This window comes from Actinomadura chibensis NBRC 106107 (assembly GCF_001552135.1).
Classification (GTDB): domain Bacteria; phylum Actinomycetota; class Actinomycetes; order Streptosporangiales; family Streptosporangiaceae; genus Spirillospora; species Spirillospora chibensis.
Window position 1 is genome coordinate 1 of the sequence record NZ_BCQP01000010.1, and the last position, 56,609, is coordinate 56,609.

General features: G+C 74.8%; 48 protein-coding genes and 1 tRNA gene (1 of these 49 running past the window's edge). 26 read left to right on the plus strand and 23 right to left on the minus strand.

What is annotated here, in order from left to right; translation table 11 throughout:
• Window positions 1-15 precede the first annotated feature (15 nt).
• From ACH01S_RS04700 to ACH01S_RS04715, 4 genes are all read left to right on the plus strand, one after another.
• Complete coding sequence (locus ACH01S_RS04700) at window positions 16-6,357, plus strand: non-ribosomal peptide synthetase (protein ID WP_218010140.1); 6,342 nt, start codon at window positions 16-18, stop codon at window positions 6,355-6,357.
• 134 nt (window positions 6,358-6,491) lie between these two features.
• Window positions 6,492-7,502 (plus strand): iron-siderophore ABC transporter substrate-binding protein, encoded by a 1,011-nt coding sequence (locus ACH01S_RS04705; protein WP_067885737.1) that lies wholly within the window; start codon window positions 6,492-6,494, stop codon window positions 7,500-7,502.
• Between the two features lie 14 nt (window positions 7,503-7,516).
• Entirely contained in the window at window positions 7,517-8,800 is a 1,284-nt protein-coding gene (locus ACH01S_RS04710) for a lysine N(6)-hydroxylase/L-ornithine N(5)-oxygenase family protein (RefSeq protein ID WP_246237110.1), read from the plus strand.
• The gene (locus ACH01S_RS04715; protein ID WP_067885741.1) at window positions 8,800-8,997 is read left to right on the plus strand and encodes an MbtH family protein; all 198 of its coding nucleotides are present in this window, start codon (window positions 8,800-8,802) and stop codon (window positions 8,995-8,997) included. The genes ACH01S_RS04710 and ACH01S_RS04715 overlap by 1 nt, the downstream gene beginning before the upstream one ends.
• A 258-nt stretch (window positions 8,998-9,255) precedes the next feature.
• Here ACH01S_RS04715 and ACH01S_RS04720 read toward each other — a convergent pair whose 3' ends face one another.
• Window positions 9,256-9,876: a TetR/AcrR family transcriptional regulator gene (locus tag ACH01S_RS04720; protein WP_067885743.1), complete on the minus strand. Its 621-nt coding sequence runs from the start codon at window positions 9,874-9,876 to the stop codon at window positions 9,256-9,258.
• A gap of 234 nt (window positions 9,877-10,110) precedes the next feature.
• Here ACH01S_RS04720 and ACH01S_RS04725 point away from each other — a divergent pair, with 234 nt between their 5' ends.
• From ACH01S_RS04725 to ACH01S_RS04735, 3 genes are read left to right on the plus strand one after another with little or no spacing between them, the layout of a single operon-like run.
• Window positions 10,111-12,183, plus strand: coding sequence for a bifunctional phosphatase PAP2/O-acyltransferase family protein (locus ACH01S_RS04725; RefSeq protein WP_067885745.1), 2,073 nt, complete (start codon window positions 10,111-10,113; stop codon window positions 12,181-12,183).
• On the plus strand, window positions 12,183-13,055 hold the full coding sequence (locus ACH01S_RS04730; RefSeq protein ID WP_067885750.1) for a DMT family transporter: 873 nt from the start codon (window positions 12,183-12,185) through the stop codon (window positions 13,053-13,055). Before ACH01S_RS04725 ends, ACH01S_RS04730 begins: the two co-directional genes overlap by 1 nt.
• Window positions 13,056-13,078: 23 nt before the next feature.
• Window positions 13,079-13,975: an alpha/beta hydrolase gene (locus ACH01S_RS04735; protein WP_067885752.1), complete on the plus strand. Its 897-nt coding sequence runs from the start codon at window positions 13,079-13,081 to the stop codon at window positions 13,973-13,975.
• A gap of 28 nt (window positions 13,976-14,003) precedes the next feature.
• Here ACH01S_RS04735 and ACH01S_RS04740 read toward each other — a convergent pair whose 3' ends face one another.
• The 4 genes from ACH01S_RS04740 to ACH01S_RS04755 form a co-directional block, all read right to left on the minus strand.
• Entirely contained in the window at window positions 14,004-15,293 is a 1,290-nt protein-coding gene (locus ACH01S_RS04740) for an acyltransferase family protein (protein ID WP_169809206.1), read from the minus strand.
• Window positions 15,294-15,492: 199 nt separating this feature from the next.
• Window positions 15,493-16,302 (minus strand): SAM-dependent methyltransferase, encoded by an 810-nt coding sequence (locus tag ACH01S_RS04745; protein ID WP_067885753.1) that lies wholly within the window; start codon window positions 16,300-16,302, stop codon window positions 15,493-15,495.
• 312 nt (window positions 16,303-16,614) lie between these two features.
• Window positions 16,615-17,250 (minus strand): GNAT family N-acetyltransferase, encoded by a 636-nt coding sequence (locus ACH01S_RS04750; protein ID WP_067885754.1) that lies wholly within the window; start codon window positions 17,248-17,250, stop codon window positions 16,615-16,617.
• A 167-nt stretch (window positions 17,251-17,417) separates the two neighbouring features.
• Window positions 17,418-17,852, minus strand: a complete 435-nt coding sequence (locus ACH01S_RS04755; protein ID WP_067885758.1) for a MauE/DoxX family redox-associated membrane protein — start codon at window positions 17,850-17,852, stop codon at window positions 17,418-17,420.
• A 121-nt stretch (window positions 17,853-17,973) separates the two neighbouring features.
• Here ACH01S_RS04755 and ACH01S_RS04760 point away from each other — a divergent pair, with 121 nt between their 5' ends.
• A complete protein-coding gene (locus ACH01S_RS04760; RefSeq protein ID WP_067885760.1) occupies window positions 17,974-18,918 on the plus strand; it encodes a phosphotransferase in 945 nt (314 codons plus the stop codon).
• Here ACH01S_RS04760 and ACH01S_RS04765 read toward each other — a convergent pair.
• The 4 genes from ACH01S_RS04765 to ACH01S_RS04780 all read right to left on the minus strand — a co-directional run bounded on the left by ACH01S_RS04765 (window position 18,915) and on the right by ACH01S_RS04780 (window position 21,751).
• On the minus strand, window positions 18,915-19,916 hold the full coding sequence (locus tag ACH01S_RS04765) for an anti-sigma factor RsbA family regulatory protein (RefSeq protein WP_083980328.1): 1,002 nt from the start codon (window positions 19,914-19,916) through the stop codon (window positions 18,915-18,917). The genes ACH01S_RS04760 and ACH01S_RS04765 overlap by 4 nt on opposite strands.
• Before the next feature lie 159 nt (window positions 19,917-20,075).
• Window positions 20,076-21,164: a carboxylate-amine ligase gene (locus ACH01S_RS04770; protein WP_067885762.1), complete on the minus strand. Its 1,089-nt coding sequence runs from the start codon at window positions 21,162-21,164 to the stop codon at window positions 20,076-20,078.
• A 180-nt stretch (window positions 21,165-21,344) separates the two neighbouring features.
• Window positions 21,345-21,527, minus strand: coding sequence for a hypothetical protein (locus ACH01S_RS04775; protein WP_067885764.1), 183 nt, complete (start codon window positions 21,525-21,527; stop codon window positions 21,345-21,347).
• 14 nt (window positions 21,528-21,541) lie between these two features.
• On the minus strand, window positions 21,542-21,751 hold the full coding sequence (locus ACH01S_RS04780; RefSeq protein WP_067885766.1) for an HGxxPAAW family protein: 210 nt from the start codon (window positions 21,749-21,751) through the stop codon (window positions 21,542-21,544).
• A gap of 221 nt (window positions 21,752-21,972) precedes the next feature.
• Here ACH01S_RS04780 and ACH01S_RS04785 point away from each other — a divergent pair, with 221 nt between their 5' ends.
• The 7 genes from ACH01S_RS04785 (at window position 21,973) to ACH01S_RS04815 (ending at window position 29,955) form a co-directional block, all read left to right on the plus strand.
• Window positions 21,973-23,796 (plus strand): methylmalonyl-CoA mutase family protein, encoded by a 1,824-nt coding sequence (locus ACH01S_RS04785; RefSeq protein ID WP_067885768.1) that lies wholly within the window; start codon window positions 21,973-21,975, stop codon window positions 23,794-23,796.
• Window positions 23,793-26,006, plus strand: a complete 2,214-nt coding sequence (scpA, locus tag ACH01S_RS04790) for a methylmalonyl-CoA mutase (RefSeq protein WP_067885770.1) — start codon at window positions 23,793-23,795, stop codon at window positions 26,004-26,006. Before ACH01S_RS04785 ends, scpA begins: the two co-directional genes overlap by 4 nt.
• Entirely contained in the window at window positions 26,003-26,986 is a 984-nt protein-coding gene (gene meaB / locus ACH01S_RS04795) for a methylmalonyl Co-A mutase-associated GTPase MeaB (protein WP_067885772.1), read from the plus strand. Before scpA ends, meaB begins: the two co-directional genes overlap by 4 nt.
• 123 nt (window positions 26,987-27,109) lie before the next feature.
• A complete protein-coding gene (locus ACH01S_RS04800) occupies window positions 27,110-28,093 on the plus strand; it encodes a GNAT family N-acetyltransferase (RefSeq protein WP_067885774.1) in 984 nt (327 codons plus the stop codon).
• A 134-nt stretch (window positions 28,094-28,227) separates the two neighbouring features.
• Window positions 28,228-28,298: transfer RNA gene (locus tag ACH01S_RS04805), tRNA-Asn, on the plus strand.
• A gap of 21 nt (window positions 28,299-28,319) precedes the next feature.
• Window positions 28,320-28,757, plus strand: a complete 438-nt coding sequence (locus tag ACH01S_RS04810) for an HNH endonuclease (RefSeq protein ID WP_067885776.1) — start codon at window positions 28,320-28,322, stop codon at window positions 28,755-28,757.
• Window positions 28,758-28,941: 184 nt separating this feature from the next.
• A complete protein-coding gene (locus ACH01S_RS04815; RefSeq protein ID WP_067885778.1) occupies window positions 28,942-29,955 on the plus strand; it encodes a coiled-coil domain-containing protein in 1,014 nt (337 codons plus the stop codon).
• A gap of 33 nt (window positions 29,956-29,988) precedes the next feature.
• Here the strand turns inward: ACH01S_RS04815 and ACH01S_RS04820 are convergent, their stop codons facing one another.
• Entirely contained in the window at window positions 29,989-31,044 is a 1,056-nt protein-coding gene (locus ACH01S_RS04820; protein WP_067885780.1) for a Gfo/Idh/MocA family oxidoreductase, read from the minus strand.
• A 130-nt stretch (window positions 31,045-31,174) separates the two neighbouring features.
• On the opposite strand from ACH01S_RS04820, the gene ACH01S_RS04825 reads away from it, so the two are divergent.
• Both ACH01S_RS04825 and ACH01S_RS04830 read left to right on the plus strand, forming a co-directional pair.
• Window positions 31,175-32,824 carry an FAD-dependent oxidoreductase gene (locus tag ACH01S_RS04825; protein ID WP_067885782.1) on the plus strand — a complete coding sequence of 550 codons (1,650 nt, stop codon included), beginning with the start codon at window positions 31,175-31,177 and terminating at the stop codon, window positions 32,822-32,824.
• Between the two features lie 10 nt (window positions 32,825-32,834).
• Window positions 32,835-34,271: an ATP-binding protein gene (locus ACH01S_RS04830; RefSeq protein ID WP_067885783.1), complete on the plus strand. Its 1,437-nt coding sequence runs from the start codon at window positions 32,835-32,837 to the stop codon at window positions 34,269-34,271.
• Here the strand turns inward: ACH01S_RS04830 and ACH01S_RS04835 are convergent.
• The gene (locus ACH01S_RS04835; protein WP_067885785.1) at window positions 34,265-34,672 is read right to left on the minus strand and encodes a VOC family protein; all 408 of its coding nucleotides are present in this window, start codon (window positions 34,670-34,672) and stop codon (window positions 34,265-34,267) included. The two genes, ACH01S_RS04830 and ACH01S_RS04835, sit on opposite strands and share 7 nt — an antisense overlap.
• A gap of 56 nt (window positions 34,673-34,728) precedes the next feature.
• Here ACH01S_RS04835 and ACH01S_RS04840 point away from each other — a divergent pair, with 56 nt between their 5' ends.
• Window positions 34,729-35,196, plus strand: a complete 468-nt coding sequence (locus ACH01S_RS04840; RefSeq protein ID WP_067885787.1) for a MarR family winged helix-turn-helix transcriptional regulator — start codon at window positions 34,729-34,731, stop codon at window positions 35,194-35,196.
• A gap of 12 nt (window positions 35,197-35,208) precedes the next feature.
• Here the strand turns inward: ACH01S_RS04840 and ACH01S_RS04845 are convergent, their stop codons facing one another.
• Window positions 35,209-36,003, minus strand: coding sequence for a class II aldolase/adducin family protein (locus tag ACH01S_RS04845; protein WP_067885789.1), 795 nt, complete (start codon window positions 36,001-36,003; stop codon window positions 35,209-35,211).
• A 126-nt stretch (window positions 36,004-36,129) separates the two neighbouring features.
• Here ACH01S_RS04845 and ACH01S_RS04850 point away from each other — a divergent pair, with 126 nt between their 5' ends.
• Genes ACH01S_RS04850 through ACH01S_RS04860 form a run of 3 tightly spaced genes read left to right on the plus strand, consistent with a single transcriptional unit; the run spans window position 36,130 to window position 38,565 of the window.
• The gene (locus tag ACH01S_RS04850) at window positions 36,130-37,281 is read left to right on the plus strand and encodes a helix-turn-helix domain-containing protein (protein WP_067885791.1); all 1,152 of its coding nucleotides are present in this window, start codon (window positions 36,130-36,132) and stop codon (window positions 37,279-37,281) included.
• 58 nt (window positions 37,282-37,339) lie between these two features.
• Complete coding sequence (locus ACH01S_RS04855; protein ID WP_218010141.1) at window positions 37,340-38,236, plus strand: LLM class flavin-dependent oxidoreductase; 897 nt, start codon at window positions 37,340-37,342, stop codon at window positions 38,234-38,236.
• Window positions 38,236-38,565: a DMT family transporter gene (locus ACH01S_RS04860; protein WP_067885796.1), complete on the plus strand. Its 330-nt coding sequence runs from the start codon at window positions 38,236-38,238 to the stop codon at window positions 38,563-38,565. The genes ACH01S_RS04855 and ACH01S_RS04860 overlap by 1 nt, the downstream gene beginning before the upstream one ends.
• A gap of 12 nt (window positions 38,566-38,577) precedes the next feature.
• On the opposite strand, the gene ACH01S_RS04865 is transcribed toward ACH01S_RS04860, so the two are convergent.
• Window positions 38,578-39,432 (minus strand): helix-turn-helix domain-containing protein, encoded by an 855-nt coding sequence (locus ACH01S_RS04865; protein WP_083980330.1) that lies wholly within the window; start codon window positions 39,430-39,432, stop codon window positions 38,578-38,580.
• A 48-nt stretch (window positions 39,433-39,480) separates the two neighbouring features.
• On the minus strand, window positions 39,481-40,230 hold the full coding sequence (locus ACH01S_RS04870; RefSeq protein WP_067885808.1) for a hypothetical protein: 750 nt from the start codon (window positions 40,228-40,230) through the stop codon (window positions 39,481-39,483).
• Between the two features lie 189 nt (window positions 40,231-40,419).
• Here ACH01S_RS04870 and ACH01S_RS04875 point away from each other — a divergent pair, with 189 nt between their 5' ends.
• A complete protein-coding gene (locus ACH01S_RS04875; protein ID WP_067885814.1) occupies window positions 40,420-41,853 on the plus strand; it encodes an alpha/beta fold hydrolase in 1,434 nt (477 codons plus the stop codon).
• 12 nt (window positions 41,854-41,865) lie between these two features.
• Here ACH01S_RS04875 and ACH01S_RS04880 read toward each other — a convergent pair whose 3' ends face one another.
• The gene (locus ACH01S_RS04880; protein ID WP_148344681.1) at window positions 41,866-43,947 is read right to left on the minus strand and encodes a DUF6077 domain-containing protein; all 2,082 of its coding nucleotides are present in this window, start codon (window positions 43,945-43,947) and stop codon (window positions 41,866-41,868) included.
• A gap of 340 nt (window positions 43,948-44,287) precedes the next feature.
• Here ACH01S_RS04880 and ACH01S_RS04885 point away from each other — a divergent pair, with 340 nt between their 5' ends.
• Window positions 44,288-44,758 (plus strand): hypothetical protein, encoded by a 471-nt coding sequence (locus ACH01S_RS04885; protein ID WP_067885816.1) that lies wholly within the window; start codon window positions 44,288-44,290, stop codon window positions 44,756-44,758.
• 22 nt (window positions 44,759-44,780) lie between these two features.
• On the opposite strand, the gene ACH01S_RS04890 is transcribed toward ACH01S_RS04885, so the two are convergent.
• The 3 genes from ACH01S_RS04890 to ACH01S_RS04900 are packed head-to-tail and all read right to left on the minus strand — an operon-like array spanning window position 44,781 to window position 47,516.
• Window positions 44,781-45,845, minus strand: coding sequence for an ABC transporter substrate-binding protein (locus ACH01S_RS04890; RefSeq protein ID WP_067885817.1), 1,065 nt, complete (start codon window positions 45,843-45,845; stop codon window positions 44,781-44,783).
• Window positions 45,846-45,871: 26 nt separating this feature from the next.
• A complete protein-coding gene (locus ACH01S_RS04895; RefSeq protein ID WP_083980331.1) occupies window positions 45,872-46,681 on the minus strand; it encodes an ABC transporter permease in 810 nt (269 codons plus the stop codon).
• The gene (locus ACH01S_RS04900) at window positions 46,671-47,516 is read right to left on the minus strand and encodes an ABC transporter ATP-binding protein (protein WP_067885819.1); all 846 of its coding nucleotides are present in this window, start codon (window positions 47,514-47,516) and stop codon (window positions 46,671-46,673) included. The genes ACH01S_RS04895 and ACH01S_RS04900 overlap by 11 nt, the downstream gene beginning before the upstream one ends.
• A 158-nt stretch (window positions 47,517-47,674) precedes the next feature.
• Between ACH01S_RS04900 and ACH01S_RS04905 the strand changes: the two genes are divergently transcribed.
• Both ACH01S_RS04905 and ACH01S_RS04910 read left to right on the plus strand, forming a co-directional pair.
• Window positions 47,675-49,297: a sensor histidine kinase gene (locus tag ACH01S_RS04905; protein ID WP_218010142.1), complete on the plus strand. Its 1,623-nt coding sequence runs from the start codon at window positions 47,675-47,677 to the stop codon at window positions 49,295-49,297.
• Complete coding sequence (locus tag ACH01S_RS04910; RefSeq protein ID WP_067885823.1) at window positions 49,294-49,959, plus strand: response regulator; 666 nt, start codon at window positions 49,294-49,296, stop codon at window positions 49,957-49,959. The genes ACH01S_RS04905 and ACH01S_RS04910 overlap by 4 nt, the downstream gene beginning before the upstream one ends.
• Here ACH01S_RS04910 and ACH01S_RS04915 read toward each other — a convergent pair.
• From ACH01S_RS04915 to aceA, 5 genes are all read right to left on the minus strand, one after another.
• Entirely contained in the window at window positions 49,908-50,900 is a 993-nt protein-coding gene (locus ACH01S_RS04915) for an ABC transporter ATP-binding protein (RefSeq protein ID WP_067885825.1), read from the minus strand. The genes ACH01S_RS04910 and ACH01S_RS04915 overlap by 52 nt on opposite strands.
• Window positions 50,900-51,685, minus strand: a complete 786-nt coding sequence (locus tag ACH01S_RS04920) for an ABC transporter permease (RefSeq protein WP_083980395.1) — start codon at window positions 51,683-51,685, stop codon at window positions 50,900-50,902. Before ACH01S_RS04920 ends, ACH01S_RS04915 begins: the two co-directional genes overlap by 1 nt.
• Window positions 51,686-51,743: 58 nt before the next feature.
• Window positions 51,744-52,499, minus strand: coding sequence for an ABC transporter permease (locus ACH01S_RS04925; RefSeq protein ID WP_306303231.1), 756 nt, complete (start codon window positions 52,497-52,499; stop codon window positions 51,744-51,746).
• A gap of 172 nt (window positions 52,500-52,671) precedes the next feature.
• Window positions 52,672-54,135: a M1 family metallopeptidase gene (locus tag ACH01S_RS04930; RefSeq protein WP_218010143.1), complete on the minus strand. Its 1,464-nt coding sequence runs from the start codon at window positions 54,133-54,135 to the stop codon at window positions 52,672-52,674.
• Window positions 54,136-54,442: 307 nt separating this feature from the next.
• A complete protein-coding gene (gene aceA / locus ACH01S_RS04935) occupies window positions 54,443-55,726 on the minus strand; it encodes an isocitrate lyase (RefSeq protein WP_067885833.1) in 1,284 nt (427 codons plus the stop codon).
• A gap of 150 nt (window positions 55,727-55,876) precedes the next feature.
• Between aceA and ACH01S_RS04940 the strand changes: the two genes are divergently transcribed.
• Window positions 55,877-56,609 carry the 5' portion of an XRE family transcriptional regulator gene (locus ACH01S_RS04940; RefSeq protein ID WP_067885835.1) on the plus strand. It continues 704 nt past the right edge of the window, so only the first 733 of its 1,437 coding nucleotides appear in the window; it begins with the start codon at window positions 55,877-55,879; the stop codon falls past the right edge of the window.

A 56,609-nucleotide genomic window follows, 5' to 3' on the forward strand; every position in this document is an offset into this window, starting at 1 on the left:
GTGCGGCGGGCCGCCGTGACCGCGCACGGGTCCCGGCTCGTCGGCTACGTCGTCGGTGACGCCGACACCGACGAGCTGCGCGAACGGCTCACCGCGCTGCTGCCCGGCTACCTCGTCCCGGACGACCTCGTCGTGCTGGACGAGCTGCCCCTCACCCCCAACGGCAAGGTCGACCGGCGCGCCCTGCCCGAGCCGGGGCGCCCCGCCGCCGGGCGCGCGCCCGCGACGGAGACCGAGCGGGTCCTCGTCCGGCTCGCCGCGGCGGTCATCGGCCGCGCGGACGTCGGCGCCGACGACGACTTCTTCCGCAGCGGCGGCGACAGCGTCAGCGCGGCGCTGCTGGTCGCCCGGGCGCGCCGCGCCGGGCTGGCGTTCACCGTCCGCGACGTCTTCCGGCTGCGGACGGCCGAGGCCCTCGCCGCGGCGGCCGAACCGGCTCCCTCTCCCGCCGCCCGGACCCCCTCCGCCCCGGCCGGGCCCGACTGGTCCGCGGACGAGTTGCCGCTCTCGCCGCTCCAGGAGGGTCTGCTGTTCCTCCTGATGCTCGCCGGCCAGGGCCGTGACATCTACGTGCAGCAGGCCGTGGTGACGTTGTCCGGGCCGGTCGACCCGGCGCGGATGGCGGCCGCGGTGCGGGCCGTCCTGGAGAAGTTCCCCAATCTGCGGGCCGGTTTCCGGACGGACGGTGACAGCGCCGTCCAGTTCGTCCCCGAGGAGTTCGAGACTCCCTGGACGCACGCCGAGATCGCCCCGGAGGACCTCGACGCGTTCGTCGACGCCCAGCGCGCGACCCCGTTCGACCCGGCGGAGCCGCCGCTGATCCGGTTCGCTCTGGCGAGCCTGGCCGCGGACGACCACCGCCTCGTCGTGACGTCCGAGCTGATCCTGCTCGACGGCTGGTCGGGCGGCCTGCTCGTCACCTCGCTGCTCGACTTCTACACCGACGCCGAGGCGGAGGCGGCGCGTCCCGTGGCGCCGTTCCGCGCGTTCCTGGAGTGGGTGAACGCCCGCGACCGGGACGCCGCCGTCGACGCCTGGCGGCGTGCGCTCGCCGGGTTCGACGAGCCCGCGCTCGTCCGTCCGGGCCTGCTGGACCGGCCCGCGGACCTCGCGACGGCCGCGGAGGTGCACCGCCCGCTCCCGCCCGGCCTCGCCGCCCGGCTCGACGCGGCCGCCCACGACCACCGCGTCACCCCGGGCACGGTGTTCGAGGCGGCGTGGGGCCTGGTCCTGATGGGCCTGACCGGGCGCGACGACGTCGTGTTCGGCGCGTCGGTCTCCGGACGCCACCCGGACGTGGACGGCGTCGAGACCATGGTCGGTCTCCTGTCCAGCACCATCCCCGTGCGGGTGCAGGCCGGACCCGCCGACCCGCTGGCCGCCGTGCTGGAGCGCGTCCAGGCCGCGCGGTCGGAGATGTTCGACCACGCGCACGTCGCGCTCGCCGACGTGCAGCGCGCCGCCGGGCTCGGCACGCTCTTCGACACGCTGTTCGTGTTCCAGAACATCCCCGGCATGCCGACCGGACGCGGCTTCGGCCCGGACGGTGCGCTGCGCGTCCTCGGCCGGGAGATCCGCGACGCCGCCCACTACCCGGTCACCATGGTCGTCGAGCCCGGCGCCGGGCTGCGCGTCATGTACCGGGGCGACGCGTTCACCCGGGACGAGGTCGAGCGGATCACCGACCGGTACGTGCGCGTCCTCGAACAGATCGCCGACGCGCCGGGGACGCCCTGCCACCGGCTCGACCTGCTCCTTCCGGAGGAGCACGACCGGCTGCGCCGCGACCGGGAGGAGGCGCGGCGGGACGTCCCCGAGCTGACCGTCGCCGAGCTGCTGGCCGAGCGCGCGGCGGAACAGCCGCACCTGCCGGCGCTCGTGTCGCTGCCCGACACCCGGCTCACCTACGGCGAGCTGGACGCCGAGGTGAACCGGCTCGCGCGGCTGCTGATCGCGCACGGGGCCGGGCCCGAGCGCGTCGTCGCGCTCGCCCTGCCGCGCTCCGCCCAGATGGTGGTCGCGCTGTTCGCCGTGCTCCGCACGGGCGCGGCCTACCTGCCGCTGGAGCTGGACTACCCGGCCGACCGGCTCGACTACATGCTCGCCGACGCCGCCCCGGTCTGCCTCGTCTCCCACCGCGGCATCGCGGCCGGGCTCGGCCACGCCGGCCCGACGCTCGCCCTGGACGACCCCGCCACGGCGCGCGCACTCGCGGACCTGCCCGGAACCGCGATCACCCCCGGGGAGCTGCCCGGCTTCGCCCCCGGCACCCCGGGGCGGCTGGATCACCCTGCCTACGTCATCTACACCTCGGGCTCCACCGGGCGCCCCAAGGGGGTGGTGACGCCCTACCGCGGGCTCACCAACATGCAGTTCAACCACCGCGCCAACATCTTCGACCCGGTCGTCAGGGCGGCCGGGCGCCGGCTGCGCATCGCGCACACCGTCTCCTTCTCCTTCGACATGTCGTGGGAGGAGTTGCTCTGGCTCGTCGAAGGCCACGAAGTGCACGTCTGCGACGAGGAACTGCGCCGTGACGCCGAGGCCCTGACCGCCTACCTGCGCGAGCACCGCGTCGACGTCATCAACGTGACGCCGACCTACGCGCAGCAGCTCCTGGACGAGGGCCTCCTCGACGGGGAGCACCGGCCGTCGCTCGTCCTGCTCGGCGGGGAGGCCGTCCCGACCTCGGTGTGGGACCGGCTCGCGCGGGCCGACGGCGTCCTCGGCTACAACCTGTACGGGCCGACCGAGTACACGATCAACACCCTCGGCGGCGGCACCGCCGACAGCGCCACCCCGACCGTCGGAAAGCCCATCTGGAACACCTGCGGCCACGTCCTGGACGGCTGGCTGCGGCCGGTCCCGCCCGGCGCGCCCGGGGAGCTGTACATCACCGGCGCCGGCCTGGCCCGCGGCTACCTCGGCCGCGCCGACCTGACCGCGGAGCGGTTCGTCGCGGACCCGTTCTCCGCCGACCCCGCCGGAGGCCGCATGTACCGCACCGGCGACCTCGTGCGGGTCCGCGACGACGGCAACATCGACTTCCTCGGCCGCACCGACGACCAGGTCAAGATCCGCGGCTACCGGGTCGAGCCGGCGGAGATCGAGGCCGCGCTCGCCGCCGAGCCCGGCGTCGGGCAGGCCGCGGTCGTCGCCGCCGACACCGCGGTCGCGGGCGTCAAGCGGCTCATCGGATACGTCGTCCCCGACGGGACGCGCGAGGGCGCCGCCGACGAGCAGATCGCCGAGTGGAAGGAGATCTACGACGCCGAGTACACCGAGATCGACACGGTCGTCCACGCCGAGGAGTTCGCGGGCTGGAACAGCAGCTACGACGGCGCGCCCATCCCGCTGGAACACATGCGCGAGTGGCGGGAGAGCACCGTCGAGCGCATCCGCGGCCTGCATCAGGAGCGCGGCCCGCTGCGCATCCTGGAGATCGGCGTCGGCGCCGGGCTGCTGCTGACCCGCCTGGCCCCGGACGCCGCCGAGTACTGGGGCACCGACTTCTCCGTGCCCGTCATCGAGAAGCTGCGGCGCGACCTCGGCCCGGACTCGCCCGTGCGGCTGAGCGCCTGTCCCGCGCACGACACCGCCGGGCTGCCGCGCGGGCACTTCGACACCGTCGTCATCAACTCGGTGACGCAGCACTTCCCGAGCCCCGCCTACCTCCAGGACGTCGTCGCCAAGGCGATGGAGCTGCTCGCGCCCGGCGGCGCGCTGTTCATCGGCGACGTCCGCGACCTGCGCACCGTTCGCTGCTTCTACACCGCGATCCAGCTCGGGCGCGGCGGCGACCTCGGCGCCGTCGAGCGGTCCATCCGGATGGAGAAGGAGCTCCTGCTCGACCCGGCGTTCTTCGCCGCGCTGGAAGGGCCCGCGCGGGTGGACGTCCTCACCAAGCGCGGCGTGCACCACAACGAGCTGACCCGGCACCGCTACGACGTCGTCCTGTGGAAGTCGGTGCCGCCCGCGCCCGAGACCGAGACCGTGGACTGGACGGGCCTGGACGACCTGCGGCACCGCCCTCCCGGCCCGCTGCGGGTGCGCGGCGTCCCCGACCCCCGGCTGTCCGGCGAGATCGCGGCGCTGCGGGCCGTGCGGGACGGCGCGTCGCCCGCCGCGGCCCGCGCGGCGCTGTCGGCCCCGCCCGCCGGGGTCGAGCCCGAGGCCCTCCGCGCGCTCGAACCCGGCGCGGTGCTCACCCCGTCCGCCGAGATCGGCCACTACGACGTGGTGTTCGGCGGCGGCGCCGCCTGCCTTCCCGCCGAGCCGGGGCGGCCGCCCGCGTCCTACGCCAGCAACCCCGTCGCGGCGCGCGACCACGGGGTGCTCGGAGCGCGGGTCCGGGACGGCCTCAAGGCGAAGCTGCCCGGCTACATGGTGCCGAGCGTGATCATGACGCTGGACGCGCTCCCGCTCACCGTCAACGGCAAGCTCGACCGGCGCGCCCTCCCCGTCCCCGGCGAGGACGGTCCGCGCCGTGCCGGCCGACCGCCGCGCACCCCCGTCGAACGGGTCCTGTGCGCACTGTTCGCCGAGGTGCTGGACGCTCCGGGCGCGGGGATCGACGACGACTTCTTCGACCTCGGCGGCCACTCGCTGCTGGCCACCCGGCTCGTCGGGCGGGCGAGGTCGGCCCTCGGCACCGAACTCGCCATGCGCGACCTGTTCGAGGCGCCGACCGTCGCCCAGTTGGCGGAGCGGGTGCACGACCGCGCCGCGGACGGCGCGCCGCCGAGGCCGGTCCTGGCCGCGCGGGAGCGCCCCGAGCGCGTCCCGCCGTCGTTCGCCCAGCGCCGCCTCTGGCTGCTCGACCAGCTCCTGCGCGAGGACGACGGGCCGCGCGACGCCTACCACCTCCCGCTCGCGGTGCGGCAGCGCGGCGACCTCGACATCGCCGCGCTCGGCGCCGCGCTCGGCGACGTCACCGACCGGCACGAGAGCCTGCGGACGGTCTTCGCCGAGCATGACGGCGAGCCGTACCAGCGGATCCTGCCGCCGGGGGAGGCGCGTCCGGTGCCGGAGGTCGCCGCGGGGACGGTCGAGGAGTTCATCGGGCGGCCGTTCGACCTGGCCAGGGACATCCCGCTGCGCGTCGCGGTGTTCCCGGAGGGCGAGCGCGAGCACCTGCTCCTCGCCGTCTTCCACCACATCGCCTTCGACGAGGCGTCGTTCGGCCCCTTCGTCCGGGACGTCGCCACCGCCTACGCCGCGCGGCTGGAGGGCCGCCCGCCGGGCTGGGAGCCGCTGCCCGTCCAGTACGCCGACCACACCCTGTGGCAGCGCGAGCTGCTCGGCGACCCCCGCGACCCCGGCAGCGTCCACGGCCGCCAACTCGGCTACTGGGCGCTGGCCCTCGCCGGGATCCCGGACGAGATCCCGCTGCCGACCGACCGGGCCCGTCCCGGCACCGTCGGCCAGCGCGGCGCGACGCTGGCCGTGGACCTGCCGCCCGGGCTCACCGGGCGGCTGCGGAGCGTCGCCCGCGACTCGGGCGCCACCCTGTTCATGGTCTGCCAGGCCGCGGTCGCCGCGCTGCTGCACCGCACCGGGGCGGGCGAGGACATCCCGATCGGCAGTCCCGTCGCCGGGCGGACCGAGGAGGCCGCGGCCGGGCTCGTCGGGTTCTTCGTCAACACCCTCGTCATGCGCGCCGACGTGTCCGGGGCGCCCACGTTCGCCGAGCTGCTGGGCCGGGTGCGGGACACCGTCCTCGCCGGCCTCGCGAACCAGGACCTGCCGTTCGAGGCCGTGGTCGAGGCGCTGCGCCCGCGCCGCGTGCCCGGCCGCAACCCGCTGTTCCAGGTGATGGTGGGCTACGAGAACCAGGGCATGGGCGACGCCCACCTCCCCGGGCTCGAGCAAAGCGAGGTGCAGCTCGGGCCGGGCGCCGCGAAGTTCGACCTCGACTTCATCTTCCGCGAGAACCCGGGCTCGGGGGAGCTGAGCGTCATCGTCGACTACTCGTGCGACCTCTTCGACCGGAGCACGGTCGAGGCGCTGACCGGCGGGCTCGTCACCGTGCTGGAGACCGTCGCCGCCGACCCCGGCGTGGCGGTGGGCGCGCTGCCGTCGGCCGGCGTCGCGCGCGCCGTGACGGCCGCCCGCCCGCCCGCCGCCGCCCGCCGCGGCGGCGACCGCGAGGCGGCGCTGTGCCGGATCTTCGCGGAGGAGCTCGGCGTCCCCGACGTCGGTCCGGACGACGACTTCTTCGATCTCGGCGGGCACTCGCTGCTCGCCATGCGGCTCGTCCGGCGGATCAGGAGGGAGCCGGGATGCGCGGGCCTGCGGATCGCGACGCTGCTGACCGCCCCGACCGTGGCCGGTGTCCTGGCCTGCCTGGAGGAATGAGAGTTCGCCCGCCCCCACCCGACCCCGCCTTGCGAGGCAAGGCGGCCGACCCGATGTCCCTGTAGCCGATGTCCCTGTACGCGATGTCCCTGTACGTGAGCACCCGCACAAACCTGGAAAGGCACTAGCCCGCTATGAGCACACTGATGAGGAGCCTGGCCGTCGCCGGCGCGCTCGTCCTGAGCCTCGGCGTCACCGCCTGCGGCGGCGACGAACCCGCGTCCGGCGCGGCCGGCGGCGCTGACGGGGCCTTCCCGGTCACGGTCACGCACAAGCTCGGCTCGGCCACGATCAAGGCGCCGGCGAAGCGGATCGTCGCGCTCGGCGAGATCGACCAGGACGCACTGCTGGCGCTCGGCGTGCGGCCCGTCGGGATGAGCGAGATGACCGGCGTGCAGCCGGACGGCCTGGCCCCGTGGACCGCCCCCAAGATCACCGGCCCCAAGCCCACGCTGCTCAGGGCCGGCGAGGCCGGGTTCAGCCTGGAGAAGATCGCCGCCCTGCGGCCCGACCTCATCCTCGCCGCCGGCGACTTCACCATCGACAAGACCTACGGCAAGCTCTCCAAGCTCGCCCCCACCGTCGCCTACCAGGCCGGCCCCGCGCAGGACACCTGGCAGCAGATCACCCGGCAGGTCGCGAAGGCGATCGGCCGCACGGGCGACGGGGAGCGGCTGGTGAGCTCGGTCGAGCAGAAGATCGCCTCAGTGCGGGAGACCAACCCGCAGCTGAAGGGCAAGACGTTCGCGCTCACCAGCGTCTTCCCGAACGGCAACATCGGCGTGATGAAGTCCGACGGGGACACGAGCGTCAAGCTGCTGGAGCAGTTCGGCATGACGCTGCCCGAGTCGCTGAGGAAGCTGCCCGGCGACGGGTTCGCGGCCGAGCTGAGCATGGAGAAGGTGTCCGTCCTGGACGAGGACGTCCTGCTCAGCCACTACAACGACGACCCCGCCACGCAGAGGAAGATCGAGGGGAACAAGCTTTTCGCCGACCTCGGCGCCGTGAAGCGCGGCTCCTACGTGGCGCTCGACCTGAAGTCGTTCTGGCCGCTGCGCACCCCGACGCCGCTCGCGGTGCCCTACGTGATCGACCAGGTCGTCCCGAAGATCGCCAAGGCCGCGGACGCGGCCAAGCCCGCCTGATGCCGGAGGAGCGCATGCAGACCCCCGTCCACGACGTGGTCGGCATCGGGTTCGGCCCGTCCAACCTGGCCCTCGCCGTCGCGCTCGACGAGACGCGCGGCGGCGACGGCGAAGGCGGCGGCACGGACGCGGTGTTCTTCGAGAAGCAGCCCGCGTTCGGCTGGCACCGGGGCATGCTCATCGACGGCGCCACCATGCAGGTCCACTTCCTCAAGGACCTGGTGACGCTGCGGAACCCCGCCAGCCCGTACTCGTTCCTCGCCTACCTGCACGCCCGCGGACGCCTCGTCGACTTCGTCAACCACAAGACGATGTTCCCGACCCGGCTGGAGTTCCACGACTACCTCGAATGGACGGCCGCCGCGTTCGAGGACAGGGTCCGCTACCGCTCCGAGGTGGTGGCGCTGCGCCCGCACGACGACGACCTCCTCGAAGTCGTCGTCCGGTGCGACGACGAGCTGGAGACGCACCTGACCCGCAACGCCGTCATCGGCGCGGGCCTGGAGCCCGTCCTGCCGGAGGGGATCCGGCCGGGCGAGCGGATCTGGCACACCGAGGACCTGCTCACCCGGCTCGGCGAGCGGCCGGGCCGGCGCCACCGCCGGTTCGTCGTGGTCGGCGCGGGGCAGAGCGCCGCCGAGGCCGTCGAGTACCTGCACCGGACGTTCCCCGACGCCGAGGTGTGCGCCGTGTTCGCCCGCTACGGCTACTCGCCCGCCGACGACAGCCCGTTCGCCAACCGCGTCTTCGACCCGGACGCCGTGGACCACTACTACGACGCCCCCGGCGACGTGAAGCGGATGCTGTTCGACTACTCGCGCAACACCAACTACTCGGTGGTCGACCTCGACCTCATCGACGAGCTGTACCGGCGCTCCTACGCCGAGAAGGTCGCGGGCGCCGAGCGGCTCCGCATCCTCAACGCCTCGCGCGTGACGGACGTCGTGGAGCGGCCGGACGGCGTCCGCGCGCGGGTCGTGTTCCTGCCGACCGGCGAGGCCACCGAGCTGGACGCCGACGTCCTCGTGTACGCCACCGGCTACCGCGAGCGCGACCCGTTCGCCCTGCTCGGCGAGGCGGGCGCGCACTGCCGCGCGGGCGAGGACGGCCGCCCCGTCGTCGAGCGCGACTACCGCATCGCGACCGAGCCCGGCCCGCGCTGGGGCGTCTACCTGCAGGGCGCCACCGAGCACAGCCACGGCATCGCGTCGTCGCTGCTGTCCATGACCGCCGTGCGCACGGGCGAGATCGTCCGCTCGATCGTCCACCGCGCGGCCCGCGTAGCCCAGGAGGCGTGATGGCCAATCCGTTCGACGACCCGGACGGGACGTTCCTCGTCCTCGTCAACGACGAGGGGCAGCACTCGCTGTGGCCGTCGTTCGCGGACGTCCCCGCCGGGTGGACGGCCGCGTTCGGCCCCGCGGCGCGGTCCGAGTGCCTCGACCACGTCAACGCGAACTGGACCGACCTCCGTCCCCGGAGCCTGACCGACTGAGAGGGGCGCGGGCGGGCGGCGGGCACTGGTCCGGTGGAACCTGCCCCGGCGCGTCTGCGCAGGTGGACCACGTGGTCGCGCCGAAGTGTGACATGTCACGGCGCGGCGGCGCTGTCAGGGTGAGAGCCGGATCGGGGCGGCGGCGCACCGGTGGGAGGGGAACCCGCGCCGCTCGCGACCGCTCCGGCCCCCGCCGGAGGGCGGGACGGACACGCAGGGCGCCGGGGCGGACGCCGCGGATCCGTCCCGCTCCCCGGCTCAGTTCTCCAGGCCGCGGGGGCTGCGCAGGCCGTTGAGGAACAGGTCGACGTAGTGCTCGCTGATCGCGGCCGCCTTCAGGCCGCCGCCCGGCCGGTACCAGACGCCGATCTGGTGGACGGTCCCGAAGAAGAAGTGGACGGCGATGTCGGCGGGCGTCGCGGTGCGGAACGTCCCCTCGCGCTGCCCCTCCTCGACCAGGGCGCGGAACCGCTCGTGGTAGCGGCGCCGCTCGGCCCGCACGGCGGCGCGGCGGTCGCGGGCGAGCAGGTGCGTCGAGCGGAAGAAGACCGTGAAGTCGTCCAGGTAGAGGAACGAGGTGTTGAGGACGTCGACGGCGGCGGCGCGCAGCCGCTCCTCGGCGGTGCCCGCGCCGTCGGCGATCTGCTCCAGGCGGGCCATCTGCAGGGCGAGGAGGCGGTGGTAGATCTCGTAGAGGAGGTCGTCCTTCGAGCCGAAGTAGTGGTACATCGCGCCCTTGGTGACGCCCGCCGCGTCGACGATCTCCTGGACCGAGGTGTTCTCGAAGCCCTTCTCGGCGAACATGCGGGTGGCGACGGCCAGCAGCCGGTCGGGGAGGGGCAGGTTGTCGGGGAGCCGGCTCACGGGCGCCTGCGTCATCGTTCCCACCTCCGTCCGGGGAGCCCGGGGCGTCGCACCGTCCCGGCGCGGCCGCCCGCGGAACGCGGAACAGCCTACCGGGCCGGGGCTGCGGGCATCCGCGCCTCGACCGGAGCCGGGCCGGGCGCCGTGGGGGACGGCGTGACGGCAACGCAATAAACCGGGTGGTGGTCTTGCTATGGATCACGGGGAGGATGATCCGTGGGCGGCGTGTGAGGGACGAGGCGGGAGGGCGTGTTGATCCGTTCCGAAGCTGTCGCGTCCGGCGCCGAGGACGCCGGCGGGGGACGAGCCGCGGCGGCGGCGAGGGAGGTCGCCGCCGCGCTGGCCGTCCTCGCCGTGTACCTGGCCTTCACCCACGCCTTCACCGGGCCGCGCGAGGTCAGCGACGCGCACGGGCGGGCGCTGCTCGATGTCGAGCGGTGGCTCGGGATCGACGTCGAGCGGCCGCTCAACGACGTGCTCGTCCGGCACGGGTGGCTGGGCGCCGTCGCCGCCTGGGAGTACGCGACGACCTACGTGATCGGCACGTTCGGGTTCCTCGGCTACCTGTGGTGGCGGCGGAGCCCGGCGTACCCGTGGGCGCGGAACACCCTGATCTGGCTGACCCTGATCGCGATCGTCTGCTTCGCGCTGTGGCCCGCGACCCCGCCCCGGCTGCTCCCCGGCGAGGGGTACACCGACGTCATCGCCCTCCATCACCCGCCCGCCACCTGGGGGACGGGCGTGGTGTCGGCGGGCGCGAACCCGTACGCGGCGATCCCGAGCCTGCACATCGGCTGGGTCGCGTGGATCGGGGTCGCCGCCGTCCGCGCCAGGGCCGGGGCGTTCTTCACGTGGCTGTGCGCCCTTCACCTGGTCGCGACGGGGCTGGTCATCGTGTCCACGGCCGCCCACTACGTGGTGGACATCCCCGCCGGGCTCCTGCTCGTCCCCGCCGCCGCGGGCGCCGAGCGGCTCCGCGCGGGCCTCGTCCGCGACCGCCGCCCGGCCGGGCCCGCGCGGCGGCGGGAGCAGCGGGTGGCGGCGGCCGACGCGTTCTTCCTGCACGTCGAGAGCGCGAACGTCCCGCAGGTCGTCGGCGGGGTCGCCGAGTTCGCGGGGCCCGCCCCGTCGCCCGAGCGGCTGCGCGGCGTGCTGGCCGAGCGCCTGCCGCACCTGCCGCGCCTCACCCAGCGGATCGCGCCCGGCGGGCGGTTCCGCCGCCCCCGCTGGGTGGAGGCGGAGAGCGTCGACCTGGGCTGGCACGTCCAGCGGGTCGACCTCCCGGCTCCCGGCGGGCGCCGGGAACTCGACGGCCTCGTCGCGCGCCTCGCCGCCGAGCGGCTCGACCCCGGCCGGCCGCTGTGGCGGTTCTGGCTCGTCCGCGGCGGGCCGCACGGCCGGGACGCCGTCGTCATCCTCCTCCACCACGCCATCGCCGACGGCATCGGCGTCGTCGACATCCTGCGCGGCCTCCTCGAACCCCGGCTCCCGGAGGAACCGGCGCCGCGCGGGCCCGGCGGGCTGGCGCGTGCGGCGGCCGTCCTGCCGGGGCTCGTCCTGCTCGGCCTCGACGGCACCGCGCCCACGGTGGCGGTCACCGGCGACCTCGGCCCGGAACGCTCCTACGGGACGGTCACGCTCCCGCTCGACCGGGTCCGCGACACCGCCCGCGCCGCCGGGGCCCGGGTCAGCGACGTGCTGCTCGCCCTGGTCGGCGAGGTCGTCGCCGACGTCCTCGCGCGGCGCGGCGAGCGGGCGGACGGCCGGTCGCTGCGCGCCGCCGTGCCGATGACGCTGCGCGCGCCCGCGCCGCCGGGCCGGGGCCGCACCGCCGTGCCCGGCAACCTGACGGCGGCGCTGCGGCTGGACGTCCCGGCCGACCCGATGCCCGTGCGGGAGCGGCTCGCCGCCGTGCACGCGTCGGCCGAGCGGCGGCGCGGGTCGGGCCGGGCGGTGGCGAGCACGGCCGTGCTCCGGCTGCTCGGGGCGCTGCCGCCGCCGCTGCACGCCCGCGCGGCCCGCGCCACCTACCGGGACCGGTTCTTCGGTGGGATCGTGTCCAACATGCCGGGTCCGGCCGTGCCGATGTCGCTGGCGGGGGCGCCGCTCGGGGACGTGCACCCGATCCTGCCGCTCGCGGCCGGCGTCCCGTTCGCCGTCGGCGCGCTGAGCTGGGACGGCGCCCTGCACGTCGCGGTCACCGCCGAGCCGGGCGTGCTGCCCGAGGCGGCCGGGTTCACGACCGGGATGGTCCGGGCCTTCGAGGAGCTCGCCGCCGCCGTGCTCGGCGCGGACGGCGGCGCGCGGGCCGGAACGACCTGATGGCCCTGTCGGCCGGGTTCAGCCTGCTCGCCGCGTTCCTGTTCGCGGGGGCCGCCGCGCTGCAGTACCGCGCGGCGCGGCGCGCGGTGCGCGGCGGGTCGGACGCCACGGCTGCCCACGGGCTGATCCGGCGGCTGGTCCGCGACCCGGTGTGGCTGACGGGCTGGGGCGTGAACCTCGCCGGGTTCTGCGCGCAGGCCGTCGCGCTGCACTTCGGCTCGACGGCGATCGTCCAGCCGCTGCTGGTCACCCAGCTCGTCTTCACGATCGTGCTCGGGACGGTCGGCACCGGCCGCCGTCCCGCGCGGATGGACCTGCTCGGCGGCGTCGCCGTGTCGGCGGGGCTCGCCGTCCTGTTCACGGTGCCGGGGGCGATCCCGCCGGAGGGCGAGCCGTCCCGGCCCCGGCTGTTCCTCGCCGGGCTGATCGCCGCGCCGGTGATCATCGTGCTGTCCCGGGCGGCGTGGCTGCGCCGGGGGCCGGTGCGGGCCGCGCTGCTCGGTGTCTGCGCGGGCCTGTTCTTCGCCGCGACCGCCGTGCTGATCAAGCTGACCACCGCCGACCTCGTCGAGCGGGGCGTCGCCGCGACCGCCGCCGACTGGCCCGGCTACGCCCTCGCGGGCAGTACGCTGCTCGGGCTGATCCTGGAGCAGCGGGCGTTCGCCGCCGGTTCGCTGCCCGCCGCGATGACCGCGATGACGATGACGAACCCGATCGCGTCCTACCTGGTGGCGGCGCTCGCCTTCCGGACGCTGCCGCCCCGGACGGCGTCCGCGTTCGTCGCCGTGTCGGTCAGCGCGGCGCTCCTCACCGCCGGGGTGGCGCTGCTGTCCAGGTCCGCGGCCGTCGAGCGCGGGGAGGCGGCGGCCTGACCCCCCAGGAGAAGGGACCCGCGATGATCACGAGACGCGCGCTCCTGCTCGGCGGCCTCGGCGCCGCGGGCGCGGCCGTCGCGACCGGCGGCACCGCGTACGCGCTGGTCGAGAACGAGGTGCTGCCGGGGAAGGTCCCGCTCGACCGCGCGCTCGGCCGGTGCGGGCGCGTGCCCGCGCCGCCCGCCGCGTCCGCCGCGGTCGAGCGGATGACGTGGCGGTCCGCGCGTCGCCGCGCCGACGTCACCGCGACCGTCGTGCCGCCCCGCGGCCGCTCCCTGCGCGGCCTGCCGGTCGTGGTGGCGCTGCACGGCAGCGGCGGCAGCGGGGCGTCCGCCGTCCGGGGCCTGGCGCTCGACCGGTACCTGCCGGACGCGGTCGCGCGCGGCGGCGTCCCGCCGTTCGCGCTCGTCGCCGTCGACGGCGGGCCCGACTCCTACTGGCATCCGCGCGCGAACGGCGACGACCCCCTCGGGATGATCATCGACGAGCTGCTGCCGCGGCTGCGCGAGCGCGGCGCCCAGACCGACCGGATCGGTGCCATCGGCTGGTCGATGGGCGGGTTCGGCGCGCTCGTCCTGACCCGGCGGCTCGGCGCGGCGCGGATGGCCGCCGTCGTCGCGTCGTCCCCGGCCCTGTTCGCGTCCTACGGCGACGCGCGCGCCGCCAACGCGCGGGCGTTCGACGGCGCCGCCGACTTCCGCCGCCACGACGTGTTCGCCGCGCTGGACGCGCTCCGGGGCGTCCCGCTCCGCGTCGACTGCGGGACGAGCGACCCCTTCGCCGCGATGGCCCGCCGGTTCCGCGACCGGGTCCGCCCGGAGGGCGCGATGGCGGGCGGCTGCCACGACGACGCGTTCTGGCGGCGCCGCCTGCCCGCGCAGCTCGCCTTCCTCGGCCACCACCTGGACGCCCGGTGACGCGCGGCGAGAGCCGGTACGCCTCCGTCTAGGCGGGGACGCGCACGCCGTCGTCGGCCGTGCGGCGCCGCGCGGTCAGGCGCCGTCCGAACCGCTGCGCCGGACGCTCGACGTACCGGTGCGCCAGCGCCGCCGACGCGAGCACGGTCGTCCACAGCACCACGCCCCACAGCAGCCGGACGGACCCCGGGAGGTTCCCCGGGTCGCGCCCCGCGACGGCCCAGATCGCCTGGATGACCAGCGGGTGCAGCAGGTACACCGAGTAGCTGACGAGCCCCGACCACACGAGGACGCGCGGCATCGGCCGGTGCCGCAGCGCGAGCCCGGCGAGGAACGTCAGCCAGGCCGCGGCGACGGCGGCGGACCAGTCCAGCCCGAGCGGGTTCGGGTTGGCGTTGAGGGCCCACGCGGTCGGTGTGCGCAGGCCCGCGACCAGCGAGAACGCGGGGACGACCGCGACCATCGCGGCGGCGGGCCAGGGGCGCAGGCGGCCGTCCTGGATGCCGCGGACGGCCGTCCCGGCGAACATCGTGGCGATGATGCAGAGGCTCTCGATGGCGCCGATGCGGCTGTCCAGGACGAGCAGCCCCAGCGCCAGCGCCACGACGGCCGCGACCCCGGCGCGGCGGACCCGGCGCCGCCCGCTGACCATGGCGGCGAGCCCCACCGCGAGGAGCGCGACGGCGGCGAGGATCGTCCCGCCCGGCCACCGGGACGCGAGCAGCACCGACGGCAGCGCCACCCCGAGGATCGCCGCGCCCACCCCGAAGCCGAGCGCCACCCGCGCGCTGGAGCGGTGGACCCCGGCGACGAACATCGCCGTCACCAGCAGGTAGAAGACCATCTCGTAGGAGAGCGTCCAGAACACGTTGACGGCGTTCGGCACGCCGAGCAGGTCCTGGAGCATGGTCGCGTGGGCCAGCGCGGACGCCCAGGGGCGGTCGCCGAGCGCGGCGGGCAGCCCGTACGACAGCCCGGCCGAGCCGAGTACGAGCGCGAGCGCCACCGACACGAACCAGGCGGGGTAGAGGCGGAAGAACCGCCCCACCCAGAAGTCCCGGACGCTCCCGCGCCGCTCCAGCGAGAACGGCACGACGTACCCGCTGACGAGGAAGAACACGAACACCCCGTACCGGCCGAAGTCGAACCACGGGCTGGCGACCGCGCGCACCTCGGGGAGCAGGACGTCGAGGGAATGCTCGAACACCACCACCAGCGCCGCCAGGCCGCGCAGCGCGTCCAGCCAGCCCATCCGGGCGGCCGCCGCCGGACGGGAGCCGATCTGCGTTTCACGTGGGGTCAGGGTGTTCGTCGGCATTCGGGCCACCATAGGGGCCGTGTCTGGGCGTTCTCCACCCGTTCGGTGAGAATTGCCTTAACGGAACGCTCCGGTGGCTGACGCAGGGTGATCGCCCCGGGTGCGCCAGGACCGGCGGGAACGGCGCTCCGGCGGCCCCGCGCGCGGCGCGCGGCGCGGCCCGCGACTGTGATCAACACCACAGCGCGCAGGGCGCCGGTCAGCGCACCCCGACCGCCCCGTACATGATCGGCTCGCGGCCCGGCCGGGACGTCCCGCCGAACGGCGCGCCGCCGAGCGGGACGAGCCCCGGCGACACCGCCCGGAACGGTCCGAGGATCTCCGCCACCCCGGCGGCGTCGCGCGGCACCAGCGGGACGCCGCTCGCCTCCTCGTACCGCCAGGCGGCCTCGGCGAACGCGCCGGGCGCGAAGTCGGCGGTGGCGTGCGAGACGACCAGCCCGCTGCCGGGCGCGGCGGACGCGGCGAGCGCGGCGACGACCTCCGCAGCGTCCGGCAGGAAGTGCAGGACGGACGAGAACACCAGCGCCACCGGCTCCGCCGGGTCGATGACGCGGCGCACCTCCGGGCTGCCGAGGATCGCGCCGGGGTCGCGGACGTCGGCCCGCAGCGCCGCGATGTTGCCGCCGTCGATCAGCAGGGCGCGGGCGTGGGCGATGACGAGCGGGTCCTCGTCCACGTAGACGACGCGGGTGCCGGCGGCGTGCCGCGCGGCGATCCGGTGCAGGGCCTCCGCCGTGGGCAGCCCGCAGCCGAGGTCGAGGTACTGCCGGACGCCGCGCCCGGCGAGCACCCGGACGGCGCGGGCGAGGAACGCGCGGGCGGCCCGGACCGCGTCCCCCGCCTGCGGCAGGACGGCGAGGACCTCGTGCGCGAGGTCGCGGTCGGCGGCGTAGTTGTCCTTGCCGCCGAGGAGGTAGTCGTGGACGCGGGCCGTCCCCGGCCTGTCCAGGGCGAGCCGCGTCCCCGGCGCCCGTGTCGCGGGCGCCCGCGCGCCGGCCGTCGTCATTGCGTCACCTGTCGCCTTCGCCAAGAGGGAGCGGTGCTCGGCTCACCCTCGACGGTAGGCCGCCGAGCCGGACGCGCGGGCGGCGCGACCGGCGGACGGCCGGGAAGCCGCGCCTCCGGTGGCCGCATGGGGCCAGGCGCGTTTGGCGGCCTCCGCCGCCCTCCGGAGGGGGAGGGGGACGGGCAACAGGAACGGGGCGCGCGGGCACGGCGGCGGCAGACCGCCGGCCCGCCCACCGGCACTATTGGACAAATGGCCATTTGTGGTCATGACTCCGGCTTAACCGCCGGACCGGTACCCCTGTCGGAACGCTCAGGAGCCGCCTCCGGGGTCGCGCCACATCAGCCAGACCGACGGCGCGCCGCGTCCCGGCAGCGGCAGCTCGCGCGTCACGCGGAACCCGAACCGCTCGTAGTAGGCGATGTTGCGCTCCTTGGAGCTCTCCAGGTAGGCGGGGACGCCCTCGGCGTCGCACCGGTCCAGCCGCGACCGCAGCAGCGCGCTGCCGAGCCCGTTGCCCTGCGCCGGGGGATCGGTGCCGAGCATCGCCAGGTACCAGTGCGGCTCGCGCGGATGGTGGCGCTCGATCTCGCTCAGCGTCCGCAGCGTGACCGGAACGCGCGAGCCGAAAGCCCGCAGCAGCGGCAGGGTCTGCGTCACCTGCACGCGCAGCGGGACGCGCCAGTGCCCGGGCGGGTCCCACAGCGCCGCCGCCTCCGGCCGCGCGCCCCGCCCGGTGGACTCGCTGCCGCCGTGCGGGAGGTGCACCCGGCGCAGCGTGAGGGCGTAGAGGCCGGTCAGGCGGCGGATCCGGGTCGCCTCGTCCGGCACCAGCCAGCTCCAGACCGGGTCGTCGTCGAAGGCGCGGGCGAGGAGGGCGGCGAGCTCGGCGACGTCCGGGGCCGTGGCCGCGCGGACGACCGGGGACGGAAGGGGGTTGGACGTCATGGCGCGGCCTCCTCGGGGGACGCGCCGATCGTCACCGCCGCCCCGGCCGCGCGTCAAGGAGCGCGGGCGCGGTCGGCGCGGGCGGGATCACGTGCGAGAGCGCGTCGCGGACGGGAGCCTGTCAGACGGGAGTGTGCCACAGACGGGCCCCGTGCGCGCGGAGGGCGTTAGCAGCAGTCCTTCTCGTCCCGGAGGAGCTCCTCGATGACGAGGGCGGAGCCGATCCCGACGAGCCAGCTGTCCTTGGCGAGCGGGATGCCCTCCGGGGTGGGACGCACCCCGCCGGGCTCCCGCATGCCGGGCAGCCGCCAGTACAGGCCGGTCAGCCCGCCCGCGAACGCGGTGAGGGCGGCGCCCGCGACGAGCGAGGGCACCAGCGGGACGATCAGCGCGGTGCCGAGCGCGACCTCGGCGGCGCCGAGCCTGCGGGTGAAGGTCCGCGCGTCCTGCGACTCGAGGAACGGGTAGGCGGTCTTCGCCATGCCGTGGTACTGGTCGGCCGTCTCGTCCGTGTGCTTCAGCTTCGAGATGCCCGAGTTCAGGACGAACGCCCCCACGATCAGCCGGACGGGCATCTGGTGAGCGCGAGCGAGGAGCCGCATCGTTTCCCTTACCGTCGGTGGGACAGGGCGCTCGGTTTCATTCCCGCCGCCCGGCCGTTACACCTGGCCGGAGGGTCAAGACTCGGCATCCGGCCCGTCCGGCGGGGTAGCGTTCCCCCTCGTGACGACGCCACCGGGCGGCCCGCCGCCCCCCGAGTGGGCGCCGGAACGCGAGGTCACCGCCGAGCAGGCGGCCGCGCTGATCGGGGACCGGTTCCCCGAGCTGCGCGGCGCGGCGGTGGAGCCGCTCGCGACCGGCTGGGACAACACGGTCCTCCGGGTCGGCGGCGAGTGGGCGTTCCGGTTCCCGCGCCGCCGGATCGCGGTGCCGGGCGTGGAGCGCGAGATCGCGGTGCTGCCCGTCCTCGCGCCGCGGCTGCCGCTGCCGGTGCCCGTGCCGCGCTTCGCCGCCGGGCCGTCCGCCGGGTTCCCGTGGCCGTTCTGGGGCGGCCGGCTGATCGAGGGCCGGGAGTTCGCGGACGTCCGCCCGCCGGACGGCGAGCGCGCCGCGCTCGCCGCCGAGATCGGGGACTTCCTGCGGGCGCTGCACGATCCGGCGCTCGCCCGCGGCGCGGGGGAGGGGCTGCCGCTCGACCCGATGCGGCGGGCCGACCCGGCGCTGCGCGCGGAGCGGACGCTCCCGCGCCTCGCGGCCCTCGCCGCCCTCGGCGTGTGGGACCGCGACCCGGCCGTGGAGGCGTTCCTCGCCGACGCCCGCGACCGTCGCCCGCCGGAGGGGGAGCCGGTGGTCGTCCACGGCGACCTGCACGTCCGCCACCTGCTCCTTCGACCGGACGGACGGGCCGCCGGGATCATCGACTGGGGCGACGTGTGCCTCGCCGACCCGGCCGTCGACCTGTCCCTCGCCTACGCGGCGTTCGGCGGCGACGCGCGGGCGGCGTTCCGCGCCGCGTACGGGCCGGTGCCGCCGGACCGCGAGGCCGCCGCGCGGGCGCTGGCGCTCAACCTCGGCGCGACGCTCGCCGAGTACGCCGCGTCCACCGGCCGGGACGCGCTGCTCGCCGAGTCGCTCGCCGGGATCGCCCGCGCCGTCGCCCGCCCCTAGCGGTCGGCGGCCAGGTAGACGCGGACGGCGGTGCCGTCCGGCCCGGTGTGCATCCGGACGAGGTCGGCGAGGTGGTTGACCATCAGGACGCCCCGGCCGCCGTTCGGGCTCATGTCCGCCGGGCGCCGCCCGACCAGCGGGTCGGTGATCGTCCCGGCGTCCCGGACCTCGCAGACGACCTGGCCGTCCTCCGCCCACAGCCGCGCGGTGCCCCCGCCGCCGCCGTGCAGGCACGAGTTCGCGGCCAGCTCGTTCACCGCCAGCTCCAGGTCGCCCGTCGCCGCCGGGCCGAGGCCGAGCCGCGGCCCCCACCGGGTGACGAACTCGCGGACGGCCGGCAGCGCGTCGAGGTCGAAGCCCATCGCGACCACGCCCGCCGGCGGCTCCGGCAGCGGCAGGTTGTAGTCGCTGATCACGCGGTGCGGCGCGTAGTCGCCGCTCTCCCGCTCGCCGTGCCGGTCGATCACGACCGGGTGGGTGGCGCGGGCGTCGTCGATCACGGCGGGGTCGAGGCCGGTCGTGTCGTAGGGGCACAGGATCGACACGCCGCGGCCCGCGAAGGCCAGGTTGATCAGCGCCTCGTGCTGCGCGCAGGCCGGGTACTCGGTGGCGGTGCGGCCGGGCCAGATCGGCTCGCCGATGATCCGCACCCGGCCCGCCGGGTGCCGGTCGGCGAAGTCGCGCAGGACGCCGGGGATGATGCGTCCCGGGTTGCGCCCCGCCTGGGTCATGTCCAGCCAGGTCACCTCGTCGGCGACGGCGCCGAGCGCGTCCCGCAGCACGCCGAGCCGGGGGCCCGGGACCGCGACCGCGACGGGCTCGCCCGCGCACCGTCCCGCGCGGACGAACGGGACCGTCCCCGCGAGGTACTCCGCCTCGTCGCGGTAGAAGAGCGCCGGATGGACGAACGGATCGCGCGGCGGCACGCCCGGCCCCGGGGACCGCGGGCTGGCCGCGCGGTCTCCCTCGTTCGGATATGGCGTCACGTGCACGTGCATCGTCTATGGAGGGTATGCGGGGGACGGCGCGCCCGCGAACCGGCCGCGCACCCCGTCCCCCGAGGTCGGAGAGGGCGTCCTCGGATGATTGCCGGAGTTACCGATACCCCGAGCGGAGCCCAAAAAAACAGATGAAGTCGGTAAAAATCCCGCTGGAGGTCACCGGTCGGGCAGGAGGAGGGCGTCCACCACGTCGGTCAGCCGGCCGCGCCGCCGGTACGCGGCGCGCTGCCGCTCGGCGCCCGTCCCGCCCGCGAGCAGCCGCCGGACGCCATCCTCGACCGCGCGGAGGTCGCCGCTCGCGCGCAGCGCGGGCCGCACGTGGGCCATCAGGTCGCCGGCCTGCGCGCGGAACCCGGCGGGGCGGCCGGTCCGCACGTCGACGCCCGTCCCGCCGAGCCCGTCGCGCGCGGCGAGCCAGTACGCGGCGCGCAGCAGCTCGGGGGACGGGTCGGGCGGCGGGTCGCCCGCGTCCACCGCCGCCGACGACACCTCCACCAGCGCGCGGATCAGCGCGGCGAGCACCACGGCGTCCGCGGCGCCGGGGGAGACGTCGGCGAGCCTGACCTCCACGGTCGGCAGCCGGGCGGACGGCCGCACGTCCCAGAAGATCGTGCCGGTGTCCATCAGCGCGCCGCAGCCGAGCAGCGTGCCGACGAGCTCCTCGTAGTGGGCGGACGACTCGAAGAACGGCGGCGGCCCGGCCACCGGCCAGCGCGCCCACGTCATCACCCGCCAGCAGGCGTGCCCGGTGTCGCGCCCCGCCCAGTACGGCGAGTTCGCCGCGAGGGCCAGCAGCGTCGGCAGCCACGGCCGCAGGTGGTTGCTGACCTGGACGGCGCGCTCCCGGTCCGGCATCTCGACGTGGACGTGGCACGAGCAGATGCTCTGCTCGTCGTCCAGCGCCCGGTACACGGCGCGGCTCTCGGCGTAGCGGGCGCCCGCGCCGATCGGGGCGGGGAACAGGTCGCCGAGGATCGGGGTCCCGGACGCGGCGAGCCGGACGCCCTCGGCCGCCGCCGCGGCCGCCATCGCCGCCCGCATCGACCGGACCTGCTCGCCGAGCTTGTCGAGGTCGTCGCACGGCGCCGTCTTGGCCTCGGCCAGGAACGCGACGAGCTCGGTGGACACCCGCTCGCCGAGCGCCGCCGACGCCCGCCGCACCACGGCGGGAGCGCGCGGGACGACCTCCCGGGTGACGGGATCGACGACGAAGTACTCTTCCTCGATTCCGAAACGCGGGGCCATCCCACCACCTCGGGGCCGGGAGCGACGGAGGGGGCGACTCCCCTCGACCGTACGTGGCCGCCGCCGCCTTCGCACCTGCCGGACGGCCCGAAACGGTCACCGGGGAGCGCCTTGATCCATCCTTCCCGCGCCGCCCGGTTCGTACCCGGCCGTCCGGTTCGAGGTTTGATCAGGTCCGGGTCAGGGTCCCGGGTCGAAGAAGTACATCGACAGCGCGATCAGGTGGGTGACCACGATCACGCCGATGCCGAAGAAGAACAGCATCTTGGCGGGGGCGTGCGGGAACACCTTCCCCGGCTTGAGGGGACCGCGCTCGCGCTGGCGCGCGGCGATCCGCTCCTCGATCGGGGGCCGCCCGAACATGCCGCCGCCCGCCGTCAGTGCCGGGGCTCGTCGACGACGACGTCCGTCATGATGTCGACGGCCAGGGCGATGATCGCGCCGAGCGCGGCGATCCCCGCGCCCACCCCGAACACGACCCAGTCGGGGCCGAGGGTGATGCCGAAGCCGCCGACGACGAAACCGACGAAGATGATGGCCACGGCTACCCAGGACTTCGGGCGCCCGGCGTGGCTGCCAGTCGACATGCGTGCGTGTTCCCTTTGCGAGGATCGGGTGGAGGGGACGGCCCGCCCAGGTGCTGGGGGGCTACGCGCCGAACTCTAGCAACGCCCCACGCCACCGGGCCTTCCGGGGTACCGTGAGCGGCGCCCCGGGCGCGCCCGCGCGCCCAGCCGGACCGAAACCCGTTCGGTTCGGCGCACCCCGGCTTCAGGCCGGTTTCAGCCGGTTGCCTACGATCCAGAGCATGACGGTGCCGCCTGAGGAACTCGAACTGGCCGCCGCCTTCCCCCCGGCCGAGCGCGACCGGTGGCGGGAGATGGTGAAGGGGGTGCTGCGCAAGTCGGGCGCGGCGACGGAGGACACCCCGCTCGACGCGGTCGAGGGCCTGCTGACCCGCGAGTCCTACGACGGGGTGCCGATCGCCCCGCTCTACGCGCGCGAGGACGCGCCGCCGGGACGCCCCGGGCTCGCCCCCTACGTCCGCGCGGTGCGGCCGGACGGCGAGGGCCTCGCGGGCTGGGACGTCCGGCAGCGCCACGCGCACCCCGACCCGGCCGTGACCCGCGAGGCGATCCTGGGCGACCTGGAGAACGGCGCCACGTCCGTCTGGCTGCGGCTCGGCGCGGGCGGGATGCCGGTGGCCGCGCTGCCCGAGGCGCTGCGCGGCGTCCTGCTCGACCTCGCGCCCGTCGCGCTGGACGCGGGAGCCGAGGCGGGAGCGGCGGCGGAGGCCTTCCTCGCCCTGGTCGCCGAGCGCGGGAACGCGGCGGAGGCGTCCGGCACGCTCGGCGCCGACCCGCTCGGCCTGGCCGCCCGCACCGGGACCCCCGGCTCGCTGGACGAGGCGGCGGCGCTGGGCGTCCGCTGCGCCCGCGAGTTCCCGCGGCTGCGGGCGATCGTCGCCGACGGCACCCCGTACCACGACGCGGGCGGCGCCGACGCCGAAGAACTGGGCGCGGTCGTCGCCGCCGGGGTCGCCTACCTGCGCGCGCTCACCGGCGCGGGCCTGACCGTGGACGAGGCGTTCGGCCAGATCGAGTTCCGCGTCGCCGTGAACGCCGACCAGTTCGCCTCGATCGCCAAGCTCCGCGCCCTGCGCCGGCTGTGGGCGCGGGTCGCCGAGGTCAGCGGCGCCGCCGAGGGGACGTCCGCGCGGATCCACGCGGTCACGTCGGCGGCGATGATGACGCGCCGCGACCCGTGGGTGAACATGCTCCGCACCACCGTCGCCGCGTTCGCGGCCGGGGTCGGCGGCGCGGACGCGGTGACCGTCCTGCCGTTCGACGCCCGCCTCGGCCTCCCGGACGGCTTCGCCCGCCGCATCGCCCGCAACACCCAGACCCTCCTGCTGGAGGAGTCGAGCCTCGCCCGCGTCGTCGACCCGGCGGGCGGCTCCTGGTACGCCGAGAGCCTCACCGAGGGCGTCGCGCGGGCCGCCTGGACGTGGTTCACCGAGATCGAGAAGGCCGGCGGGCTCGCCGCCGCGCTCGACTCGGGCCTCGTCGCGGACCGGGTCGCCGCGACCTGGGCGCGCCGCCGCGAGGACATCGCCCGGCGCAAGGCCCCGCTGACCGGCGTCAGCGAGTTCCCGAACCTGGCCGAGACCCTGCCCGACCGCGAACCGGCCCCGGCCGAGCCCGGCGGCGGGCTGCCCGTCGTCTCCTACGCGCAGGACTTCGAGGCCCTGCGCGACCGATCCGACGCCCACGCCGCCGCGACCGGCGCGCGCCCGCGGGTGTTCCTCGCGACCCTCGGGCCGGTCGCCGTCCACACGGCGCGGGCGTCGTTCGCCGCCAACCTGTTCCAGGCGGGCGGGATCGAGACCGTCGCCGGGGCGCCGGAGGAGTTCGCCGCGTCCGGGGCGTCCGTCGCCTGCCTCTGCTCCAGCGACGACGTGTACGCCGAGCGGGCCGCCGAGGCGGCCCGGATCCTGCGCGCCGCGGGCGCCGTGAAGATCTGGCTCGCGGGTAAGGGAACCTATGAGGGGGTCGACGGGCGCGTCCACGCCGGCTGCGACGCGGTCGAGGCGCTGGCGGCCACCCTCCGTGATCTGGGAGTGAGCGAATGATCCCCGACTTCAGCGAGATCGACCTCGGGACGGCGCCCCCCGCCGACGAGGCCGCCAAGCGCTGGCGCGCCGCCGTCGCCGACACCACCGGGGCCGACCCCGAGGCCCAGGTGTGGGACACCCCGGAGGGCATCGGCGTCAAGCCCCTCTACACCGGCGACGACCTGGCCGGGCTCGACTTCCTCGGCACCTACCCGGGCATCGCGCCGTTCCTGCGCGGCCCCTACCCGGCGATGTACGCGACCCAGCCGTGGACGATCCGCCAGTACGCCGGATTCTCCACCGCCGAGGAGTCCAACGCGTTCTACCGGCGCAACCTCGCGGCCGGGCAGAAGGGCCTGTCCGTCGCGTTCGACCTCGCGACCCACCGCGGCTACGACTCCGACCACCCGCGCGTGTCCGGGGACGTCGGCATGGCGGGCGTCGCGATCGACTCCATCTACGACATGCGGCAGCTCTTCGACGGCATCCCGCTGGACCGGATGAGCGTGTCGATGACCATGAACGGCGCGGTGCTGCCCGTCCTCGCGCTCTACATCGCGGCGGCCGAGGAGCAGGGGGTGAAGCCGGAGGCCCTCGCCGGGACCATCCAAAACGACATCCTCAAGGAGTTCATGGTCCGCAACACCTACATCTACCCGCCGCAGCCGTCCATGCGGATCATCTCCGACATCTTCGCGTTCACCTCGCGGCGGATGCCGAAGTACAACTCCATCTCGATCTCCGGCTACCACATCCAGGAGGCGGGCGCGACCGCCGACCTGGAGCTGGCCTACACCCTCGCCGACGGCGTCGAGTACATCCGCGCCGGGCGCGACGCGGGCCTGGACGTCGACGCGTTCGCCCCCCGCCTGTCGTTCTTCTGGGCCATCGGCATGAACTTCTTCATGGAGGTCGCGAAGCTCCGCGCGGCCCGCCTGCTCTGGGCGAAGCTCGTGAAGGCGTTCGACCCGCAGAACCCGAAGTCGCTGTCGCTGCGGACGCACTCGCAGACGTCCGGCTGGTCCCTCACCGCGCAGGACGTCTACAACAACGTCGCCCGCACCTGCGTCGAGGCCATGGCCGCCACGCAGGGGCACACCCAGTCGCTGCACACCAACGCGCTGGACGAGGCCCTCGCCCTCCCGACCGACTTCTCCGCCCGCATCGCCCGCAACACCCAGCTTCTCCTCCAGCAGGAGTCCGGGACGACCCGCACCATCGACCCGTGGGGCGGCAGCGCCTACGTCGAGCGGCTCACCTACGACCTCGCCCGCCGCGCCTGGGGCCACATCACCGAGGTCGAGCGCGCGGGCGGGATGGCGAAGGCGATCGACGAGGGGCTGCCGAAGCTGCGCATCGAGGAGGCGGCGGCCCGCACCCAGGCCCGCATCGACTCCGGACGGCAGCCGGTCATCGGCGTCAACAAGTACCGCCCGGACGCCGAGCAGGAGATCGACGTCCTCAAGGTGGACAACGCGTCCGTCCGCGCGCAGCAGATCGACAAGCTGCGCCGCCTGCGGGAGGAGCGCGACGAGACCGCGACGCAGGCCGCGCTGGACGCCCTCACCCGCGCCGCCGAGGCCGCCGAGAACGGCGACCGGGCCCCCGGCCTGGAGCAGAACCTCCTCGCCCTCGCCATCGACGCCGCCCGCGCCATGGCCACCGTCGGGGAGATCTCCGGCGCGCTGGAGAAGGCGTACGGGCGGCACGCCGCGCAGATCCGTACGATCTCCGGTGTGTACCGGGAGGAAGCCGGCCAGGTGAGCGCCATCGAGAAGGCCCGCGCCGCGACCGCCGCGTTCGCGGAGGCGGAGGGGCGCCGCCCGCGCATCCTCGTCGCGAAGATGGGCCAGGACGGCCACGACCGGGGCCAGAAGGTGATCGCGACCGGGTTCGCCGACCTCGGCTTCGACGTCGACGTGGGCCCGCTGTTCCAGACCCCCGCCGAGGTCGCCCGCCAGGCCGTCGAGGCCGACGTCCACGTCGTCGGCGTCAACTCGCTCGCCGCCGGGCACCTCACGCTGGTGCCCGCGCTGCGCGAGGAGCTGGCCGCGCTGGGCCGGTCGGACATCATGATCGTCGTCGGCGGGGTCATCCCGCCCGGGGACTTCGCCGAGCTGCGCGCCGCCGGCGCCGCCGCGATCTTCGGGCCCGGCACCGTCCTCGCGGACGCGGCGCTCGGCCTGCTGGCCGAGCTGGCCGCGCGGCTGGGGCACGCGGAGCGGTGAGCCCCGGCCTGGACGAGTACGCGGCCGGGGTGCTGGAGGGGTCCCGGGCCTGGATCGCGCGCGCGATCACGCTCGTCGAGTCGACCCGCCCCGACCACCGGGAGCTGGCGCAGAAGCTGCTCGTCGAGCTGACCCCGCACGCCGGGGACGCGCGCCGCGTCGGCGTCACCGGCGTCCCGGGCGTCGGCAAGTCGACGTTCATCGACGCGCTCGGCACCCGCCTCACCGGGAACGGGCACCGGGTCGCGGTGCTCGCCGTCGACCCGTCCTCGACCCGGACGGGCGGCAGCATCCTCGGCGACAAGACCCGCATGCAGCGGCTCGCCGCCGACCCGGACGCGTTCATCCGCCCCTCGCCCACGGCCGGGACGCTCGGCGGCGTCGCCAAGGCCACCCGCGAGGCGATGGTCGTGATGGAGGCGGCCGGGTACGACGTCGTCCTCGTCGAGACGGTCGGCGTCGGCCAGTCCGAGACGGCGGTCGCCGAGATGGTCGACACGTTCCTGTTCCTCACCCTCGCCCGCACCGGCGACCAGCTCCAGGGCATCAAGAAGGGCGTCCTGGAGTTGGCCGACGTCATCGCCGTGAACAAGGCGGACGGCGAGCACAAGCTGGAGGCCAAGCGGGCGGCGCGGGAGCTGTCCGGGGCGCTGCGGCTGCTGCGCGGCGACGCGCGCGGCCGGGAGGTGCCCGTCCTCACGTGCAGCGCCCTGGAGGGCACCGGGCTGGACGAGGTGTGGCGCCGGATCGCCGCGCACCACGACCGGCTCCGCGACTCGGGCGAGCTGGACGCCCGGCGCCGCCGCCAGCAGGTCGGCTGGACGTGGGCGATGGTCCGCGAGCGGCTCCTCGCCGACCTGCGCGCCGACCCCGGCGTCCGGGAGCTCGCCCCCGGGCTGGAGTCGGCGGTCGCGGACGGGACGCTCACCCCGGCGCTCGCCGCCGAGCGCATCCTGGCGGCGTTCGCGCGGGGCCGCTGAGCCGCTTCCGGCGACGTCCCGGGCGGTCGAAACGGCGACCGAAACCGGACCCGGGGCCGGGCCGCTACGGGGGGTTGTCCGGGGTCCCGGCGGCGCCGCGCCGGGATCAGGTACAACAGTCGGATGGACGTCATCGCGCTCGATGATCCAACGGACGCGCAGATCCGGGAGTGGCACGGCGTGCTCGCGGCCGTCCACGCCGCCGACCCGGGCGCGCAGCCCGCGCCCGACCCAGACCTCACGGCCCGGCTGCTGCTCGGCGCCGAGCCCGGGTCGCGGCAGCGGCTGTGGGCGGTGGCCGACGGGACCGCGCTGGCCGGGGTGGCCCTGCTGCGGCTGCCCGGGGAGCCCGGCGCGGACCGGCCCGGCGAGATCGACGTCCAGGTCCGGCCCGAGCTCCGCCGCCGGGGGCTCGGCGGGCGGCTGCTCGCCGCCGCCGCCGAGGGGCTGCGCGCCGACGGCCGCACCAGCGTGATCACGCAGGTGCTCGCGGGCACCCCGGCCGTCCCGTTCCTGGAGTCGCACGGCTTCGAGTGCGTCCTCACGCTGCGCGGCATGCTGCTGCGGCTGGACGAGATGCCCCCCGGGCGCGTCGCGCGGCTCCTCGCCGCCGGGCCCGCCGGGTACCGGCTCGTCCGCTGGCAGGGCGTCGTCCCGGACGAGCACGCCGCCGCCCTCGCCCGCGCCAAGCACGCCATGGCCGACTTCGCCGACTACGAGGGCACGGTGTGGGACGCGCACCGCGTCCGCGAGACGGCGGAGATCGTCGCCAAGCGCGGCGACGACCTGTACACGGTCGCGGCGCTCGACGGCCCGGTGATCGCCGGGTTCACCGAGGTCGTCGTCCCGCACGACGCGACGGGACGGGCCGCGCAGTACGACACCGCCGTCGTCCCCGAGCACCGGGGCCGCCGCATCGGCATCTGGGTGAAGGCCGCGATGCTGAGCTGGCTGGCCGAGGCGCGCCCCGAGGTCCGCGAGATCGAGACCGACAACGTCGGCGACAACACCCACATGCTCGCCGTCAACGCCGAACTCGGCTTCCGGGTGGAGCGCGAGTCCGTCGAATACCAGGCGGCCGTCACCGACCTGCTCGCCCTCCGCTGACCCACCGCCGACCCTGCGCGGCCGCCCCGCCGATTAGGTCCGCGCGAAAATGCGGTTGCCCGCCGTACCACCGCGTCGGCACTCTTATGGAGGCTTCCGGGAAATGCCCGGAAGCCGGATAATTGCCGAAGCATTTCCCCGTAGTTCAACGGTTGAGCGCCGCGTCGTTAATGCGGATATCCAGGTTCGAATCCTGGCGGGGGAGCCGCGGGACGGAGGTGAAGCGGTGAACGTGCTCGTCCTGAACGCGTCGTACGAGCCCCTGCAGCGGGTCGACCTGCGGCACGCCATCCGCATGCTGGTCCGCGAGGTCGCGGTCGTGGAGGAGGCGGAGGAGGGCCGCACCTTCGGCCGTTTCCCGGTGCCGCGGGTCCTGCGGCTCGTCCGGTACGTCGCGATGCGCTGGCGGCACGGGCGCCGCCCGCCCTGGAGCAAGCGCGGCGTGTACCTGCGCGACCGGGGCCTGTGCCGCTACTGCGGACGGCGCGGCAACACGATCGACCACGTCCACCCGCAGTCCCGCGGCGGCCTCGACACCTGGGAGAACACCGTCCTGGCGTGCGGGAAGTGCAACAACCGCAAGGGTGACCGGACGATCGCCGAGGCCGGTCTGAGGCTGCTGTCGGAGCCGCGCGTCCCGCGCTGGGAGGAGCTCGTCGGCTGATCGGGGGGCGCCGGGGCGCCGGCGCGCAAGGGGGCCCGGGGGCCGTGCCGCGTCACGCGGCGCGGCCTCCTCGGCGTCCGGTGACCTTGCGGTGACTCTATGTGTTTTTGGAAGCATCTGAGGTGAAATGGGCGATTGTGGTAGCGTGCCGCCAATCTTGAGCTTTGTTATCTAGGAGAGATCTGTGGCGGCGCTCGATCCCCTCGGCAGGCCGGACCGCCCCGGCGGGCGCAGGACGGCGCGGCGGCTCGCGGCGCTCGTCCTCGTGGCGGGCTGCTCGGCGGCCCTGCCGCCCGCGGCCGGCAGCGCCGCGAGCCTCCCGGAGAAGCCGAAGGACCTCAAGAAGGAGTACGCCGAACTCCAGAAGCGCGCCGACAAGCTCTCCAAGGAATACCGGGGCGAGCTCATCTCACTGGACGAGGCGAAGAAGGCGGCCGAGCGCGCGGGCCTCGACGCCGCCCGCGCCGGGCGCGACTACGACGCCGCCCGCGCCGACGTGGCCCGGCTCGCGGCCGGCACGTACATGAACGGGCGGCTGGACGTCGTCCCGATGATCTCCGCCGCCCAGCCGGGCGCGGCCGTCCACGACGCCGCCGTCATCGAGCACATCAGCCTCAACAACGGGCGCCGCGTGCAGAACCTGCGGGCCATGCAGACGAAGGCGTCCCAGTCCCAGGAGACGGCCCGCAAGAAGATCGACGCGGTGAAGAAGGAGATCGACGACCTGGAGGGGCAGCGCGCCCGGGTCAAGAAGCTCCTCGCCAAGTACAAGCCCGAGGCGACACAGGGCCCCGCCGGAGGCGGACGCCCGGACGGCGTCAGCGGCACGAAGTCCCCCATCGTCGGGAACTCGATGACCGCGCGGATGCGGACCGTCCTGCTGGAGATCGACGGAAAGTTCGGGCCGTTCCCGACCATCGGGTGCTCGCGTCCCGGCGACCCGCAGGACCACGGCTCCGGCACCGCCTGCGACTTCATGGAGAGCACCGGCGGCAAGATGCCGAGCGCCTCCGCCCAGGCCCACGGCGACCGCGTCGCCCAGTTCGTGATCGACAACGCGTCCCGGCTCGGCATCAAGTACGTCATCTGGAAGCAGCGCATCTACGACATGCGCGGCAGCGGCGGCTGGCGCGCCATGGAGGACCGGGGCAGCATCACCCAGAACCACTTCGACCACGTCCACGTCTCCGTCCTCTGAGACGTCTCCGATCTCCGAGACCCGGCCGGGGCGTCACGGCCCGTCCAGGGCGACGACGGCGCGGGCCTCGGCGGAGCGGGTCGCGGCCTCGACGACCTCCAGGCCGGTGATCGCGTCGGCGAGCGTCACCGGCGGGGGCGCGGCCTCGGTGAGGGTGCGGGCCACGGCCGCGTAGAACTCCTGGTAGGCGCCCGCGACGGTGGGTTCCGGGCGCTCGTCGCCGGGCGTCCCGACGACGCCGGACGCGTCCGGCGGCGCGATCCCGTAGCCGGGTTCACGCGGGGTGAGGCCCGCGCGGAGCTGCTCCTCCTGCACGTCCATGCCGGACACCGTGTACGCCGCCCGGCTCCCGAGCACCCGGAACCTCGGGCCCAGTTGCGGGGCGGTCGAACTCATCCAGAGGTGCGAGCGGACGCCGCCCGGATGCGCGAGCGCGACGAACACGTCGTCCGGGGTCGCCGCGCCCGCGCGCCGCGCGTCGATCTCCGCGTAGACCTCCGCCGGGCGCCCGAACAGCGCGACCGCCTGGTCGATCAGGTGGGAGCCGAGGTCGAACAGGACGCCGCCCGCCTCGCGCGGGTCGGTGCTCTCCTTCCAGCCCGGCCGCACGTCCGGCCGCCACCGCTCGAACCGCGACTCGAACCGCCGCACGTCCCCGAGCGCGCCCGCCTCGATCAGCCGCCGCGCCGTCTGGAAGTCGCCGTCGTAGCGCCGGTTGTGGAACGGGAACACCGGCAGCCCCCGGACTGCGCTCAGCGCGGCGAGCGACCGGGCGTCGGTGACCGAGGCCGCGACCGGCTTGTCCACGACGACCGGGACGCCGGACGTCAGCGCCGCCCGCGCCAGCGGCACGTGCTGCCGGTTCGGCGTGCTGACGACCACCAGGTCGTAGCCCCCCGGCGCGCTCCACAGCCGGTCCGGGCTCTCCACGACCTCCGCGTCCGGGTACCGCTCCCGCACCGCCCGCTGCCGCTCCGGCGCGCCGGTGACGACCGCCGCGAGCCGCATCCCGGCGACGGACGAGATCAGCGGCGCGTGGAACACCGAGCCGCCGGTGCCGTAGCCGATCAGCGCAACACGCAGGTCCATGATCCGATCATGTCCGATGGCGGGACGGCGGCCGGGCGGCGGGGTCCCGTCCGCGGCCGGACGGGCCGGAGGGACCGCCGCCGGGGCCGCATATTCTTCGAAGAGAAGATCGCGGAACGAGGGGGAGCCGGTGCCGAAGCCAGTGCTGCTGACCGTCGACGACGACCCGGGCGTGTCCCGGGCCGTGGCGCGGGACCTGCGCCGCCGGTACGCCGAGTCGTACCGCGTGGTGCGCGCCGAGTCCGGCCCCCAGGCCCTGGACGCGCTGCGCGAGCTGCGGCTGCGCGGCGAGGACACCGCCGTCATGGTCGCCGACCACCGGATGCCCGAGATGACCGGCGTGGAGTTCCTCGAACGGGCGATGGACCTGTTCCCGTACGCGCGGCGCGTCCTGCTCACCGCCTACGCCGACACCGACGCCGCGATCCGCGCGATCAACGACGTCGACCTCGACCACTACCTGCTGAAGCCGTGGGACCCGCCGGAGGAGAAGTTCTACCCGGTGATCGACGAGCAGCTCGACGCGTGGGCGCGCACCGACCGGCACCGGCAGGGGGAGGCGCTGCGGGTCGTCGGGCACCGCTGGTCGGCGCGCTGCTACGAGGTCCGCGACTTCCTCGCCCGCCACCAGGTCCCCTACACCTGGCTGATGGACGACGACCCCGAGGGCGCCGAGCTGATCGAGGCGGCCGGGCGGCCTGAGCTGCCGCTGATCGTCCGGTCCGACGGGACGGCGCTGTCCGCGCCGTCCGACGCGGCGCTGGCGTCCGCGATCGGGCTGCCGAGCACGCCGTCCACCGGGTTCTACGACCTGATCGTCGTGGGCGGCGGGCCGTCCGGGCTGGGCGCGGCCGTGTACGGGGCGTCCGAGGGGCTGCGGACGGTCGTCGTGGAGCGCCGCGCCCTCGGCGGCCAGGCGGGGCAGAGCTCCCGCATCGAGAACTACCTCGGCTTCCCGGACGGCGTGTCCGGCGCGCAGCTCGCCGACCGGGCCCGCCGCCAGGCCGACCGGTTCGGCGCCGAGCTGCTCCAGGCCGGGGAGGTCACGGCGCTGGAGGCGCGCGGCACCGCCCGCGTCGCCCGGCTGTCGGACGGCACGGAGATCGCCGCGCACGCCGTCATCCTCGCCACCGGCGTGTCCTACCGGCGCCTCAACGCCGAGGGCGTGGACGACTTCGTCGGCCGCGGCGTCTTCTACGGCGCGGCGCTGACCGAGGCCCCGTCCTGCGCGGACGAGGAGGTCGCGGTCGTCGGCGGCGCGAACTCGGCGGGGCAGGCGGCCGTCCACCTCGCCAGGTACGCGAAGACGGTGCACCTGATCGTCCGGGCGGACGGCCTGGAGCGGTCGATGTCGCACTACCTGATCGAGCAGATCGCCGCGACGCCCAACATCGAGGTCCACACCGGCAAGACCGTGTGCGCGGCCGAGGGCGCCGACCGGCTGGAGCGGCTCACGTTCGCGTGGGCGGGCGGCAAGAAGACGATCGACGCGCACTGGCTGTTCGTGTTCATCGGCGCGGAGCCCGGCACCGGCTGGCTGGACGGCCTCGTCGAGCGGGACGCGCTCGGCTACGTGGTGACGGGCCCGGACCTCGTCGCCGGGGGCCGCCGCCCGGCGGGCTGGCCGCTCGCCCGCCAGCCGTACCACCTGGAGACGAGCGTCCCCGGCGTGTTCGCGGCGGGCGACGTCCGGTCGCAGTCGATGAAGCGCGTCGCGTCCGCCGTGGGCGACGGCGCGATGGCGGTGGCCCTGGTGCACCGCTATCTGGAGCAGGCATGAGGGGGCGGGTATGAGCACGGCGACACCCGAGGAGCTGCGCGGGCTCTTCCTGTTCGAGGATCTCGACGACGAGAAGCTCGGCTGGCTGTCGGCCTGCGGGACGGTCGAGACCGTCCCGGCGGACGGCGTGATCTGCGAGCAGGCCGAACCGGCCGAGTTCCTGTACGTGCTGCTGGACGGCGAGATGGCGATGTCGCAGAACGTCCGGGGCCACATCGTGGAGGTGACGCGGACGGCGCGTCCCGGCACCTACGGCGGGGCCGTCCAGGCCTACCTCGGCGACCAGATCGAGCAGCGGTACCAGCACACGCTGCGCGCGGTGCGCGACTGCCGGATGTTCGTGCTGCCCGCCCGCAAGTTCGGCAAGGCCGTCCGCAAGTGGTTCCCGATGGCGACGCACCTGCTCGCCGGGATCTTCTTCGGCATGACGAACCTGCGCCGCGCCGTCGACCAGCGGGAGCGGCTGACCGCGCTCGGCACGATCACCGCCGGGCTGACGCACGAGCTGAACAACCCGGCGGCGGCCGCGGCGCGGGCGAGCGCCGAGCTGGGGGAGCGCCTGGAGGGCGCGCAGCGCAGCCTCGCCGACCTCGCCGCGCGGGGCGTCGACTGCACGGGGCTGAGCGCGCTCGTCTCGATGCGCCCGCGGCCCGCCCCGCCGGGGGCGCGGCGGAGCCCGCTGGAGGTCAGCGACGCCGAGGACGAGCTGGGCGACTGGCTGGAGGAGCACGGCGTCCCGGACGCCTGGGACCTCGCCCCCGGCCTGGTCGCGGCGGGCATCGGCCCCGGGGAGGCGGCGGAGGTCGCCCGGATCGCCGACGGCCACCTGCCCGCGGCGATCCGCTGGCTGGCGGAGGTCATGGAGGTCGCCCAGCTCCAGGCGGAGATCTCCGAGGCGACGGGCCGCATCACCGCCCTGCTCGACTCGGCCCGCCAGTACTCCCAGCTCGACCGGGCCCCGTACGTGCGCGCCGACCTGCGCGAGCTGCTCGACAGCACGCTCACCATGCTGAAGCGCAAGATCGGCCCGGACGTGACGGTGAAGACCGACTACGACCCGGCGCTGCCGGAGGTCCCGGTCTACGCGGCCGAGCTGAACCAGGTCTGGACGAACCTGATCGTCAACGCCCTGTACGCGATGCAGGGCTCCGGCACGCTCACGATCCGCACCGGCCGCGAGAACGACCACGCGCTCGTGGAGATCGGCGACACCGGCGTGGGCATCCCCGAGGACGACCTCGACCGGATCTTCACGCCGTTCTTCACCACGAAGCCGGTCGGGCAGGGGACGGGCCTCGGCCTCGACATCTCCTGGCGCATCGTCGCCGACCGGCACGGCGGCGACATCCGCGTCGAGTCGCTGCCGGGCGACACCCGCTTCACGGTCCTGCTGCCGCTCACCGAGTCCGCCGCCCCCGAACGGGCGGACTCGGCGGACGGTCAGTAGGACTGGAGCTCCAGCAGGTTCCCGGCCGGGTCGCGCAGGTGCGCGGTGCGCAGCCCCGGCCCCCACTCGGGCCGGTCCCGCGCGCCGGCGACCGGTGTGGCGCCGAGCCCGGCGAGGGTCTTCGCGGCGGCGCCGACGTCGTCCACGCGGAACACGAGCATGGCCGCGTCCCGTCCCGCTGAGTCTCGCTGCGCCGGGTCCGCCGAGCCCACCGCCTCCGCGATCCGCGCGCGGCCCATCACGACGAGGGCTCCTTCGCCGCCGAGGTCCCAATTGGCGTACTCGGCGGCGGGCAGCAGCTTGACCGGCTCGATCCCGAGCAGCTCGCGCAGCGCCGCCGCGTAGAAGCGGGCGGCGGGCTCGAAGTCGTCCACCAGCAGGCGCGGGTACAGCGCGTCCATGCGTCCCCCAAATCGTGGGTGTTACCCAATGATGGGTGGAACCCTACAATATCCGGATGGACGAGACCGCGGGACCGCTGCCGCCACGGCTGCTCGGCGTCACCACGTTCGCGCTGGCCCAGGTCGCGCGCGCGGGCCGGACGGCGATGGGCCGCATGATGGACGAGCACGGGCTCGGCCTCTGGCACTTCGCCGTCCTCGCCTCGCTGGACGACGCGGCCCCCGCCTCGCAGCGGGAGCTCGGCAGGCGGCTGCGCATCGACCCGAGCGACCTGGTCGAGGTCGTCGGGCGGCTGGCGGACGCGGGGCTCGTCCGGCGCGAGCGCGACCCGTCCGACCGCCGCCGCTACGTCGTGGAGCTGACCGCGGAGGGCCGCGCCGAGCTGGACGAGGTGACCCGCCGCGCCGCCGCGCTCGACGACCGCCTCCTCGCACCCCTGGGCGCGGACGACCGGGCGGCGTTCGAGCGGATCGTCCGCGTGCTGCTCGTCCACCACGACCCGCGGGCGCGTCCCCGGGGCTAGGCGGGACGCGGGCTACTCGAACAGGTCGGGCTGCTCGCGGGTGATCTGGTCGTAGAGGGGCTGGTAGTTGATCCAGCCGACCAGGTCGTTGCCGATCTGCTCGTGCGTCAGGACGGCGTTGTCGTGCTCGATCGGGACGACCGGCCCCGCCGCCTGCGCGAGGAGCTGCACCTGGCACGACCGCTCCATCGTGATGAACCACCAGGCCGCGGCGTCGACCGTGTCGCCGACGGTGAGCAGGCCGTGGTTGCGCAGGATGACCGCCTTGTGGCCGGCGAGGGCGGCGGCGATGCGCTTGCCCTCCTCCAGGTCGGTGACGACGCCGGTGTAGTCGTCGAAGAGGCCGTGGTCCTGGTAGAACGCGCAGACGTCCTGCGTGATCGGCTCCAGCTTCCGGCCGAGCGCGGACATCGCCCGCCCGTAGGTGGAGTGGCTGTGCGCGGCGGCGACGACGTCCGGCCGCGCCTGGTGGATCCGCGAGTGGATCGCGAACGCGGCCTCGTTGACCGGGTAGCGCCCCTCGACGACCTTGCCCTCGTGGTTCACGAGGATCAGGTCGCTGACCCTGACGTGCTTGAACGACATGCCGAACGGGTTGACCCAGAAGTGGTCCGTGCGCTCGGGGTCGCGGGCGGTGATGTGCCCGGCGACGCCCTCCTCGAAGCCGAACCTGCCGAACAGGCGCAGCGCGGCGGCGAGGCGCTCCTTGCGGTGCCTGCGCTCGTCCGCGACGTCGTCGAACGACGGCGGCAGCCGGAAGACCAGGTCGGTCGGCAGCTTCTCCAGGAACTCGTCGTCATCGGGCATGGCGTACTCCTCGGCTCGTCTACCGTCCACGGAACACCATGCCGGCGCGCGGCGGCTAGACCGGGGTCATCCAAGTCTCCCGCACCCGGTTGTCCAGGACGGACAATCCGGGCGCACAATGGGGTGATGGAGCAGGCCACCGGCGACCCGTTCCTGCGGTTGCTGATCGAGAACGGCACCGACACGGTGCTGCTGGAGTCGGCCGTCCGCGCCGCCCGCGGCCGGTCGGAGCTGGTCGCCGCGCTGCCCGAGGAGGAGACGAGGCGGCACACCCGCGCGCTGGTCCAGGGCGTGCTCGCCGCGCTGGCGGGCGGCGGGCCCGGCCCGGACGCCCTCGCCGCGGCCGAGCGGCTCGGCTCGGACCGGGCCAGGCAGGGCGTCCCGGTCGCCGCGTTCCTGGACGGCTTCCAGGCGGGCCGCGCCCACCTCGTCCAGGCGATCGTCGCCGCGGGGCGCCGCGCGGGCGTCCCGGACGGCGTCCTCCTCGACGGCGTCACCCGGGTCGACGAGATCACCACGGCGCTCGTCCACCGGATGGTGCACGCGCACCGGGTCGCGGAGCTGGAGATGGCCCGGACCGTCCGGGAGGGGCGCGTGCAGATGCTCCGGCAGCTCCTGCACGGCGAGGACGTCCCGGTGCGCGCGCCGCTGGACGCGTCGGCCGCGTACCGGTGCGTGGTGTCCGACGTCAGCGACCCGGCGGTGGCGGCGCGGCTGGAGGCGGAGCTCACCGCGGCGGGCCCCGCGCTGGGCGGGCTGGTCGACGGGCGGTTCGCGGCCCTGGCCGCCCGCGTCCCCGGCGCGATCGGCGGGGACGGGGCGCTGCTCGTCGCCGCGCCGCCCGCCCGTCCCGCCGGGGTCGCGCCCCTGTACGGGCTGGCGCGGCGCGCGCTCCGGGCGGGCGCCGCCGCCGGGCTCACCGGCCCGCGCGACCTCACCGGCCTCGCGCTGCTCACCGTCACCGAGGCCGAGCCGGAGCTCGGCGGCCTGCTCGCCGAAGCGCTGCTCGCGGGCCTCGACCCGGACGACCCGTTCCACGTCGAGCTGGCCGCGACCGGGCTCGCCTACCTCGACCACGGCGGCCGGGTCGAGGCGACGGCGGCGGCGCTGCACGTCCACGGGAACACGGTCAAGTACCGGATCGGGCGGCTGCGGGAGCTGACCGGCCGGCCGCTGCCCGGCCCGGCGGGCGGGGCGGCCGTGTCGGAGGCCGCGACGCTGTGGTGGGCCCTGCGCCGGTGGCTGGGCCGGGGCCGCGCCATGATCTATTGGCCGTGATCCAGCGGCCATGGGGCGTCCCGTCCGGGGCGTCCGCGAGCGAAGCGAAGGGGGACCGGTGACCGCACCGCGCATCGGCGCCGTGATTTGGCCCATGCAGTCCTGGCCGGAGGCGGGGGAGACGTGGCGGCGAGCCGAGGAGCTCGGCTTCCGGCACGCCTGGGTCTACGACCACATCGCCTGGCGGGGCACGACGCCCTGGTACGACGCGTACACGACGCTCGCCGCGGCGGCGGCGGTCACCTCCCGGATCCGCCTCGGGACGCTCGTGACCTCGCCTAACTTCCGGCATCCCGTGCCGACGGCGCACGCGGTGAAGACGATCGACCACGTCTCCGGCGGGCGGCTGGACCTCGGGATCGGCGCGGGCGGCACGCGGCGCGCGTCCGACGCCGGGATCCTCGGCGGGGACGAGTGGACCCCGCGCGAGCGCGCCGACCGCTTCGCCGACTGGGTCGGGCTGCTCGACCGGCTGCTGCGGCAGCCGGAGACGACGTTCGAGGGGACGCACTACACGGCGCGGGAGGTCGTCCAGGAGCCGGGGTGCGTGCAGCGTCCGCGCGTCCCGTTCGTGATCGCCGGGGACGGCCCGCGCGGCATGCGGCTCGCCGCCCGGCACGGCGCGGGCTGGGTGACCAGCCCGCACGGCGACGGCCGGGAGGCGTGGGACACCGTCCGCGCCCGGATGGCGGCCTTCGACGCCGCGTGCGCCGAGGAGGGCCGCGAGGTGGCCGAGCGCGTCCTGCTGACCGGGTTCAGCGGGGAGCCGTGGCTCGACTCGACCGCCGCGTTCGACGACCTCGCCGGGCGCTACGCCGAGCTCGGCGTCACCGAGATCGTGCTGCACTGGCCGCGTCCCGGCTCCGCGTTCGACGCCGACATGAAGGTGTTCGAGGCGGTCGCCGCCGAGCACGGTGAGCACGGTGAGCACGGCCCGCGCGGCGGGGGCCGCTGATGCCGTTCGTGCTGCTCGCCTTCGCGATCGCGTTCGAGGTCACCGCCACGCTCGCGATGCGCGGCTCGGACGGGTTCACCAGGCTGGGGCCGTCGCTGATCGTCGTGGCCGGGTACCTGATCTCGTTCGTGTTCATGGCGAAGGCGCTGACGTCGCTGAACGTCGGCCCGGTGTACGCGATCTGGTCCGCGCTCGGGACGATCGGCGCGTTCGTCGGCGGCGTCCTGCTCTACGACGAGCAGGTGAAGCCGCTGACGATCATCGGCGCGGTGATCATCGTGGTCGGCGTGATCGTGATGAACCTCGGCGGCGGCGTCCACCAGGGGTGACCGCCCCCGGGTTCACGGGAGGGGCTCGTCGAGGGTCGTGGTGCGCTGCTGCTCCAGCTGCCCGCCGATCAGCTCGGACGGCGTGCACCCCGACAGCGCGCGGAACTCGCGGTTGAGGTGCGCCTGGTCGTAGTAGCCGCAGGCGGCCGCGGCCTCGGCGAACCCGGCGCCGCCGGCGATCCGGCCGACCGCGCGCTGGAACCGCAGGACCCGCGCCATCACCTTCGGCGGCAGCCCGGCCTGCTCCCGGAACCGGTCGGTCAGGTGCCTCCGGCTCCAGCCGACGTCGGCCGCGATTCGGGCGACCGGCACCGCCGGGTCGGCGTCCAGCATCCGCCACGCCCGGCCGACCTCCGGGTCGGGGACGGGGCCGACCTCCAGGCGGCGGAGCAGGAACTCGTCGAGCAGGTCGAACCGGGCGCCCCAGGACGGCGCGTCCGCGAGCCGCTCCACCAGCGTGGTCGCGGCGCGTCCGAGCAGGTCGGGCAGCTCGACCGCCGCGTTGGTCAGCCGCGCCATCGGCAGGCCGAGCAGGGTGTAGGCGCCGAGCGGCGTCACGTCGAGCTGGATGCCGCGCTGCCCGCCGGGGCTGAGGTACATGCCGTGCCCGTCGTGCATCCCGGCGACGAACGAGGTGTACGCGCGGTCGCGGACGCCGGGGTCGGGCACCGCCAGGTACAGCGGCGGCCCCAGGTTGATGATCATCACGGTGGTGCGGGTGGGCAGGGTGCGCATCCGCGTCGGGACGACCTCGGTCTCCCGGTAGCCGTCGTAGGAGCGCAGGAACGGGCGCAGCGCCGGATGCGGGCGGCCGCGCGCGAGCAGCCACCCTCCCCGGTCGCTGACCTCGACCTTCCTGTCGCTCACACGCCCAGTCCTACCACGCGGGCAGGACGTTCCGGCGCCGCGCGGGGGCTACTCGTAGACCTGGCCGCACACGGCGATGCGGGAGAGGTCGTCCCAGGTCATGCTGGTGATCGTGCGCACGTAGGAGCGGGCGGGCGGCTCGCCGGGCCCGGTCGGCAGCGGGACGCGGGCGCCGTCGGCCGCGTCCCAGCCGCCGAGGCTGCCCGCGACCGCGCACTCCAGGTACGTCGCCGGGTCGAAGTTGTACCAGCGGGCCGGGGTGGCGCGGGCGCCGGAGCCGGGCGGGCGCGGGGCGTCCACGCCGAACCTGGCCTGCGGGCCGGGCGGGGCGGCGATGAAGTCCTCCAGGTCGGCGACCTGGGAGAGCACGACGCGCTCCCAGTCGGCGTAGCCGTCCGGCTCGTCGCCGGGGAGGGAGAGGTCCTTGACGCTCCACGCCGGGTCGAACTCGGCGGGCGGGGTCGTGGACGCGGCGGCGAACATGGCCGCGACGTCGTCCGGCTCCAGCTTCGGCCGGCCGCTCAGCGGGGCGCTGACCTTCCACAGCGACCGCAGGAACGCCGACAGCGACCACGACGCGGCCCGCGCCTCCTGCCCGAGCTGCAGGAACACGAGGTACAGGTCGCGGTTGGTGCGGACGGCGGGCCCCGGCGGCCCCTCCACCCAGTACGTCTGCTTGTGCCGGGGGCCGCTCTCCATGACGAGGACCTGGGCGAGCGCGGAGATCCGTGAATCGTGCGTGGACATGTGGAACTTGTTGCCGTTGTCGTCCTGGCGAATGACGTCCCAGGTCTGCATCCGGCTCCTCCACGGTCGGCAGTGCGGTCCACGGCCCCCCGCCCAGAAAGTGTCCCATTCCAAGGGCGGACCACCAGTAGTGGCCATGTCACTTTCCGGCCTCGAACTCGTGACCCTCTGTACAGGGTCTTTATGATCATCTCCCGCTCGCCGCCTTGACGCGAGCCCGCGCGGGGAGATGATCGCCTCATGCGATCACGTATCCCGGCGGCGCTGGCGCTCACCCTCGCGCTCGCCGCATCCGGCGGGGCCACGGCCGCCGCCGCGCCCCGGCCACCGGCGCAGACGTCCCGTCCAGGCTCGTCCGCCCCGGTGTTAGCCGATCCGCACGCGTGCCCGGGGCAGCCCGGGTTCACCTGCTCGTTCCTCACCGTCCCGCTCGACCACCGCCGTCCCGGCGGCGCGGACACCCTGCGCCTCCAGGTGGCGACGGCCGACAACGCGGACGCGCCGAAGGGCGTCCTGCTGTTCCTGACCGGCGGGCCCGGGCAGCCGGGCGTCCCGTTCATCGGCCGCATCTCCGGGCGGATGCCCGAGGTGGCGAAGCGGTACCGGTTCGTCATGATCGACCAGCGGGGGACGGGCGCGTCCGGCGCCATCGACTGCCCGAAGCTCCAGGCCCAGGTGGACGGCAGCGACATCAAGCCGCCCGCGCCGGACGCCGTGGCCGAGTGCGCCGGGATCCTCGGGAACCGGCGGCACTACTTCACCACCGAGCAGACCGTCGGCGACCTCGACCTGCTGCGAAAGGCGCTCGCCGTCAAGACGATGGCCGTCGACGGCGTCTCCTACGGCACCATGACCGGCGCCTCCTACGCGGCCCGGCACCCGCGGAACGTGAGCAGGCTCGTCCTCGACTCGGTCCTGCCGCACGTCGACCCGCAGCGCGACGACATGCTGTACCTGACCGGGCTGCGCGCCACCGCGCGGGTCCTGCGGGACGCCTGCGCCGCCGCGCCCGCGTGCGGCTTCGACCCGGCGGACGACCTCGCCTGGCTCGCCCGCCACCGCGCGGACGCCGTCCGCGTCTGGGACACGCTCGTCACCTACGAGTTCCTCGACCCGACCTACCGCGACCCGAACGCGCTGCCGGACGGGGCGGGCGACATCGTCTCGGCGGTCCACGAGGCGCGGCACGGGAACCCCGCCCGGCTCGACCGGCTGCTGCGGCTCCTCGACTCCTCCGGCGGCGACGTCGCCGAGTACAGCGCGGGCCTGCACATCGCCACGATCTGCGGCGACGGGCAGTTCCCGTGGGGGACGTCGCAGACGCGGCCGTCCGTGCGCGCCGCCGCGCTGGAGCGCGTCCGGAGGCATCTGCCCGCCCGCGCCACCTGGCCGTTCACCGCGGACACGGCGGTCGGCGGCGGGTTCATCCAGGGGTGCCTGCACTGGCCGTGGGCGCGGCACACCGCCGAGCCGCGGCACGCGGGACTGTCCATGCCGGTGCTGCTGCTGAACGGCGACCGCGACCTGTCCACGCCGCTCGAATGGGCTCGGGAGGAACTCGGCCGCGCGCCGCGCGGCCGGCTCGTCGTCGTGAAGGGCGCCGCGCACTCGATCCAGAACCGCGAACGCGGGACTGCCGGACGCGCGGCCGTCGCCAAGTTCCTCCTCGGGTGACCCCGCGCCCCGTCAGCCCTTCGGCTTCACCAGGCAGACCAGCCTGTCGAAGCGGCGCTCGTCCTGGAACCCGGCCTCGCGCAGCAGCGCGCGGCCCCGGTGGTCGCGGCGGTACGCGCACGCCACGTCCACGCCGGTGCGGTCGAGCGCCGCGCGGACCTCGGCCGCGTCCGGCTTCGGGCCCCACCGGCGCCGGACGGCCTCGGTCAGCAGCCGCCGGTCCTCGATGAACCGCGGCGGGACGGGCAGCATGCCGAGGTAGTGGTCGTTCGGGTCGACCGCGTGCGTGCGGGTGGTGAGCAGCGGCACCACCCGCATGTACGTGGACGGCATCAGCACGAGCCCGCCGTCGCCCGCGAGCGCGATCGCGCGCCGCGCGGGGCCGAGCGTCCCCTCCGGCACCTTCCAGGACGGCCGCGACTCCACCACGGAATGGCTCTCCTGCGACCACAGCGGCGTCCCGCCCACGATCAGCGCGGTCGCGAGCGCCGCCGCCGGGACGCCCGCCGCGAGGACGCGCGCGGACCCCGGCAGCCCGGCGGGCACGGCCGCGCCCGGCGGGCGCACCGACGCGAGCAGCCCGACCAGCGCGGGCGCGGGGACGAGCCACATCGTCCGCCACAGCACCTGCCCGGCGCCGGACGCGTCCGCCGCCGCCTCCAGCAGCCCGGGGACGATCAGCACCGACAGGCCCGCCGCCGTCCCGGCGCAGACCAGCGCGGGGACGCCGCGCCGCGCCGTCCAGGGCGACAGCCACAGCGCGCACCCGCCGAGCACGCCGAGCGTCGCCTCCAGCAGGACCCAGCGGTAGCTGGCGGGCGCGTCGTGGACGGCCCCGACGACGGTCGTCTCGCCGTGCAGGAACTTCACCGCCAGCCCGGACCCGACCGGGTACACCAGCGCGACGCACGCGGCGACGCCGGTCCGGACGCGCCCGGAGGCGACGAGCGGGACGGCCGCCGCGAGCACCACCAGCGGGGCGATGAACGCGGCCGACGAGGTCAGCCCGACCGCCGAGACCCCGGCGGCGGCGAGGAGCGCGAGGTCGCCGCGGGTCCGCCGCTCGGCCCACCGGGTCAGGTAGCAGAACGTCAGCGGGATCAGCGCCGACACGAGCACGGCCTTGCCCTGCCACATGCGCAGCAGGTGGAACGACCCGAGGGACGCGGCGCTCGTCCCGCTCCAGAGCAGGTAGACGGCGCCGACCGCGAAGCAGAGCGTGGCGCGGCGCGGCGCCCACGTCCGGACGAGCCGCCACAGCGCCCACACCGCGCCGAACGTCACGACGGGCAGCAGCACGTACCACACGAACGACGCGGCGGGGACGCCGAGCAGCCGCGCGAGCGCCCCGGCGAGCACCTCGATCGACGCGACCGGCGGTTCGCCCGCGATCTCGTCGGCCGTGCCGGGGGTGAAGATGACGTCCCGGAGCGGGATCTCGCCGGTCGCGGCGGCGGCCACCGAGCGGGAGACGAAGTAGGCGTCGTCGCCGTCGGTGTTCACGATGAACAGGGACGCGATGGCGAACCCGGCGCCGGTGAGCAGCGCGAGCGGCGTCCCCCACCGGGTCTCGCCGGGCTCCGGCTCGGCGGGCTCGGCGGGCTCCGGCCCGGCGGGGCCGCCCGCGTCGCCGGGGTCCGGCGGCCCGGGGCGGCGCAGGAGCAGGAACGCGGCCGACGCGGCGGCGCTGACGAGCCCGGTCGTCCACGCGCACCACCACGGGACGCCGGACGGGTGCAGGCCCGCGCACGTCCCCGCCGCGATCCCGGCCACCACGGCGACCGCCGCCAGCACGCGCGGGGGAGGGGTGAACCGGGAGCGCCACGCGCGGGGCCGGTCCGGCCACAGGACGGCGGCCCACCAGCCGCGCCGCGTCCCGTACACCGCCGCGACGGCGGCCGCGGCCACCGCCCACATCAGGAGCAGCACCGACGTGGACGGCCTGAACAGCAGGCCGAGGTGGTAGACGACGGTCCACGCCGCGAACAGCAGGACCGCGCCGTCGACGGCCCCGTCCACGAACCGCGTCGTCCGCGTCTCCCCGGCCCGGCCGGGCCCGCTCCTGCCCGTGGTGCGCTCCAGCAACTGGATCACCTGGTCCCCCTGCGCATGACTGTGCCCAGCGGTGTGGGAACACCGCGTCCATGGGCGCGCCGCCGACAACTCTGCCCGGCGGGGGTGACCGAGAGTGTTCGGACGGCGATTTGCCCTTATTGATCTTGTTATGTGTACGACGCCGGGACCCCGTCCCGCGTTGACATCTTCCCGCCACCTATGGAGTGGCGTAACGCGGCCCCTCGTTACCTGCGGACCGCCGATCGTTGGTGATCGCGACGGATTTGCTGCGGTTCGCCCGATGTGCATGTTCTGATTGAGGCGCCACGGAACACGCGCCCCCCGGGCGGCGGGCGCGCTCGATGGGATGTGATGCGCGGTGCGCCATGCGATCGGCTTCGTCCTCGGCGTCCTGCTGACCCCCGGGATCCTGTACGGCACGGCCTGGGGATACGTCCAGGCGGGGCAGTCCTTCGACGGCACCGGGCAGGAGATCACCGACCGCACCCGGATCTACGGGGCGTTCGCCCTGCTGGCCGCCGTCGGCCTGGTGATGGGCGTGATCATCGTCGCGCGCTGGGCGTCGCCGCTGGTGTCGCTCGTCCCGGCGCTGGCCCTGCTCGGCCTCACCGGCTGGTTCCTGATCGACCCCGGCGGCGCCCTCGACCTGCCGGGCAGGGTCCCGCCGTCCGGCGACATGGACTTCGGGCTCCGCATGCTGCTCGGCTCCGGCGTGTACGGGATGATGGGGCTCGCGCTGCTCATGCCGGCGTGGGCGCCCCGCCGCTGGGGCTCGGGCAGCGGCGAGGACGCCGCCGACATGGACTTCTACTCGGCGGCCGGCCGCTGACCGGCGGGCCGCCGGCGGCCGCCTACTTCGCCCCGCTCGCGAACCGCGTCGTGTAGGTCCGGGACAGGTCGATCTCGTCCTTCTTCTCGCCCACCTCGGGGGAGAACTGCGCCAGCACGTTCAGGACGTTCTCCGCCGCCTCCGGCTTCATCAGGCCGTCCCCGTTGAACATGCTGATCGAGTCGCCGACCGCCTTCTCGTACAGCTTCGGATCGCCGCCCGCGTAGTCCGCGGGCATCTTCGCCGCGATCTCGGCGGGCTTGTGCTGCTTGATCCAGCGCAGCGTCCGCACGAACGCGTTGGCGAGCTTCTGCACCGTCGCCGCGTGCGACTCGACGTAGGCGCAGTCCATGTAGAGGGAGCTGGACGGGTACAGCCCGCCGAGCGCCTTCCGCGTCCCCTCCTCGGTGCGCATCTCGACCAGGACCTTGGCCTTGCCGGTGCCGACCAGCTTCGCGATCGTCGGGTCGGTGGTCATCCCGGCGTCGATGCCGCCGTTGTCCATGGTGGAGATGAACGTCTGGCCCGCGCCCGCCTTGACCGTCGTGTAGTCGGACGTCTTCACCCCGTTCCGCACGGCGAGGGCCCGCGTCAGGAAGTCGGTGGACGACCCCGGGCTCGTGACGCCGAGCTTCTTGCCCTTGAACGCGGCGGGCGAGGTCAGCGAGCCCGCCTTCTTCGCGGAGACCATCTCGGCCTCGCCGGGGACGTCCGCCATCTGCACGACGCTCTGCACGCACTTGCCCTTGGTCTGCAGGTGGATGGCGTGGTCGTAGAACCCGACGACGCCCTGCACGTCGCCGGAGATGAGGACGTTCTCCGCCTGCGCCCCCGCGGGCTCGGTGAGCAGTTGGACGTCGAGCCCCTGCTCCTCGAAGTACCCGAGCCGCTCGGTGAGCTTGGCGGGCAGGTAGATGACCTTGTCGATGCCGCCGACCATGATCTTGACGCGGTCGGACGTCCCGCCGACGCCGCCGCCGGACCGGGAGTCCCGGCAGGACGCGAGCGGCAGCGCGAGGGCGGTGACGGCGGCGAGCGCGGCGGCGCCCGCCCGGACGGACGTTCTCGGCGTGGCTGTACCGGGCATGGGGGTGCTCCTTGGGTGACGGGGCGTCAGATCTGGACGTCGTGGCCGGCCGCCGCGGGGCGCCAGCGCAGCAGCCGCCCCTCCAGCAGCGTGAGCAGCCATTCGGCGAGCAGCGCCAGCACCGTGATGATGATCATCCCGGCGTAGATCCCGGCCGCGTCGAAGGTGCCCTGGGAGTGGTTGATGAGCAGGCCGAGGCCCTTGTCGGCGCCGGTGTACTCGCCGACGATCGCGCCGATGATCGCGAACCCGAACGCCGAGTGCAGCGAGGCGAGGATCCAGGACGTGGCGGACGGCACGACGATCGTCCAAAGGACCTGGAACCGTCCCGCGCCGAGGATCCGCGCGTTGTTCACGAGGTTCCGGTCCACCTCGCGGGCGCCCTGGAAGGCGTTGAAGAACACCGCGAAGAACACCAGCACGAACGCCGTCGCGATCTTGGACTGCATGCCGAGGCCGAACCAGATGATGAACAGCGACGCGAGGATGATGCGCGGGATCGCGTTGACGGCCTTGATGAACGGGGCGCACACGTCCGACAGGAAGCGGCCGCGGCCGAGCGCGACGCCGAGCACCACGCCGCCCGCCGCGCCGAGCGCGAACCCGGCGACCGCCTCCTGGAGGGTGTAGGAGATCTGCTCCCAGATCGAGCCCTGCGAGGTGCCGTCGGTGAACCACCCCGCCAGCCGGTCCCAGATCTTGGACGGCATCGAGTAGTAGAACGGGTCGATCCAGTGCCGGGCGGACACCTCCCACGACACGAGCCACGCCGCGACCAGCGCGGCCCGCACCCCGTACACGCCGAGCGTCCGGCGCAGCGCGATGTCACGCCGCATCTCCGGCCCCCCTCTCGCGGGTGATCTGCACCTCGTCGCGCAGCGAGTCCCACACCTCGCGGTAGACGTCGAGGAACTCGCCGGTCAGCCGGACCTCCTCGGCGTCGCGCGGCCGGTCGAGCGGCACCGCGAACACGCCCTTCACCGTCGCGGGCCCGGCCGTCATGACCACGACCCGGTCGGCGAGGACGAGCGCCTCCTCCAGGTCGTGCGTCACGAACACGACGGCCGCGCCGGACCCGGACCACAGGCGGAGCAGCTCGTCCTGCATGAGGCCGCGGGTCTGGACGTCGAGCGCGGAGAACGGCTCGTCCATGAGCATCACGGACGGCTCGTTGACGAGCGTCTGCGCGAGCGCCACGCGCTTGCGCATGCCGCCGGACAGCTGGTGCGGGTAGTAGCCCTCGAACCCGGTGAGGCCGACCCGCGCGACCCAGCCGCGGGCGCGCTCGCGGGCGTCCCGCCGGGACGCGCCCCGGTAGCGGGGGCCGGCGGCCACGTTGTCGAGGACGGTCCGCCACGGCATCACGGCGTCGTTCTGGAACATGTAGCCGACGCCCTCGGGGATCCCGTCCACCTCGCGGCCGTGGACGAGGACCCGCCCCTCGGACGCGGGCTCCAGGCCGGACACGAGGGACAGCGTCGTCGACTTGCCGCACCCGGTGGGCCCGACCAGGGCGACGAACTCGCCGGGCCCGACGCTCAGGTGCAGGTCCCGGACGGCGGTGCGGACGCCGCCCGCCGACCGGAAGCGCTTGGTGGCGCCGTCCAGCTCGATGACGGGCGCGCCGCCCGCTGCGGCGGGCGGCGGCTGGGAGGGGGGTCGCTTGGTCACGGCGGCACCGTACGAAGGCGGCCCGGACGGCCGGAACCCTTGCCCGCGATGTGCTCGCAAGCCGCGAATCCCCACGTTGCGCGCGTTCTCCGGACTTCTGCTCGTTCTGCTCGCCGGGGGCTGGGCGGCCGGGCCGGCATGGTTTACGGTGGCTCGTCATGGCGGTCCGGCCCCGCATCCCGTTCGCCCGGCAAGTCCTGATCATGCAGGTGGGCGTGGTCGTCGTGGTGGCCTGCCTCGGCTACGGGCTGGTCGCGTGGATGCTCGACGGGCGGCTCCGCGACCAGTACGGCCAGCGGGCGCTGACCGTCGCGCGCTCCGTGGCCGCCGACCCCGCCGTCGCCGACGCGGTGGCGGCGGGCGATCCGGCGGGCGTCGTCCAGCCGCGCGCCGAGCGGGTCCGCGCCCGCACGGGGGCGCTGTTCGTCGTGGTGACCGACGACCGGGGCATCCGCCTCTCCCACCCGAACCCCGACCGGCTGGGACGGCGGGTCAGCACCGACCCGTCCGACGCGCTCGCCGGCCGGGAGGTCGTCCGGGTGGAGCGCGGCACGCTCGGGCTGTCCGCGCGCGGCAAGGTCCCGCTGTACGGGCGGGACGGCCGGATCCTCGGCGAGGTCAGCGTCGGGTTCGACGCCCGCGCCATCGACGCCGAGCTCGGCCGCGTGCTCCGCGAGATGACGGTGTTCGTCGCCGGGGCCGTCCTGCTCGGCGTGCTGGCCTCGGTGGCGATCGGCCGGAGGCTGAAGCGGCAGACGCTCGGCCTCGAACCGTACGAGCTGGTGGAGCTCGTCCACGAGCGGGAGGCGGTGCTGCACGGCGTCGGGGAGGGCGTCGTCGCCGTCGACACCCGGGGGCGGACGGCGGTGTGCAACGACGAGGCGTCCCGGCTGCTCGGCGTCACGCCGGAGCGCGGCGCGCCCGCGGGCGACCTCGCCCCGGCGGGGACGCTCCGGGACGTCCTGACCGGCGCGCGCGAGGCGTCGAACCTGTTCGTCACGGCGGGCGAGCGGGTCCTCGTCGTGAACCGGCGCGAGGTCCGCCGGGACCGCCGCGACCTCGGCGCGGTCGTCACCCTGCGCGACCGCACCGACCTGGAGACCCTCGCCCGCGAGCTCGACTCGGTCAGGATCCTGTTCGACGCGCTCCGCGCGCAGCGGCACGAGTACGCCAACCGGCTGCACACCCTGTCCGGGCTGCTGCAGCTCGGGCACGGCGAGGAGGCCGCCGAGTACATCGGCGCCCTGATGGAGGACGCCTCGCGCCGCGCGCCCGCCCCGGAGAACCTCCCCGACCCGGTGTCGGACCCGTACCTGCGGGCGTTCCTGTCCGCGAAGGCGGCGGTCGCGGCGGAGAAGGGCGTCCGGCTGGACGTCGGGGCGGGCAGCTACGTCCCCGGCCGCGTCGCCGACCCGCTGGACGTGACGACCGTCGTCGGCAACCTCGTCGACAACGCCGTGGAGGCCGCGCGGCTCGGCCGCCGCCGCCCCGCCCGCGTCGAGGTGGAGCTGCTCGGCGACGGCCGCGACCTGCACGTCACCGTCGCCGACTCCGGCGACGGCCTCCCCGCCGACCTGCGCGACGCCGCGTTCGACGACGGCGTCTCCACCCGCGACGCCGCCCCCGGCCGGTCCCGCGGCCTCGGGCTCGGCATCGCCCGCCGCACCGCCCGCGCCCGCGGCGGCGACGTCGCCTTCGTCGACGCGGACCGCCCCGGCGCCACCGGCGCGGTGGCGGTGGCCCGGCTGCCCGGCGTCCTCGGCGCGGAGGCGGCGCTGTGATCGAGGTGCTCGTGGTGGACGACGACTTCCGCGTCGCGCAGGTGCACGCCGGGTTCGTCGCGGCGGCGCGCGGCTTCGCCGTCGCCGGGCTCGCGCACACCGCGGCGCAGGCCAGGGCGATGGCCGCCGAGCTGCGGCCCGCGCTCGTCCTGCTGGACGTCTACCTGCCGGACGCGTCCGGCCTCACCCTGCTGCCCTGCCTCGACGCGGACGTGATCATGGCGACGGCGGCGGCCGACCCGGACGTCGTCCGGACCGCGCTGCGCGGCGGCGCCCTGCACTACCTGATCAAGCCGTTCACCGCCGCCGCGCTCGGCGAGCGGCTCGCCGCCTACGCCCGCTACCGGGACGCGCTGAGCGGCGAGGCCGAGCTGTCCCAGGCCGCGCTGGACGGCGCCGTCCGCGCCCTGTACGCGCCGCTGCGCGGCCAGCCGCCCCCGCCGAAGGGCCAGTCGCCGGTGACGGCCCGGCTGGTCGGCGACGCGCTGCGGCGCGCGGACGCGCCCCGCTCGGCCGCCGAGATCGCCGACGAGGTCGGCGTGTCCCGCGCCACCGCGCAGCGCTACCTCGCCGCGCTCGCCCAGGCCGGACGCGTCGTCGTCACGCTCCGCTACGGCGCGACGGGCCGTCCCGAGCACCAGTACTCGTGGTCGCCCCGGTAGAGCCCGGCGAGGACGTCCTCGATGCCGGGCTCGCGCAGCGAGATGTCGCGGACCTCGTGGCCGCGGGCCAGCTCCGCCACGACCGCCGCCGCGTTCGCCGCGCGCGGCAGCCGCAGCCACTGCCGGGGGCCCTCGACCCGGACGTTCTCGATGCCGTCCAGCGTGATCGGCGGGGCCGGGCGGGCGAGCTCGACCACCAGCAGCCGGTCGGCCGGGACGGTGCGGCGCAGCTCGTCCAGGCCGCCGTCGTAGGCGAGCCGCCCCCGGTCGATGATCATGACGCGGCGGCAGAGCCGCTCGATGTCGCCGAGGTCGTGCGTGGTCAGCAGGATCGTGGTGCCGCGCTCGGCGTTGACGCGGGCGAGGAAGTCCCGGACGGTCGCCTTGCTGATCACGTCGAGGCCGATCGTCGGCTCGTCCAGCACGAGCAGCTCCGGGTCGTGCAGCAGCGCGGCGGCGAGGTCGCCGCGCATCCGCTGGCCGAGGCTGAGCTGCCGGACCGGCGTGGCGAGGAACGGCTCCAGCTCCAGCAGCGCGGTCAGCTCGGCGAGCCGCGCCCGGTGCGCGCCCGACTCGACCCGGTACAGCCGCCGGACGAGCGTCAGGCTGTCGCGCAGCGGCAGGTCCCACCAGAGCGTGGTGCGCTGCCCGAACACCACGCCGATCCGGCGGGCGAGGGACGTCCGCCGCCGCGACGGGTCGAGCCCGCACACCCGCAGCGTCCCGGACGTCGCGGTGAGGATCCCGGTCAGCATCTTGATCGTGGTCGACTTCCCGGCCCCGTTCGGGCCGAGGTACCCGACGAACTCGCCCGGCTCGACGGCGAACGACACGCCGTCCACCGCGCGCAGCCGCGTGCGCGTCCGCCGCAGGAGGCCCGCCCGCGTCCGGACGGTGAACGCCTTGACGACGTCCACGGCCTCGATCATCGCCACCGGCATCAGCTCCCCGTCGATCGGTAGTGCCGCAGCCCCGCCCGCCACGCCAGCGCCGCCGCCGCGCACAGCACGGCGGCGACCAGCGGGGACGCGAACCGCGCCGCGTCCGGCAGCCCGAGCGGGTCGGGGCGGTCCAGGACGTAGAGCGCCGGCTGCCAGTTCACGAACGCGAGCGGCACGACGAACGTGACCCCGCGGACGAGGTCGCGCCCGAACACCGTCATCGGGTACTGGCTGAGGAACGCCCCGCCGTAGGTCAGCGACTTCGCGGCCCCGTGGAACTCCAGCAGGACGAACTGCACCGCCGCCGTCAGCACCCAGAACCCGGCGAAGATCGCCGTCCCGGACAGCACCATGACGGGGATCATCGCGACGCGGCCCGGCGTCCACGGCGCGTCCACCCGCGCCAGCGCGTACGCCAGCACCAGCACCGCCGGGACGAGCTTGCCGAGGCGGCGCGGCGAGAACTCCTCCGTCGCGAGCTGGACGAGCGGGCTCACCGGCCGCACGAGGATCGCGTCGAGGGACCCCTCCCGGACGTGGAACCCGAGCCGCTCCGTCGTGCCGAGGGCGACGTCGGAGATCCCGAACGACAGCGCGGACGTCCCGTACAGGAACAGCACCTCCGACGCGTCGAACCCGCCGATCCGCGGCGCGCGGGAGAACAGCAGCGCGATGGCGGCGGCGTCCAGCCCGGTGACGACGGCGGTGGCGAGGCTGAGCAGCACCATCGACACCGGGTACTGGGCGGCGGCGCGGACCCACGTCCAGACGAGCAGCCCGTACATGCGCAGCGCGTCGACGAGCGCGCCGGGCACCGCTCCGGCGCCCTTCGCATGGACGGGCTCAGCCACCGTGCACCACCAGCTTCCGCCGCGCCGCCCGCGTCGCGAGCGCGCCCGCGCCGAGCAGGACCGCCGCCCACCCGGCCTGGAAGCCGAGCGCCCCGGCGAGACCGAGGCCGGTGCGGCGGCCGAGGAACACGTCCGCCGGGACCTGGATCTGCGCCGCCCACGGCAGCGACCGCGCGACCGTGCCGAGCGCGCCGGGGAACACGACGAGCGGCAGGACCATCCCGGAGAAGAACAGCGACATGACCAGCGTGACGGCGTTCAGGCCCCGGTCGTCGTGCAGCCAGAACATGCCCATCGCCACGAGGTAGCGCATCCCGAAGCCGACCGCGACGGCGAGCGGCACCGCGACCGCGAACGCGGCGAGGTTCAGCGCCCCCGGCCAGCGGAACGGGAAGAACAGCGACCCGGCGACCAGCGGCGGGCCCGCGCGCAGCAGCAGCGACGCGGACGCGCGGCCGAGGTCCTCGGCGAGCCACCAGCCCTGCAGCCCGACGGGGCGGTACAGGTCGATCGCCACGTCGCCGTTGCGGATGCGCTCGGCGAGGTCGAGGCCGCCGAAGATCTGGACGGGCCCGATCAGCGCCTGGGTGATGAAGCAGAAGGTGACCGCGTCGGCGACCGCGTACCCGCCGAGCGCCGGGCGCACCTCCCACAGCGCGATCAACACGTACGCGCGCATGAACCCGAAGACGGTGTTGGTGCCCGCCTCCGTGAGGGAGCCCAGGGGATACGAAGAGTGACGGCGCAAGCCGTACCACCACACCCAGGGAAGGACGCCCACTCGCCGGGAGCCTAAGGAACGGCGCGAAGGTCCACCAGGTAATTTCACACACACGCGACGCCGTCCCGCCCGGGCGGGGGACCGGGTCCCGGACGGCCTGTCCGGGACCCGGTTCACAAGGACGCGCCGGTGGCCGCCGCTAGGAGATCGCGGGCTTGATGGGGGAGTACAGCCAGTCCTTGAAGAACCCGCTGAGGTCCTGCCCGGAGACCCGCTGGGCCAGCGCCGTGAACTGCGCCGTCTCGGCGTTGCCGTACTTGTGCTGCGCGTACCAGGTGCGCAGGAGGGTGAGGAACTTCTCGTCCCCGATCTTCTCGCGCAGGAACTGCAGCATCATGGCGCCGCCGCTGTAGACGCGGTCGTTGAACATGGTGTCGCGCTGCGGGTCGGCGGTCAGCACCGACCAGTACGGGCGGCCCGCCGAGTCCGGGAAGGGCCGGGCGGCGTAGGTGGCGCGGGCCGAGTCGGCGGCGGACCGGCCGCCGTGGATCTCCGTCCAGTACCAGGCGGCCCAGCTCGCGAAGCTCTCGTTCAGCCAGACGTCCTTCCACTGCCGCGGCGAGACGGCGTCGCCGAACCACTGGTGCGCCAGCTCGTGGACGATCGTCCCGGTGCTGCGCACCGCCGAGTACACCGGCTTGCTCTGCGTCTCCAGGGAGAAGCCGAGCGGCTGCCCGTTGAAGCGGGCGTCGTCGGCGATCGCCCCGGTGCTCGCGAACGCGTACTTGCCGAAGATCTTCGACCAGGTGTCGGTGACGTCGCTGGTGGTGTTGTAGAAGAAGTCCACAGCGTCCGGCTGGTTGGCGAGCAGGACGGGGTCGACCGCGGTGTAGTTGGGCACGCCGCCGGGCGTGCGGCCGCTCTTCACGTCCCACTTGCCGATGTCGATGGTGGTGAGGTAGCTCGCCATCGGGCTGTCCTCGTGCCACCGGAAGACCTCGGCGCCGATCTTCGCCGAGCGGCGGCTGAACGACGCGGTCGCGCCGCGGTGCTCGGACAGCCGTCCGTTGGCCACGGCCGTCAGGCCCTTCGGGACCGTCAGGGTGTAGTCGTAGGTCGCCTTGTCGCTCGGGTGGTCGTTGACCGGGAACCACGTGCTGGCGCCGTTGGGCTCGCCGCCGACGAACGCGCCGTCCGGCGTGTGCAGGAACCCGTACGGGGAGCCGAACACGATCGGCGAGCCGACGATGGTCTGCGGCACGCCGCCGTACTTCACGACCGCCGTGAACGTCGAGCCCTTCTTCAGGCCCTTGCGCGGCGTGATGATCAGTTCCTGGCCGCGGCGCGTGTGGTCGGCGCGGCGGTGGTCGACCGAGACGCTGTCGACGTCCATTCCGGACAGGTCAAGGTCGAAGCGCGACAGGTTCTGCGTCGCCCGCGCGGTGATGGTCACCGTGCCGTCGAGCTGGTCGTAGTCCGGGTCGTACTGGAGGTCGAGCGAGTAGTGCCGGACGTCGTAGCCGCCGTTGCCCTCCAACGGGAAATAGGGGTCGCCGACACCGGCGGCGCCAGGGGTGAAGCGCCCGTTGTCCCCGTGCCCTGCGGCGGACGCGGGGGCCGCGAGCGCGACGACGCTCACGGCGGCGACGGCGAGTGGCAGCATCCGCCCGGGGGTCGCCCGGGACCGAATGAACCGAGGGTGACGCGCCATCGGAGATCCTCTCCCTAAGAAAGATCACTAGCGCGCTCACGATGCGCCCGCGCGTCTCATGCTGTCGAGAACACGGCCGGATGTGGCCGAAACCCGGAATCCGGGCGTACCCCCGCGGCGGGACGGCGATGCCAGAAGGCCCCCGCGGGTGTAGGGACGCGGGGGCCTTCTGCGTCGGGACGAGCCGGGGAGGGCCGCTCCGGAAGGCGGGACGGGCCCTGGCGGCTCGGCGGACTCTCGGTTCAGTCGAGTCGGCGGATCAGTGGAACTGGCCCTCCTCGGTGGAGCCCTTCAGCGCCGTGGTGGAGGAGTCCGGGCTGATCGCGGTGCTGACCAGGTCGAAGTAGCCGGTCCCGGCCTCGCGCTGGTGCTTGACCGCGGTGAAGCCCTTCTCGGCCGCCGCGAACTCGCGCTCCTGCAGGTCGACGTAGGCGGTCATGCCCTCGCGGGCGTAGCCGTGGGCCAGGTCGAACATGCCGTAGTTGAGCGCGTGGAAGCCCGCCAGGGTGATGAACTGGAACTTGAAGCCCATGTGCCCGAGCTCGCGCTGGAACTTGGCGATGGTCGCGTCGTCCAGGTGCGCCTTCCAGTTGAAGGACGGCGAGCAGTTGTAGGCGAGCATCTGGTCCGGGTACTCGGCCTTGACCGCCTCGGCGAACTTGCGGGCCTGCTCCAGGTCCGGGGTGCCGGTCTCCATCCAGATGAGGTCGGAGTAGGGCGCGTACGCCTTGGCGCGGGCGATGCAGGGCTCGATGCCGTTCCGGACGCGGTAGAACCCCTCGGCGGTGCGCTCGCCGGTGGTGAACTCGCGGTCGCGCTCGTCCACGTCCGTCGTGATCAGGGTCGCGGCCTCGGCGTCGGTCCGCGCGATGATCAGGGACGGCACGCCGGCGACGTCGGCGGCGAGGCGGGCGGTGTTCAGCGTCTTCACGTGCTGCGAGGTCGGGATGAGGACCTTGCCGCCGAGGTGGCCGCACTTCTTCTCGGAGGCGAGCTGGTCCTCCCAGTGCACGCCCGCGGCGCCCGCGGCGATCATGCCCTTCATCAGCTCGAAGGCGTTCAGCACGCCGCCGAACCCGGCCTCGGCGTCGGCCACGATGGGGGCGAGGAAGTGCGTGTCCCCCTCGCCCTCGGCCCACTGCACCTGGTCGGCGCGCAGCAGCGCGTTGTTGATGCGGCGGACCACGGCCGGGACCGAGTTCGCCGGGTAGATGCTCTGGTCCGGGTAGGTCTGTCCGGCGAGGTTGGCGTCCGCCGCGACCTGCCAGCCGGACAGGTAGATGGCCTTGAGGCCGGCCTTCACCTGCTGGACGGCCTGGAGTCCGGTGAGCGCGCCGAGCGCGTGGACGTAGTCCTCCTCGTGCAGCAGCGTCCAGAGCCGCTCGGCGCCGAGGCGCGCGAGCGTGTGCTCCTCCTGGACGGACCCGCGGATCCGCACGACGTCCTCCGCCGTGTAGGTCCGCTCGATGCCGTTCCAGCGGGAATCGGTCTCCCATTGCCGCCGCAGCTCGTCGGCTGCGCCCTTGAGGCGACTGTCAGTCATGGTGTTGCCCTTCCGTGTCGTCCCCTGGGTGCTTGGCCTCGACTATGCCCCGGACGCAACCCCCTGATGAACCGAGGAGTAACAGAAGAACTGCGAAATTTCCGCTACTATGAAGCCGTGACGACCTTGCGGACAGAAGAACCCCTCAACTTGACGAGTGACGTAGATCTCGTCACCTTCGGGCAGCGGCTTCGCCACCTCCGCCGCGGCCGCGGGCTGACGCTGTCGGAGCTCGGCGAGCGGGTCGGGCGGGCGCCGTCCCAGCTCTCCCTGCTGGAGAACGGGCGCCGCGAGCCGAAGCTGTCGCTGCTGCAGGCCCTCGCCACCGCGCTGGAGTGCCCGATCGAGGAGCTGCTGCGCCGCCAGCCGCCGAGCCGCCGCGCCCAACTGGAGATCCAGCTGGAGGAGGCGCAGCGCGACCCGCTCTACCGCACGCTCGGCCTCTCCCATCTCAAGGTCGGCAAGCGGATGCCGAACGAGGTCATCGAGCACATCCTCGCCCTCTACGGCGAGCTGAAACGCAGCCGCACCAAGCCGACCGCGAGCCCCGAGGAGGCCCGCAAGGCCAACGCCGAGCTGCGCCGCCAGATGCACGAGCGCGGCAACCACTTCCCGGAGATCGAGCGGATCGCGTCCCAGACCCTCGACGCGGTCGGGTACCGGCGCGGCGCCGTCTCGCAGGGCCTGCTGATGACGCTCGTCGGGCACTTCGGGTTCAGCCTCCAGTACGTCCAGGACCTGCCGCGCTCCGTCCGGTCCGTGACGGACCTGCGCAACCGGCGGATCTACCTGGAGCGCGAGCAGCTCGGCATGCACACCCCGCGCACGATCCTGCTCCAGACCCTCGGGCACATCGCGCTCGACCACGACCAGCCCCGCGACT

Bases quoted from the DNA above. Each gene is read 5' to 3' on its own strand.
- ACH01S_RS04875 (WP_067885814.1), top strand. From the start codon at position 40,420: ATGCGATCACGTATCCCGGCGGCGCTGGCGCTCACCCTCGCGCTCGCC.
- ACH01S_RS04755 (WP_067885758.1), bottom strand. From the start codon at position 17,852: ATGCGGCTCCTCGCTCGCGCTCACCAGATGCCCGTCCGGCTGATCGTG.
- ACH01S_RS04850 (WP_067885791.1), top strand. From the start codon at position 36,130: ATGGAGCAGGCCACCGGCGACCCGTTCCTGCGGTTGCTGATCGAGAAC.
- ACH01S_RS04870 (WP_067885808.1), bottom strand. From the start codon at position 40,230: ATGCAGACCTGGGACGTCATTCGCCAGGACGACAACGGCAACAAGTTC.
- ACH01S_RS04780 (WP_067885766.1), bottom strand. From the start codon at position 21,751: ATGTCGACTGGCAGCCACGCCGGGCGCCCGAAGTCCTGGGTAGCCGTG.
- ACH01S_RS04765 (WP_083980328.1), bottom strand. From the start codon at position 19,916: ATGCACGTGCACGTGACGCCATATCCGAACGAGGGAGACCGCGCGGCC.
- ACH01S_RS04750 (WP_067885754.1), bottom strand. From the start codon at position 17,250: ATGACGTCCAACCCCCTTCCGTCCCCGGTCGTCCGCGCGGCCACGGCC.
- ACH01S_RS04915 (WP_067885825.1), bottom strand. From the start codon at position 50,900: ATGCCGGTGGCGATGATCGAGGCCGTGGACGTCGTCAAGGCGTTCACC.
- ACH01S_RS04820 (WP_067885780.1), bottom strand. From the start codon at position 31,044: ATGGACCTGCGTGTTGCGCTGATCGGCTACGGCACCGGCGGCTCGGTG.
- ACH01S_RS04800 (WP_067885774.1), top strand. From the start codon at position 27,110: ATGGACGTCATCGCGCTCGATGATCCAACGGACGCGCAGATCCGGGAG.
- ACH01S_RS04840 (WP_067885787.1), top strand. From the start codon at position 34,729: ATGGACGAGACCGCGGGACCGCTGCCGCCACGGCTGCTCGGCGTCACC.
- ACH01S_RS04845 (WP_067885789.1), bottom strand. From the start codon at position 36,003: ATGCCCGATGACGACGAGTTCCTGGAGAAGCTGCCGACCGACCTGGTC.
- ACH01S_RS04710 (WP_246237110.1), top strand. From the start codon at position 7,517: ATGCAGACCCCCGTCCACGACGTGGTCGGCATCGGGTTCGGCCCGTCC.
- aceA (WP_067885833.1), bottom strand. From the start codon at position 55,726: ATGACTGACAGTCGCCTCAAGGGCGCAGCCGACGAGCTGCGGCGGCAA.
- ACH01S_RS04775 (WP_067885764.1), bottom strand. From the start codon at position 21,527: ATGTTCGGGCGGCCCCCGATCGAGGAGCGGATCGCCGCGCGCCAGCGC.
- ACH01S_RS04770 (WP_067885762.1), bottom strand. From the start codon at position 21,164: ATGGCCCCGCGTTTCGGAATCGAGGAAGAGTACTTCGTCGTCGATCCC.
- ACH01S_RS04895 (WP_083980331.1), bottom strand. From the start codon at position 46,681: ATGCGGCGTGACATCGCGCTGCGCCGGACGCTCGGCGTGTACGGGGTG.
- ACH01S_RS04740 (WP_169809206.1), bottom strand. From the start codon at position 15,293: ATGCCGACGAACACCCTGACCCCACGTGAAACGCAGATCGGCTCCCGT.
- ACH01S_RS04720 (WP_067885743.1), bottom strand. From the start codon at position 9,876: ATGACGCAGGCGCCCGTGAGCCGGCTCCCCGACAACCTGCCCCTCCCC.
- ACH01S_RS04920 (WP_083980395.1), bottom strand. From the start codon at position 51,685: ATGTACGGGCTGCTCGTCTGGACGTGGGTCCGCGCCGCCGCCCAGTAC.
- ACH01S_RS04785 (WP_067885768.1), top strand. From the start codon at position 21,973: ATGACGGTGCCGCCTGAGGAACTCGAACTGGCCGCCGCCTTCCCCCCG.
- ACH01S_RS04735 (WP_067885752.1), top strand. From the start codon at position 13,079: ATGATCACGAGACGCGCGCTCCTGCTCGGCGGCCTCGGCGCCGCGGGC.
- ACH01S_RS04715 (WP_067885741.1), top strand. From the start codon at position 8,800: ATGGCCAATCCGTTCGACGACCCGGACGGGACGTTCCTCGTCCTCGTC.
- ACH01S_RS04830 (WP_067885783.1), top strand. From the start codon at position 32,835: ATGAGCACGGCGACACCCGAGGAGCTGCGCGGGCTCTTCCTGTTCGAG.
- scpA (WP_067885770.1), top strand. From the start codon at position 23,793: ATGATCCCCGACTTCAGCGAGATCGACCTCGGGACGGCGCCCCCCGCC.
- ACH01S_RS04890 (WP_067885817.1), bottom strand. From the start codon at position 45,845: ATGCCCGGTACAGCCACGCCGAGAACGTCCGTCCGGGCGGGCGCCGCC.
- ACH01S_RS04930 (WP_218010143.1), bottom strand. From the start codon at position 54,135: ATGCTGCCACTCGCCGTCGCCGCCGTGAGCGTCGTCGCGCTCGCGGCC.
- ACH01S_RS04835 (WP_067885785.1), bottom strand. From the start codon at position 34,672: ATGGACGCGCTGTACCCGCGCCTGCTGGTGGACGACTTCGAGCCCGCC.
- ACH01S_RS04705 (WP_067885737.1), top strand. From the start codon at position 6,492: ATGAGCACACTGATGAGGAGCCTGGCCGTCGCCGGCGCGCTCGTCCTG.
- ACH01S_RS04745 (WP_067885753.1), bottom strand. From the start codon at position 16,302: ATGACGACGGCCGGCGCGCGGGCGCCCGCGACACGGGCGCCGGGGACG.
- ACH01S_RS04860 (WP_067885796.1), top strand. From the start codon at position 38,236: ATGCCGTTCGTGCTGCTCGCCTTCGCGATCGCGTTCGAGGTCACCGCC.
- ACH01S_RS04905 (WP_218010142.1), top strand. From the start codon at position 47,675: ATGGCGGTCCGGCCCCGCATCCCGTTCGCCCGGCAAGTCCTGATCATG.
- ACH01S_RS04730 (WP_067885750.1), top strand. From the start codon at position 12,183: ATGGCCCTGTCGGCCGGGTTCAGCCTGCTCGCCGCGTTCCTGTTCGCG.